The organism is Marinomonas sp., from assembly GCF_039940335.1.
In the GTDB taxonomy this organism is placed as follows: domain Bacteria; phylum Pseudomonadota; class Gammaproteobacteria; order Pseudomonadales; family Marinomonadaceae; genus Marinomonas.
In genome coordinates, this window is the sequence record NZ_JBDVGW010000016.1 from 1 (window position 1) to 57,523 (window position 57,523).

The window sequence follows — 57,523 nt, forward strand, 5'->3', positions numbered from 1 at the left end:
TCAGCAAGTCAGCAAGTCAGCAAGTCAGCAAGTCAGCAAGTCAGCAAGTCAGCAAGTCAGCAAGTCAGCAAGTCAGCAAGTCAGCAAGTCAGCAAGTCAGCAAGTCAGCAAGTCAGCAAGTCAGCAAGTCAGCAAGATAGGCTAGAGTTGAATTTTTGAAAACCAAGTCTGTGAGTGACGTGGCGAGACTGATAACAGTAGCTATTGTTAGATCGGATGGAACAATGACAAGTGTGAATGGCCTTAAATTTACAGAATTACAGGCTAATAATGCCTAATACACTATTTCCGATAATAACATTTATCGGAAATAGTCGGTATGAATAACTGCTCTAAACTTGTTGTTTGTTTGTTTAGATTTCATTTTTTATGTGCTCTGGTCACATGGTTGAGCACTTGGCGTTTAACCCAGTGCTCTTTTTGATTTATGCGTTAGTTCTATTTGATAAGGCATGCGCGCAGTTCATTTAGCGAAGTAACTTCAAATGTTGGCTTAATCTCACTGCCAGTTCTGTCGTGTGAATTTAACCAGCAGGTGTCTATCCCAAATTTGATGCCACCAAGAATGTCTGACTCCAGTGTATCGCCAACCATGAGCACTTTGGTTTTGTCTGTCACAGATAAACTTTTCATAGCAGCTTCAAAGATGATTGGGTTGGGCTTTGCCACACCAATTTCTTCGGATGTGATCACTGAATCAAAATACTTATCGAGTCCAGTTTTCTCTAGGCGAACTTTCTGCAACTGTTTAAAGCCATTAGTTATGATGCCAAGCTTAATTCCTTGTGCGCGTAAACTTTGAACAAGCTGCTCTGCACCGACTAAGGTTTCACAAATTTCGGCCATGGCATCGAGAAACTCTTTGTTGAGTGTTATTTCATCTATGGCTAATTTTTCACTCCAATGTCTGAATCGACGTGTTTGTAATTGTTCCGCTGTAATGCTGCCGTTTTGATATTCGACCCACAGTGGCTTATTGATAGCCTGATAGGCATCAAAATCAGTTTGTTTAAAATCAATGCCATGTTTACTGAACATGCGTACTAGACCAGCGAAATTATCAAAATGAAATAAAGTTTCGTCTGCATCAAAGAAAATCCATTGGTACATCATATGGGGGGGTTACTTATTTGTAGTGATTTGGGTGGAGTGTGGGGGCTAATGCCAACACTAAGGCTTGGCTGTAGATACTTTGGCGAGTGGCGGCTTGATTGGTGAGCAATCCTATTGCACCACCCTTTTGCTTAACATTGACTGTGTTAAAACGCTCATCCATGATATCGCCAAGTTCAAGACCATTTTTTAGCTGATTGTATATGCTATTTGGAATAGGTAAATTTGCTGTTCTACCGGTTGTCATTACGCCTTTATTATTAATGATAGTGACATACGCAAAGGCGGCAGCACCTTCTGAAAATCTGTCAACGCCCCCCTCCATCGCCAAGTAAAAATCGTACTCGCGTCGTGTATCTTGCTCGGCACAAAACAAGGCTCGGTTTTCAGCACCTGAGCGTGTTTCCACTTCCGTCATAGGTTGATCCGCAACCTTGGATGGTGCGTGCATCCCTGCTGCTTCGATGCTGTAATTTGAAAAGCAAAGGCTAAAGGCTTCAATGGCGGCATTGATTTTTACCGGATTGTTGGAGCCTACACACAAGTTAATTATGTCTGTCATCTGTATCCTTAACACAGAGAAAAAAGCCGCTTTGAATTTAAAGCGGCTTTTGTTTATTAATATTGTTACAAGTTAGTTTGCGTGATGATTGGCGTTGGGCATTGAACATCGGCGTTTTGCGCTCTGTGTCTCAATAAATGGTCCATCAGAGTCAGTGCCAACATAGCTTCTGCTATGGGCGTCGCGCGGATACCAACACAGGGGTCGTGCCGCCCTTTTGTGATCACTTCAATTGGCTGGCCAGATCTGTCGATACTTTTGCCGGGGATGGTGATACTGGACGTTGGTTTAAGTGCCATATGAACGATAATGTCTTGTCCTGAGGACAGACCGCCTAATACGCCACCGGCATGGTTGCTTAAGAAGCCAGTTGGTGTCATCTCATCCCTATGCTCACTGCCCTTTTGCTCAATAACCTCAAAGCCATCACCAATTTCAACACCTTTCACAGCGTTAATGCTCATCATGGCTTTAGCGATGTCGGCATCTAAGCGATCAAAAACAGGGGCGCCTAATCCTGGCATAATGTTTTTGGCGATTACACTGATTTTAGCGCCAATCGAATCGCCTTCACGGCGAAGCGCCGTCATATATTGCTCAAGCTCTGGAATTGCGTCTGGGTCCGGGCTAAAGAAGCTGTTTTCATAAACTTGGCTAAGATCTTTAACTTCCAGTTTAATTGGGCCTAGTTGAGACAAGAAGCCTTGAATTTCAATGCCGAATTGCTGACGAAGGTATTTCTTAGCGATCACGCCAGCTGCCACGCGCATGGCTGTTTCTCGGGCAGAAGAACGACCGCCACCACGGTAATCGCGGAAGCCATATTTTTGGTCGTAAGTGTAATCTGCGTGGGCTGGGCGGAATGTATCAGCAATATTGCCGTAATCACGCGAGCGTTGATCTTGGTTTTCGATCATTAGCCCAATAGGTGTGCCGGTTGTTTTGCCCTCAAACACTCCCGATAAAATTTTAACTTCATCCGGCTCTCTGCGTTGCGTAGTATGTTTCGAGGTACCAGGCTTTCGTAAATCTAGATCTCGTTGTAGGTCCGCTTCGCAGATTTCAATGCCAGGTGGGCAGCCATCAACAATAGCACCCAAAGCAAGCCCATGACTTTCACCAAATGTGGTGACTTTAAAAAGTGTTCCAAATGTGTTGCCTGACATAATGTTATTTTTACTCTTGTGTAAGTTCACTTAATTGTTGTTTGGTCAAAATGAATACCCCATTACCACCCTGCTCTAAATCTACCCACATAAATGCTGTGTTTGGGTAGGCAGCTTGTAAGGCGACTTCCGTATTGCCAACTTCGTAAACTAATATACCGTCATCGCTGAGATAATGCGCGGCTTGGGCAAGGAATTTATGGGTAAACTCTAAACCATCATCGCCAGATGTGAGTGCCAGTTGCGGTTCGTTATGAAACTCTTTTGGTGCTTCACGGAAGTCAACTGCATCAACATAAGGTGGATTACAAATGATGAGATCGTATTTTTTATTTTGATCGAGTGCTGTAAACATATCTGAATGTATGGCCTGCACTCTATCTTCTACTTCATGGCGCAGAATATTGTCATTCGCCACAACTAAGGCTGCTTCGCTGATATCGGTAATATCTACTTCAGCGTCTTCGAACACCAACGCAGCGCTTATGCCTAAACAGCCGCTTCCTGTACACATATCCAGAATGTATTGAGGATAGCTTGTTAGCCAAGGGGAAAACTCATTTTCAAGTAAGGCGACAATTGGGGACCTAGGAATGAGAGTGTCTGTAGTGACTTTAAAAGGCAGCCCCATAAACCATGCTTCTCCCAGTAAATAAGGTAAAGGCTGGCGTTTTGTAGTGCGTAAATGAACCAGCTTCAGAATGTGTTTTTTCTCGTTATAGCAAAGTGCGCAATCTAGCATGTCACGGTCAAAATCTAGAGGCAGCTTTAATGCCCCCATAACCAGTTGTACCGCTTCATCCCATGGATTGTCTGTCCCATGGCCATAATAAATGTCTGATTTCTGGAATTGGCTATAGGTCCAGCGGATAAAGTCTTTAATGCTGCTTAGATCACGAACAATGCTTTGCTTATAACTCATGTAAACTACTTATATAATGATTGGATTTTTCTTCCCTCATTATATCGGTTAATCCTTTTTGTCTCCATGCTTGGCGCTCAAAGTGTTAATGCTATTGTTCATCGAATCCAACTGCTGACGTATCTTTTGCCAATGCTCTTGCTCTAATTTATGATTGTCTGCTTCCAGCTGTCGCTGCTTGCGCAGTGCAGTCTCGCACTCATCATTACGAGCGGCGAGTTCATTGTCTATTTTTGCGAGATCTACCTCTTTTTGAGCAAGGTTGATGACCAGCTCTTTATGTTGTTCTTGAAGCTGGTTGATTTGAGTATTGAGCACATTATTGGTAGCAGTTAGGTCTTTGTTGCGCAGTGTTAATGTTTCGACTTTTTCTTGTAATGACTGATTTTCCTGTGTCAGTTGATTTAATTTATCTTCACTCTGGTCTAGTTCTTCTTGGCATTGGATGAGGGCCTTAGAAAGAGAGAGGTAGCCTCCGTTGACAGCTTTATCCTTGCGGTCCAGGCCTTGCTCAAGGTCGAAGGTGATTTCATCCAGAAGTTTGCCAAGGTTTTGGGTAGCATCACGATTGAAGCGCTGAAACACAGGCGACATGACATCATCTAATTGCTTGAGCTGATGTTGTTGGTGTTCTTTGTAGATTTCTTCCCATTCGGTGATAGCGTTGAGAAGTGTGGTGTTAGAGCACTTACGCCCATCTTTGCTAATAAAGTATTCGGCGATTCTGGGGATGTTTGGGAAGGTGTTTTTTTCTAACAGTTCCCAGCAGGCGAGATGTATTTCTTCTTTCGAGATGTTCGCCTTTCTGGCCATGATGAACTCCAACTAACAATATAAGATAAATAATGAGCTTATATTACATTATTTATCTTATGTCTTAAATACTGTTAGTTGAGTTTTAGATCCGTAAACACTTTGGTGGCAATTTCAACACCAAGCTCTTTCGCTAACTCACGCCAAGATTCTTGGTATGGCTGATAAACCACTACATTGGCGTTGGCAAAACGATTGTTAAGAATGTCGTTAATACTTGAGAGGCCATCAATTAAACCAATTTTTTCAGCTTTAGCTCCGGTAAAGACAAGGCCAGAAAAAACATCATCGTTGATTTTTAAACGATTGCCACGACCTTCCATAACGGCATCAATAAATTGCTGGTGGGTTTCATTAAGGACTGCTTGCCATTTACCACGAGCTTCCTCTGTCATGGGGCTAAATGGATCTAGGAAGGCTTTGTTTCTCCCTGCCGTAAAAGTGCGTCGCTCTACCCCGATTTTATCCATGAGGCCTGTGGCATCAAAACCCGATGATATGACACCAATAGAACCGACTAAGCTGGCTTTGTTCGCATAAATTTCATCGGCGGCAGCAGCGATATAATAGCCACCTGAAGCAGCCATATCCTCAACCACAACGATTACGGGGATACTCGGGTAAAGGACTTGCTTATCTTTAATGGCGTCATAGATTAACCCCGAGTGCACCGGACTCCCCCCTGGGCTGTTGAGCTGAATGACCAGAGCTTCTAAATTTGGATTGCGATAAGCTTCATCAATAAGAGACACGTATTCTGTGGAGTCTATTTCTGCGTTAGCACCAATGGTACCTCTCATCGGCATTAGCGCTACTTCGTTTTGGTCAACAGACATGACATCAAGAGATTGCTGGGTAAACCAGAAGACACCTAGGCAGGCTATGATGGAAAAGGTGAGTAGACGAAAGAATATTTTCCAGCGACGGGCGCGACGTTTTTCAACGATATTCTCATTCAATGTTTTTTCAAGTAGCTGCAAGATTTTGCTGTCTTGCGAATTATTATCTTTTGAGCTAATTGTTTGTGAGTCTTGAGGCTGTGTAGAAAGTGTTTCATTGTCGACCTGTTTTTTTGGGGCTTGTTGTTCGTCTTCTTGTTCAGTCCAACTCATTAAATCATCCTAATAATCACTGTCTTAGTTTTGGTTTCAAAGCCTTAATACGATAAGGCTGGGATTAAGCACAAATTTTATACCACTGCTTACTATATGTATTAATTATTTCAGGATGAGCATTCTGTTTCTCATCTAGCTCGTTTAAATACAAGGGTGTAAGATAGCGTAAAATTTACTATTAGGATGGAACATGACTACAGGTTACACATTAGATCAACTTTCTTTAGATCAAAGCGTTGAGTATGTAAAAACAGTTACCCAAGAAGATGTACAGGATTTTGCCAGAATAACGGGTGACACTAACCCTGTACACCTTGATGCAGAATACGCCGCCAAAACCTCCTTTGGCCAACCTATCGCTCATGGCATGCTTAGTGCGGGCTTTATCTCTGCCGCGATTGGTACTAAGTTACCTGGGCCTGGCTGCATCTACTTAGACCAAAGTGTTAAGTTTCGCGGCCCTGTTTTTATAGGTCAGGAAGTGGTTACACGGATTACCGTTGCTGATATAAACCAGCGTAGAAAACGTGTGACACTGAAAACAGAATGTCTATGTGAAGGTAAGCTTGTGGTGACTGGCGAAGCAACCATAATGATGCCTGCGTAATATATGCATGGGATTATGTCCATTCACTACAGACTTGTTTCATATTTGAACAGATAAAGCAAAAATCAAGTAACACCTTAATGTCGCTAGGCTTTCTGATCATTTAGGTCTATATTGTAAAAAGATTAAATGGCTTTGGGGGATGTGATGACACATCGGTTTTTCAATATCATTATTTTATTGGCATCATTGCTGGCAGTTGGTCAAACGGCTAAAGCAAGTGATGGTCATGATCTAAAATGGTTAGAGCCTGCCCAAAGTCACTTATTTTTTGATATTAGTGTTGGCGAACTCGATCTAGACAGCGATTCTAGTGTTGTTGCCCTTTCTCGATCACTTAATTTGGTTGAACCTGTTAAAGGTTCTTTTTTACGCCCTAACCCATCTGTTTCTTCATTATCATTAGAAGAAATCCATCCGCGAGCTCCCCCAGTACTTTTCATATAACTCGACCTAAATATTTTAAATTCATTATTTTGGACAGTATTATGAAAACACTTACTTATGTTTCAACTAAGAACACACATGGTCTTACTTTTCCTGCTCGCGTAGAAAACATTAATTTATACAGCCCTGCAACGACTGTATTTACAGATTTTATTGAAAATGCTCCTCGTATGATCGAATCTAATACTCGCGCCGATGAGTTGGTACGCCTCATGCGCAAAGAGCATGTTCGCTTGAAAATCGTTGTCGATGAAAGCAATCAATTTGAAGGGATTATCAGCTTAGAAGACCTATCTGAAGAAGCTTTTATTAAGCACATTGCGAAAGGCTTTAAACGTTCAGAGATTTTGGTAGCTGATTTAATGCGTAGTAAAGATGATTTGTTAGCCTTGTCTTATACGTCACTTCAGAAAGCCGATATAGAATCTTTATTGTTCAGCCAGAAAGAAAACTTTCAGCAACATTTGCTGGTGCTAGACGAAGAAAGCAAAGCGATTCGAGGCTTGATTTCATCTAATGATGTAGCGAGACAGTTAAAACTTGATCTAGATGTGGCTTCTTCAAACTTTGCAAACACTTACCATATTGCGATTCACGGTATGACAAGACACGAACACAAGTTACGCGTGGCGTAATTGACCTAGTTAAAGAAGGTGAGAACGCGAGAGGGCTAATTTAGCCCTCTTTTTTTTGTATCCAGTAAAAATAAAAACCATTGTCGTTTTGCTGTTGATCCAGCAAAGTATGACCCAGGAACTGACAAAACTTAGGAATATCTCGAGTAGTAGATGGGTCAGTAGCAATAACTTTTAATACATCTTTAGGTGCGAGTTTACGCATTTCAACATGTAGCATCATGACAGGTTCTGGGCATAATAACCCTTCTGCATCGAGTACGGCTTGGTGTTGCATTATTTCTCCAAATTAAATTGAGTGCTTTATTCGCCAGTCAGCGATAATTGAAGCCAGCTCTTGTATGGTCTCAAGCAGGCTAATATTCTGCTTTTTTAACCGCTTAAAGTCATGGTCTGCACCCTCTACCCACACAAGGTCGACTTGGTTTGGTAAGGTTTGTTGCGAGACCCAGTCGTAGTTGCCCATTTGATCACGAGTACCTTGGATAACTAAACAAGGTACTTTGAGCGCTTCAAAAAAAGCTAATCTATGTTTTTCCGGCTTGCCAGCTGGGTAAAAAGGAAACCCTAGGCAGATAATCCCTTTTACGCCATCAACCTTAGTTAACTGAGTCGCTACCCTGCCCCCCATGGATTTACCAATCAAAAGGTGGTTCTGGCCAGATGGAATATCAGATTGCCACTCACTAACAAGCAACGAGAATTTTGGAGGTGGACGCCTTTTGCCAGTAAGCTCCTGCTGTAACATGTAATCAAAAGTATAGGCTTGGATTTCAGTGCTAAATTGGTCCGCTAAAACTTGATTGAATTGAGTCATGAAGCAACTGCTATGTCCTGCTCCGGCACCATGCGATAACCATATTGTCGGTTCTTTCAAGACGATTTTCCTCATTGATATTTCATAATTATAAAGCCATCCCTATATTTAGGCACGGGTTTAACACGAGATGCTGGGCAATATTTTAAGAGTGACAAAGTCTTGACCCGTGTCAGCGTCTAATGCTCTAAAGCGCTTTAAGATACTCACATGATAAATTAAGGGTATTTAACAATGTGGGATCAAAATTTAATCGAAAAATATAATGTTTCAGGACCAAGGTACACATCCTACCCGACGGCCTTATCCTTTAATAAAGACATAAAGCGGATTTTACTCATCGATAAGATGATGACTTCATCGGTTAGTACTTTAAGTTTGTATTTCCACATTCCATTCTGTGCTCATCTTTGTTACTACTGCGCTTGCAATAAAATCGTAACAAAACAACAGAGCAAAGCGGATGAATATCTTGAGCTAATAGAAGAAGAAATTCGCTTAAAAAGCCTTATCTTAAATCATGATAATAAGGTCACTCAGCTACATTTTGGCGGTGGAACCCCGACGTTTTTAACGGTTAGTCAGTTCCAGAAGCTATTCGAGATTATCGAACAACATTTCACCTTAGACATCAGTGGTAACCATGATTTTAGTGTTGAGATTGACCCACGCCAAGTAAGTCCTGAGCAAATCGAATTTCTAGTATCTAAAGGTGTGAATCGTATCAGTATCGGCGTTCAGGACTTTGATCTTACTGTACAGAAAGCCATACACAGAGTGCAATCTTTAGAACAAGTAACGGAACTAATGAGTTTGCTTAGACAAAAGCCAATTGATTCAATTAATTTCGACCTGATTTACGGGCTACCCTACCAGAGTTTAACTAACTTCAACCTTACCCTAGATAAAGTCATTGCCCTAGAACCTGACAGAGTGTCAGTGTTTAATTACGCTCACTTGCCAGAAAGGTTTGCGTCACAAAGAAGAATTGCTTTAGACACTTTGCCTAATGCTAAATTGAAACTCGATTTACTTGAGTTGGCCACAAGGCGTTTATTAGTGGCGGGCTATGAGCATATTGGTATGGATCACTTTGCTAAGCACGATGACACTTTGGCCATCGCCAAATCGCAGGGATGTTTACAGAGAAATTTTCAGGGTTATACGACCCATGCAGAAACGTCCTTAATTGGCTTTGGCTGTTCAGCTATTAGTGATATTAATGATACTTTTATACAAAATCATACGGATATGAACCTTTATAAAAACAGCATATTGAATGGTCAATTGCCTATTGCAAAGGGTTATATAAAAAATCGAGATGATAAGATCCGCCATGACGTCATAATGCAGCTTATTTGCAATCTAAGCCTTGATATTAATGCTATTGAGGCGAGTTATGGCATTAGCTTTAAAGAATACTTTGCAAACGAAGTGTTATTGCTTCAACCCATGATTGATGATGGTATACTGAATATAGACTTCACCACATCGTCTTACACATTGTCTGTATCAGCATCTGGTCGCCAAATAATTCGATGTATATGTATGGTTTTTGATAAGCACTTACCTCAAAGAGCGGCTTATTCAAAAGTAATCTAGTAGGAACACGGAGATAAGTATGTCTAGTTCGTCCCTTACACCTAAGTTCACTAGTCAACTCACCGCTCAATGTCAGCAGTGTAGTTTAAGTGCCTTATGTTTACCGATTGCTTTAGCCGACGAAGATATTAATAAGCTAGACAAAATCATTGAGAGAAAGCGCCCGTTAAAAAAAGGCGATGTACTATTTCGACAAGGACAAAGCTTTGATGCTGTTTATGCTGTACGTACTGGAACATTAAAAACTTTTAATATTACTAGTAGCGGCGAAGAGCAGATTACTGGCTTTTATTGCCCAAGTGAATTAGTCGGTTTAAGCGGAATTGATACCGACATTTATCCGGTATCAGCTAAGGCTCTCGAAACCACGACTGTATGCGAAATTCCTTTTAGCCACTTAGAAGAATTGTCATCTCAAATCCCTTCCTTGAAGCGTCAGATCTTTAAGATAATGAGTCGTAAGATCTCAGATGACCAACAGATGATGGTGTTATTGGGCAAGAAAAATGCGGATGAAAAAGTGGCCTCTTTCTTACTTAATTTATCAAATCGTTTTGAAAAGCGCGGCTACTCTGCCGTTTCATTTCGTCTTTCCATGTCTCGCAATGAGATCGGCAACTACTTAGGCTTGGCGGTTGAAACTGTCAGTCGAGTGATCACTCGTTTTCAAAAAAGCGGCTTAATAAAGGTAGAAGGGAAAGAAATCACTATTATAAACTTACCAGATGTTCAGAAATTGGTGGGTATACAGGGTGACTGTGATAGAATTAATTCTATTTGATAATAGTAACAAGGTTTAGAAGTATTATGATCTACGATGATTTTTATATTAAGTCATTAATCAAAACAGTTGAGGATTGGCCAAAAGAAGGTATCAGCTTTCGAGATATCACCCCTATTTTCAGTGACCCAAAAGGCCTAAGAATGGTCGCGGATGCTTATATCCACCGCTACATTGACAGTGATATTAGTCACATTGCCTGTATTGATGCTCGTGGCTTTTTAATTGCAGCTATTATCGCTTATGAACTTCAAAAACCGCTAATCTTGATCCGTAAGAAAGGCAAGTTACCTGGCAAGACAATCTCACAAAGCTATAAATTAGAATACGGTGAAGCGGAACTGGAGATTCAAGAGGGTTCTGTTGAATCAGGTGATCAGGTATTACTGTTTGATGATCTGATTGCTACAGGTGGTACATTGTTTGCCGCGATCAAGCTGCTGAAGAAGCAAGGTGCAAATATTAAAGAAGTTGCTGCTATTATTGACCTACCAGACCTGAACGGTAGTCAATTACTTCGTGACTCGAATGTTCCGGTATTTAGTTTATGCGCCTATGAGGGCGAATAAAATCTATATCTAGAAAAATAAAAAAAGGTGGCTAAGCCACCTTTTTTTATGTCAATTGAGCCAGGTATTATTGCTTAAAAATCGACAGAAGCACCCACAGAAATACCTGCATTGATGTCTTTATGGGAGCCATCATCAAACACGACTACCGTTTTACCGTAACGAACATAAGCTCTAGCATTTCGCATGGTCATGTATTCACCACGCAATTCATATGTGTAGGTATGATCAAGCTCAGTAAGTGTTAAAATTTCTGGAGAGTAATAACCAGAGCCATAAATGCTTAAACGGTTAGCTTGTGGAAGTGTGTAACGGTACCAACCACCTAGACCTATCGTGGCGGCTAATTTATTCTCGTCATTCTCTGTGTCAGTATCGATTACTGAACCGCGAATTCCAATACCTGCTTGTAATGGGCCATTTGGCTCCGCATCTTCAACACCAATGCCGATATAAGCAATACTAGAGTTACTATCCTCATCGTATGTACCACCACCGCTAACAGCAAAATTTCCAAAGTTAACCGTTGCATCGCCATTAATAACATCATTTGTTAAATTCAGGCTAGCATTTGAAGCGCTTACTAAAGTAGAACCTGTTAACCCGAAAGCGACTAATAGAGCTTTTTGCAGCTTTGTCATTTCTATCTTCCTATAATGAAATAATGTTTAATTTATTTAAGGCGTCTTCGCTTTGTTTTAAGCCTTTGAAGTCAAAGAGTTCCGTATCTGCTAAATGGGATGGTACTACATTTTTAATAGCAGAGAACATAATATCGGTACGACCGGGGTATTCTTTTTCCCAGGCGTTCAACATGTCTTTCGCGTTTTGACGCTGCAGGTTCTCTTGCGAACCGCATAGATTACACGGAATAATCGGATACTCTTTGGCGATTGAAAAGGCTTCAATGTCTTTTTCTTTACAATAAGCAAGAGGCCTAATGACAACATGTTTACCGTCATCGCTAAGCAGTTTGGGAGGCATTGACTTTAATTTACCACCAAAAAACATGTTTAAAAAGAAAGTTTCTAGTATGTCATCTCTATGATGACCTAGGGCGATTTTTGTCGCGCCAATTTCTTCCGCGAAACCGTATAAAGAGCCACGTCGCAAGCGAGAGCATAGGCCACAAGTGGTTTTGCCTTCCGGTACAATTTCCTTGACGATGCTATAAGTGTCACGCTCTAAGATATGGAAATCTACACCAAGCTCTTCAAGGTAAGCGGGCAAAATATGCTCAGGAAAGCCAGGTTGTTTCTGATCTAGGTTAACGGCAACAATACTAAAGTTAATGGGCGCGCTGGCTTGTAGGTTAAGCAATATATCCAACATGGTAAAAGAGTCTTTACCACCAGATAAACATACCATTACCTTATCACCATCCTCGATCATATTGAAATCGGAGATAGCTTGCCCTGTCATCCTACGAAGACGTTTTTGTAACTTATTTAATTCTAACTTTTCTTTGGGTCGACTCGATAAATCCATCATAATCACGCTGTAAACGAAATGCGGCTATCTTACTATAAGCTCGATATAGCCGCATTAAAAAAGCAGTAAAAACTACTCTAAGAAGCAAAATCCCAGTCATGTGGTAAATAAATCAATCTAAGGGCAGATATTCCAAATTTCTCTTACAGAGCTTGCACAAATACTGAGTTCCCTTTAACGCTCTATTATGTCGCTGCTGACTGAAAATATGTGTCTGGCAATCGCAAGCATAGTGAAAAGAAACCTTAGGGGGTTTTACTTGAAAGGTATGGGTTCTCTCAGCTGGGCTGTTAAATACTTTTTCCATAACCGCCCGCCACTCTTTTCCATGCGCAGAGGCTTGTCGGTTATAAATTTGGTGAACAATAAGATGAGCCACTTCATGAGGGACGACTGTTTGTAAGAATTTTTTAGGGTCCTGTTCATACATGTAGAAGTTGAAGCGCAGTTCATTTCTTTCTAGATAAGCGGTACCCGCTGCTCTACCACGTTGCTTGAGGTTTATGCTGGGGCGTTTAAAGCGCCCATTGAAAAAACGATCTGCTTTGTCAAAACAGATGTCAACTTGTTGGTTGATTTCGGCAAACGCTGATTCTTCCTGATGATTCATCCTAACCAATCACTCTTGACCACTGGCTGGTTCACAAAACTGTTTCTGTAAAGAGTCCCAAAAAGGAGTGATGCTTTCCTTAGGCAATCCTGTCAGTCGACTCATTGACGCGCAAGAACTTGGTTTGTGTAAATAGACCTGCTTAAGTTGTTTTTCGTTGATTGGCAGTTCAGAGTTAGCGTATTTCCAGCGCATTAATTGGTACCAGATAGCCGTATCTGAGTTAATGGTTTTTTCATCCATATAGGGATAAAAATGCTCTTGTGACAATAAAACTTGATGTTCACCTTTCAAAATCCATCTTGCTTTTTCTGTTAGATGCACCATAAACACACTACCTGGGGGAACCTTTAGGAAGCCATAAGCGAGGAGATAGCGAATGACAGATTTCCACTGAATTTCCGAGAGCTCGCGACCTTTGTTAAATAAAGACAGCTTTTCCGCTTTGATACCTGTTACCGCTTTGGTTTTCTTGCCTAGCAACACCTGTATGATCAAGCTAAAGGGCTGTAATCCCTTGGTATGATAAATTAACGATAATACCTTTTGGGCGGCAATTGTCATGTTTTGTTCAGCTTTCGGTGTAAGGCAACGTTCGCAGTGACCGCAATGGTTAATGTCTTCACCAAAATGGCTCATGAGGCTTTTCCTTCGACAACCCCTACCCTCTAACACCTGGAACAGATCAAGCAACTGCTGTTGGTTTTTATCATTGCTGTCACTAATTGAAGAGGTTAGTTGCAAAGCCTTCATCATATCCTGAAGACCATATAGCAGCAGACTTTTAGCTTTTTGGCCGTTTCGACCAGCACGGCCGACTTCCTGTAAAAAAGCTTCTGGACTATTAGGGAGATCCATATGAACAACAAAATCAAGATGAGTGATGTCCACACCCATGCCATAAGCGGTGGTTGCAACCAAAATACAACCTTGCTTGGTTAACAAGGCTTGATGGCTCTGATGTTTGTCGAGCTCACTCATACCCGCATGGTAACAGTGACTGACAAAGCCTAATTGGCCTAACCATTGTGAAAGTGATTCTGTGTTTTTTCGGGAGCGGCAATACACCACCCCAGATTGCCCTGCGACTTCATAATGTAAAAAATGCAGTAATTGCTGCTTGGCCTTACGCTTTTGAGCAATTTTGATCTCGATATTAGGACGATCAAACTTACTTTTTATGAGCTTGCAATCATTTAGCTTTAAAGAAGATTGGATCTCTTCAATGGTCTGTTTATCAGCCGTACCAGTTAAAGCAATAATCGGGACTGAAGGGAAACTGTTCCTTAGTTGCCCAAGCTGACTATATTCAGGGCGGAAAGCACTTCCCCATTGGGTAATGCAATGGGCTTCGTCTATGGCAAATAAAGAGATCTCTATGCTATGTAGTAAGCCTATAACAGATGGCTGTATCAGCTTTTCCGGTGCTAAGTACAGTAAATCTATGTGCTTGTGTCGTAAGGAAGTGACCAGATCATCTTGTTCCCCAGGGTTAAGACTGGAATTAAGAAACTCAGCTCGAAGCCCTTTTGCCTTAAGCGTCTCTACCTGCTGATGCATTAGAGATAATAACGGACTAACGATGATGGCAACGCCATCCTTCAATATCCCTGTGAGTTGATAGACTAAGGATTTACCACTACCAGTAGACGAAACAAATAAAACGTCTTGCTCATTGTATAGAGCATCAATAGCCTCTTCTTGAAGGGGGCGGAACTTGTCATAACCAAGTTGATGTAGGAGAGACTGCTTTGAAATCATAAATCAATTATCTCTTATCGCCGACTATTCTGCATCGATTTTTGCCCCTGAGTTGGGTAAAATAAGCGACTTATTTTTATTAGGAAACCCCCATGGCACACCAACCTCTTGATGACTTAGAACTAGATACGCTAGAAAACTTTTTAGATTCCGATCAAGTCCATGAAGAATGCCAGAACTTTGTCATGGCACATGGTTTTTTAACCGCTTTGGCCATATGTCCATCAGATATCCCTGAGGAAGCTTGGTTGCCAGTTGTGTTCGAAGACACACCAACATTTAGCTCTGAAAAAGAAGAAAAACAAATCCTTCAACTGTTGTCTCGTTTGTTTGCGGATATTCAAAAAGAGCTGGAATCTGAAGAAGGCTTCATGTTTCCTTGCGACATTGAAATGGGGACATCGGACGATGAACTAAGCGAACTTCAAGAATGGGCGACTGGTTTCATGGAAGGCGTTTTCATGACTGAGAAAGATTGGTTCGAGTCCGAGAAAGAAGAAGTGGTTGCTGAATTATTATTACCTGTGATGGTAGCCTCCGATCTTTTTGACGATGAAGAGGTAAAACAAATTCGTTCAAGCGAAAAGCTTACTAACTCTTGTATCGCTCAAATTCCAGAAGTTGTAACGGATTTGTTTTTGGTACTAAGAACAGAACCTGAAAAACGTCCTTTCCCTAAGCAAAACAATGCCAAGAAAAACACCAATAAAAAACATAAGCGCAAATAAACGACAAACAGCTGATACTGAAAACCACAGTATCAGCTGTGGAAATGACTAAGCGCGTAGTGAAAAAATAGTAATGTCGTCATCTTGTACAGCGTTGATTGAATAATTGGCTAAAGCTTGCTGAAAGCCTTGTTGAGCTGTAGAGATATTATTACCTTGTTGATAGTGCTCACCAATTAAAGCTTCAGTCGCTTGTTGCCCTAGCATCACACCATCTTCGGCTTTAAGCTCAAGTACCCCATCAGACACAATGACTAAACTGTCCCCATCACTAAGAGGAATTGACTCTAAGTTACTTTCAAAAACTTGGTTGGGTAACACACCTAATGGCATATGTTGGGAAGATAAATGCGTCATACTGCCGGTTTGTTTGCGAATATAAGCGTTAGGCATGCCGCCTCCCCAATAAGATAAACGTTTATTCGGCTCCAAAAGTAAAACGTAGGCGGCGCAAAACATATAATCAGGCAGAATACTGTTTAATATTCTGTTAATACGCTTGGTTAAAGACTCAAGGTCGAGGCATTCGTCAGCTGCGTCAAAGAAAGTTTGTGCTAAGGGTAAGGCGCCAATGGATGCTGACAATCCATGTCCCGTGAAATCCCCGACGAAAATCAATTTGGCGCCATCAGCTCGGGTTTTAATTAACGCAAGGTCACCGTTAAAACTGGCCGCTGATATGTGGGTAATCGCAACCGTATCACTGTTTTGATCATTACGTTGCAAGATATGCCCCAACACTTGATGGGCCATTTCATGTTCACGTTCATTGATAGTTTGGTAATAGGTTAAGGTAGTGTTTTTCTCATACAGCTCATTGATGAGTTGAACGTGCTCAATGTGTTTTTTTAAGCGAACAGAAAACAACAATTCATGGAACGGCTTGGGTAGAAAATCATCCGCCCCTGCTTTAAAGCATAAGTCCATGACAGAGTCTGACGCGTGAGAAGTTAAAAAAATCATCGGCACATATCGCGTACCAGATAAAATTTTAAACTGTTTCACCAAATCTAGGCCATTACCGCCCTGCAGCAAATAATCTAAACAAACAATATCGGGACGCCAGTTTTCGAAAAGCGCCAAGGCTTGTTCGACAGAACCGGCTGATTTTACCTCAAGCCCTTCGCTTTCCGCACACAAGGTGACAATTTCACGATATACAGCTTCACTGTCAATGCACAAAAGCTTCATTGTAAATCCTTTACTTAATTCCAAATAATTTGTCGAAACGAGAAATCATAAGAATGTCTTTAATAAAGCTATTCGCACCGATTAATTCGATTTTACTCTGCTCGCCAACAGCATTTCGCATACTGAGTAACATGCCAAGGGCAGCACTGTCTAAATACTCAACTTGGCTCATGTCCACAAAGTAGGTTTCATACTTGCCAGCATAGTCGCTGTAAGCGCCTCGGAATTCATTAAACAATGAAAAATCAAAGCTCCCCATAATATGAAGGGTCAACGTTTTTTGTGACTCGTTAGCTTGAACGGATACACTCATAAAATTCTCCTAAAGTAGTGCCTACGACTACTCTCCTCCCAAACAATTGGGCGAAGATGGAACGTTTTTAGCTAGTTTAGCCCATTCTTCCGTTGTGTAAGGATGCATAGCAAGGGCGTGTATCAAATCCATTTCTGTCGCTAGGGCACCGTAAACCAGCTGGTGGCGTTTCACTTTCATTTTCCCATTAAAGTCATCGCTAACTAAAATTAGTTTAAAATGTGACTCACTTCCCGCAGGAACGTTATGCTTGTAACTCTCGTTAACAAGCTCAATGTGTTCTACATTGAATGCAGACTTTAATTGTGCTTCGATTTGTTGCTGAATTATCATAATTTTCTCTAAGACGCTGGTTTATCTAAATTCTCGGTCTGACCATTTAATAACACTTGGCCTTTCTCTTTAGGATAAGCTACATCAATAGAAACGGCCCCACCTTCTCTCCATACACTGATGATCGTATCCATATTGGCGGCCATAACGGCACGCTTATCATCCGGTGCTGCAGCAATAACCTGCAAGCCAATGTCCTTCATAAAGCCCATACAGGTGGAAGTTTTAACCATATCAATTTTGTTAAAGGCTTCGTCAAACATAGCCAATGAGAAACCACCCACGATATCACCATCCATGGTCTCATGTAGGCGATATGTTGTAGACAAAGCGGCAGCAATAGCAAGGTAGAATGGAATTTGGTGTTCGCCACCAGAACCCGTTTGAATACGTTGGCTTAAAGTCGTTTTCTTATTGCCTTCGCTATCCAATATATCTACTTCAAAGTTGTAGAATTTACGATAGTCGGCCAAGTCCTGCTGTTTATCTTCATCCGAAATGAGTTCCTGAATGGCTGTGATCGCCCTAATGTGCTCAGGGTCCCCTGCTAGTTCCGGATCAAACAACCCCCCAACGTTAGCTTGATCTTGAGCACTAAATCTTTCAACTAAGTCTAAGATATCCTTCATATCACCATTCGCATAATAGCGGAATTGATAGATCTCTTGGTTGAAGGGACGACGTTTAAGGCTGTGATTCAGCTCTCTGATGATGTGAGCTACTTGGTCAAGAGAATCTTTCAGCTTGGATACATAGTCCGAGCGAAAGGTTTCTTCCGCTTCGCGGCGGGCAAGCTCTGCACGCTTAGAATATTTAGCCAACTCAGTTTCGCTTAACACATCTATTTGATATGAAACATAGTGCTCAAACTCTTCGAATTTAGATTCAAGATAATCCAGTTGTACATCGTCGTCTAAATTCGCCTGATGATATTTACCATAGTGATCGGCAACTTCTTTTCGCACCTTCTGATCAAAGCTACGCGCTTTTTCACTGGCTTTTTCTGAACGACTAATAGCTTCTTTATAGATGGCAGCACCATTCACCATGCTGCTTTCTAGTAATGCATAGCGTTCACTGGCAAATTCTGCATCAAATTTAGGGTTGGCGGTGAGACGGTTTCTATCTTCGTCTAATGCCGATAAAGCCGTGCTTAACTGGTTCTTTTGGGTGTTTAATGAACCAAACTGTTCGGCAATCTGCTGACGTTCGCGATCCAGTTTTTTCTGATCAAGTTCAACACTTGCGATGCGTCCTTTGAGTTCCTCAATACGTTCTTGAAGCTCTGTATCATCATGTTTTTGTAGCTGCTGAATGTCGGCTTCTACACTTTCAAGCTCTTGGTTAAGGCGAGTCAAAGTGTGATTGGCGCTGCTTAGGGCCTCTGCATCGATTTGATTGCTGGCCATAACGCGGCCTAATAAATTGTCAGCTTGTTCAAGGCGCTGGTCCACTTTTAAGTGATCCATCAATTCTGCACTTAACGTTGCTAACTTATCTTCTCGAGACTTACGCATACCATCTGTATTAATGCCTACCATCATATGAGGAACTGAGCGTATGGTGGAGATAGTACCAGATAGCTTTAACATGCCGTCAGCAGTCATAGCGCTGTCTTCACGTAACAATTCACGCTCCGTTTCGACAGGTTTAATACCACCTAAACGGCGATTCAAATAAGCCTGGGCGTGGTCATTATTACAACGAATAAAACGTAAAGCGGACTTATGATCCCCGCGATTCAACCATAAACGTGTTTGGGTGGTATCAATGACGCGACACCCCATTAATTGGCGACGGTGAGCACGGAAAATTCGAATGGCTTCTTCAGCATCTTCTGGCTCAACGATTAAGGCTTCTCGCTGTGCACCAAGATAACCTTCAATGGCATCTTGCCACTTTCTATCGGTCACTTCAGCTAGATGACTTAGAGGTGTGGCAACTATGTCTGCGTCTTTTAATAAACTGATGAGTCGTTTTGTATTTTGTGACAGTGGGCTAACGCCACCTTTTAAGGAAAAAACATCGGCTTCAAGCTGCTTGCACTCGTCTTTCAAATTAAGAATATTTCGGTTTAATTCAGAGCGCTGACGGAAAACTTGAGATTTTTCCTCATCCAATAATTTGTTAAGCGCGCTCAGTTTTTGTGAAAGTGGTTTTAAACTTCCTGTCACTTGCCCGTCGTCAGCGATAAGGCCCTTAAACTGAGAAAACTCGGTCACAAATGTCTTAACATCAGAGGATAAGATGTCATCAAACTGTTTTAAAGAGTCCAGCAATAGCGTTAACTGACGAACTTGTAGCAAAGCTTTTTGATCTTGTTGACCTTGTAACGTGAGCAACTTTTTATTTTGCTCAAGCTGCTGTAGCTTAAGGCCAACATCTGAATGTTCGTACTGTTGCTCTAAGCGTAACAACTGACCTTGTAATTGCTTTAGCAAACTGGCTTGAGTGGACAGTTCTTCTTCTATCTCCTCTTCGCGCTCCTGTTGCAATTCATATTGATCTTGAATGTCGTCTTGCTTGCTGCCCAATTCATCAAACCGAGCTTCGGTTGCTACCCATTGATAGTTGATTGCACTTTGTTCTTGCTGATGCTTTTTCAGACAATCTTGCTGTATGAGCTTTAAATCATCAATGCGCTTGGAAACTTCAAGGGTCTTGGCTTCAAGGTGACGGTATTCATTAAGGGATTTTTGATAAGCTCCCACCTGCAATGGTGCTTCTGCCAAGACAAAATCTTGAACAAAACGTGTTGGTGAAGCGATGGGAACAAACTTAAGCGCATTCTTAAAGTTCTTTAAGAAGCCATCTAACGTGATCAATTGATCTGCGCTTGGGCTTAACTCTTCAAGATAGCGGTTAATATACTGAGTTGCAGAGGCGCTACCCGACTTAATATATGGGTCTAAACACTGTTTTTTCAATGACTCACGTACTTCAATCCAAGGTTTGGCTTGATAGCTTTTGCCTTCTAATGCGTCAATGAAATCGGTCTTGCGGGCACCATAGTTTGGCAATACAAAACGACCAAGAATATCTTCTTCTGGGGACGCTAAGGAAGCACTCAATGCTAGACCGACAGTCGACTCTTTACCTGTATTACTGTCTTCAAACACCAAACCTAAATAGCTCATAGCATCTTGGCGAGGCTCTGTACCAAATACTTTAGCATTGGCCTGCCCGGAATCTATCATGCCTAATATATAGGAACGAATGCTACGACCACTGGCCTTACCATCGTTTGCACTGGCGTTGTAATTCAAATGGCGTTTGCTAGCACCTGTTAGCACGGTTTGGATAGCATCAAGCAGTGATGATTTACCCGAACCAGTAGGCCCGATAATGGCGGTATTACCGCGAATTTCAATTTCTTCTGCACCCAATAGGTACCAATTTACTAATACGATTCGATTTAACTTTTTCATATTTTGGCCCTAGTCTTGAGTAGATTCTGATGCGTTTTCAAGGTCGTTCTCTGTATCAAGATCATCTTCAGGATCTGTGCCGTTAAACGATTCAAGCTGTCTTAAGTAAGCTTCCGTGACAATCAATCGAACCACGGGGGTAATATTGATCATCATATTTTTACTATCTTCTTCGTAGACCTTGCCACGAATCAAGACGCCATGACGACTAAACAAAGCTAAGATGTCTTTAAAACGGGTTTCTGATGGAATTTCACGCTTTACGAGCTGTACATATCGGTCAAGAATGGTGTGAGTGTTGGTTGCTACAAATCCGTTGTCGACCTCAAAGTTCTCAATCTTCTCTTCATAGATCTGACGGAGCACAAGCAAAAATAAGGTTTCATCGGTTTTAAGGCGTACGAAAGCTTCTCTTTGTACTGGAAGTACACCCGCTAAACGCTCATTTTCATTGACATACAGCTTCATGCCTAATGCATCGAACAAAATACTGAAATAGTCTTGGTAGGATTCGATGAGCAAATAATGTTTACGCTGGCCGTGTTTGTAGGCGCTGGCAAATTGATTGGCAATGATAAAGTTAGCAGTCTGCTGAAACTCTTGCGCATCCTTACCAGATTCTTCAACGACTTTTTTTAATTCTTTAAGCATCCGCTTTCTCGCTCCTACGTACTACGTTAAATTCGCGGCATTCCACAAATTTATGTACATCTAAATACTGATCGGTAAATTGTATTTCGAATTGATTTTCGATTTTTTTGGCATTTACACCGAGTGAGCCTATGTATCTTAAATGGTCAAAACACACGAAATCTTCAACGGACTCAATGCTAAAATCGAGGATATGACGCGTTTCATGATTTGACATTTGCCTTTCAAGGTAGCTCTGTAGCTTCACAACGGTTACTTGACGAGCTTCATGGAAGCGGCGCTGTTGCTCCCTTAACTTAATGGCATCAACCGAAATTTCTGCAGGTGTCATTACCCTAGGTGGTGGTGGTTCACGGCGTTTGGTGGGTTGAGCAGCCGATTCCATGCCAACGAATTTAGCCCCTACAACCTGTTTCAGGGTGGGAAGAGATTCATAGCTCGCCACATCTGAAATAACACCGGCAATTTTATTGGCCATGCCAGGACGCGAACTGTCCATGTAACGTGCCGTATCGGCGGCACGCTTTTCTAAACGGTATCGGTATTCATCGATTCTTTCCAAGCGCTGCTCAATGCTGCTAAAGGTCTGAATAATATCCTGACAATCTTTTTCTATCATGGCTTGTGCTTGCGCCATGGTAATCAGTTGCTGATCAATATAGCACTGGGCTATCTGCCCAAGTAATTCAGGGTCACTTAGAAAGCTCTGGGTATGTTCAAGAATTTGGCGACGAAACCTGAAAGGGTTATTGCTTGTTTTGATAGTTTTGTAGTCTGCAATTAAGATGCCTTCCACAAACAAATCGAAGAAACCTGCAACAATTGCTTTAGGGTCTCGGCTCGCAAAAAGTTCACGTTGTAAGCTACGAATACCCAATAATATTTGGTTCAAGTGGGCAGAGAACTCACGTGCCGCCTCAGCAGATTGGCTAAGAGTCACCCCTCGCTCTTTCGGATGATTAGCAACGGATTCAAGGTTGCTCAAAATACTTAAAACTGTCGCGCCATAATTGCGTTTACCGTGACGGCTAATTTCCACTAACGAGCGTAACAACATGGAAATTTGTGGTGTCATCAACACACTGACACGATACAGCTCTTGCTCTTCTACCAGCCAGCCCGTTTTCACCAAGCGGTGATAAATTCTTAGGGCATAATCATGAATGGTTTTTGGTGAATCAAACGATTCCTTTTGATCATCATGCCACGCGAGCGTATCAAGTTTGTGAAGGGTATCTTCAATGGATTCAATAATGGTTGATTTGTCTTTGATCGGGTCTTCCGCATGATCATAAAAAACGTCTGACAGGTCAAATAAAACGGATTCGATTAATGCCTTGTTTGAGCCACTTAGTGCCTGAAAAATCTCATCGGGCAAATGTTTAAACAGCATATAGCATGCTCCATGGCAGGGTCTGTATTTGCATTATCATAGGGTCTTACCAATATGGGAAGCGATCACTTCTTGCATGGCTTGCTTGATGATTTCATCTTCGCCTATGGGGGGCAGTAACGTCATCGTTAAATGCTCACTTTGAAGTGCTTGAATTTGTAATGGCACATCTTTTCTGAGATGACGACCAACCGCTAAAAAGAGTGGTAAAACCCCTACTTTATTCACATTAGCAGGCAAGTTGAATGTTACTTCTTCTAATGTGGGTGTGGTTAATTCCATAAAGGCGAGACTGCAACGTTGACGACCATAAAGCGTTATGGCTTGTTCATAGAGTGACTCGAATGGTTGCTTCCAAAGAGGGTCTGGACTTCCATGGGCAAGTAATATTATATGATCGTATTCTTCATGTAGCATGGTTATACCTAGTGTCACTTGATAAGCACATTTTAGCCATCCTAATAGAGAAAAAGAAGTCACAATAATAAAAACCTTTAAATCTTATACCCACTAATTCGTTAATTATCAAATTTACTGAAATCATTGATCCAAAATCATTTTTTTAACGTATGTATTAAGTTTTAGAGCTGAAAGGAGCAACGATAATGCTGATTATGATCACTGGGTTAACAGGCTTTATTGGCCAGCATTTACTCTCAAAGATTAATCTTAACCGGCATCAGCTGATCGCGGTTGTTCGTAAGCATTCCTCCACCCTGCCCAATGGGGTACAGCAAGTATTAGTGTCGGAAATAGACATCATAACGGAGCAAATAGATTGTTTTATCAATTTAGCGGGTGAAAACATTGCTGCTAAACCTTGGAGCAAGTCACGAAAGCTAGAGCTTTATGGGAGCAGAGTTACGCTTACAGAGCAAATTGCTAGGCAACTCAAGTACCCACCCAAGAAAGTAATCTCGATGTCTGCCATTGGCTTTTATGGAGACACTAACAATGATCAAGTTGATGAATTCACGCCCGCTGAAGAAAGCTTTACTCATCAGCTTTGCCACCAATGGGAACAAGCAGTAGAAGCCTTAAACGCTGACAAACAGATCATTTTTAGGCTAGGTGTTGTATTGGGTAAAGGCGGTGCCTTAGTGAAAATGCGCCCCGCTTACCTCATGGCGCTTGGTGGAAAAATTGGTGATGGCAACCAATGGTTTAGCTGGGTTCATATAGAGGATGTAGTGCAAGCAATTTTAATCGCAATTAACACGGATCAACTCAATGGTATCTATAACTTAACTGCGCCAACACCAATACGACAAAACGTTTTTGCCCAGCATTATGCCACCAGCTTGAAACGACCATCATGGCTAACCACTCCGAAAGCCTTGCTGAATCTTTTATTGGGTGAAATGTCTGTTTTGTTGACGCAAGGTGCTGCAGTGTACCCTAAGCGATTATTGGAAGAAAATTTTGACTTTCAATTTAAAACGATAGATGAAGCCCTTCTCGATATCGAGAAACATTGGTCTGTAAGCTAGCGTTAGGCCTTGGGTTTTTTGAGTTTAGGGGCGTTGTTGTCATCACTCAAAGTATGAGTGCATTTCGGGTAGGTTATACACCCCCAAAAGTATCCATTTTTACTTTTCTTCCTGACCAAGTAATGACCACAAACACGACAAGGGTATTTTTTTGAGCTTGAAGGTACGCCGTTGTCATCTTCTAAGGTGATCTTGCAATCGGGGTAATTCGAACAGCCCCAGAATACATTATCGCCAAATGTTTTCTTTCTCAGCACAGATTGGCAAGCAGGACAAAAATAACGCTTACTGCGCACCGGTTTGCCGCCTTCATCATTGGCGGTGTAGTCGCAACTTGGGTAATTTTCACAGCCCCAGAATTTGCCTTTACTACCATTCTTTAAACTTAGTAATGCTTCGCATTTCGGGCAGCGATAGCGTATTTTGGCCGCCTTTATATGAGCGTCGTCCTGCTCCAGAAACTCTTGTTCCCAGCCACTAACTCTCGTATTTGACGGCGGTAATTTCTTGTCCACTCATTTACTCTTTATCAGCAAAACATAAGGCTGAATCTTCTTCACATTCCTTATGCTGAGTGCTTTCTTTTAATTTTTCAATACCCTGTTTGGTTTTTGAAGTCACCGCTTGTCCTGCCTCTTTAACAGAGCTCCAAACTTTAGCGCCGGTCACTTTTGCTTTCTCTGCAACTTCTGATCCGCTTTCACCTGCTTTCTCTCTGAGTACAATGGACTTCTCTGAGACCTGATCCGCCACCTCAGAGCTTTTTTGTTTAGTCTTTTCCCACAAGGAAGCAGCACCTTCTTGTGTTTTTTCAAGAAAAGTCTGCTCTGCATGGATAACTGTGGTAAAAGAAAGTAAGACGATCAATAGAATTTTAAAAAGCTTCATCACACACCTTCTCAGTATTTTTTGTGGAAAGTAGCTGCAATAGTTGCTCAATATCCTCAATCGTAATTAGGTCAGGATACTCTTTTAGCGTTTTCTCATCGACGCACTCATGATCCCAAGTCATGTGATAGGGAATATGAACCGCTTGCGCGCCAAGTTCTAGCACTGGCAATATATCGGATTTAAGAGAGTTACCTACCATAAGGAAGTTCTGCACTGGAATCTCGTAACGTTGCAATATTTGCTCATAAGCCACTGGCGTTTTATCACTGACGATTTCCACATAATCAAATAATTCTGCAATGCCTGAACGAGCAATTTTACCTTCTTGATCCAACAAATCGCCTTTCGTAATAACCATTAATTTATAATGTTTACTCAAGGTTTTGAGTACCGACTCAATATTGCCTAATAATGTTATTGGATACGCCAGCATTTCCTTAGCGAGTTCAATGATACGGTGAATCTCAGTGCCTGTAATGCGCCCTTCTGTCAGTTCTATGGCGGTTTCTATCATGGATAACGTAAAACCTTTAATGCCGTAGCCAAAATGCTTCAAATTATTGATTTGAACGGCCGCAAGGTGTTCGCGTATATAGGCATCCTCGTGATATGGCAGGAGTAAACTCACGAACGCATCTTGTGTATGGACAAAGATGTCTTCATTTTTCCAAAGCGTATCGTCCGCATCAAAAGCGATAACTTTAATTTGATTGGTCAACATGGTTAGCCTATTGTTTGCCATTGGCGAGTATTTGCCTCAATAAGAGCAAGGTATAAAGTCACATGGTCATCACCATCGTTCAGTGCAGGCACATAATCAAATGCCGTACCGCCGTGATCGCCAAATTCATTACCAAGCTCTAACTTAATTTCTTCAAGTGTCTCAATACAGTCGGCAGCAAAAGCAGGACTGATGACGTTAATCTTTTTAATGCCCATGTCGGGTAAGGATCTAATAGTCGCATCCGCATAGGGTTTAAGCCACTCTTCACGGCCAAAGCGAGACTGATAAACATGAGTCCAATCCTCGTCTTCCAACTGTAAAAGTTCTGCCACAGCTTGACTCGTTGCCTCACATCTTTTTGCATAAGGATCGCCATTCTGTACATAACGTTTTGGAATGCCATGATAAGAAAACACCAAATGGCGCTTTTCTCCCTGCTCGACCCATTGCTTAGACACACTGTTTGCTAAAGCTTTAATGTACAAAGGATGGTCGGCATAATCATGGATCAAATGTAAACTTGGCCAATGCGGATTGTTTTTTAGTACAGACATAAGCTTATCGTAAGCGGCTGCAGTGGTAGTTGATGAAAACTGAGGGTACATGGGCAGTATTAAAATCTTTTCAGCACCAGCTTGACGCAGTTTTGTTATGCCATCAGAAATACTAGGTTCGCCGTAGGTCATAGCCAGTTCAACCGGTACGTTCTGCTCAATAAGCGCAGTCGCTACTTTTTCCTTTAAACGCTGAGAATAAACCAATAAGGGTGACCCTTCCTCCATCCATACCAGTTGATACACCTTGGCAACTTTTGGCGGTCGAATGGTTAAAATTACAGCATTTAAGATAGGCTTCCAGAGTAAAGGGTTAAGGTCGACAACCCTAGGGTCTGACAAGAACTCTCGTAAAAACTGTCGAACTTCTGGTGCTGTTGGAGCTTTTGGCGTACCAAGATTGATTAGCAATACACCGTAATTGACCTTACTCTTCATAGACAACCCTTTCGATAAAAACTAATACTATGTAAATAGCGCTAAAACTATAAAATTCAAGGCAGTAGCGCCTTAAAACGGCCTACTGCTCTGACATTACTTGCTTAAATTAGGCGCCAAGCTAACCGTACACTGGTAACAAGATATAAGCCTATGGCGAACCAACTGACAATTATAGTATCCAGCTGGGTACTTTTTTTGCTAAACAACCAATAACCGATAAAATGACTTGCCATCAGAATGACCACACTTGGTATATGTAACAAGCCAATATAGTTTTCACCCATTGGTAAGCCTGACGAGCTTGCTGGATACACAAAGCCAACTAGAGCACCGATACTGGTGAATACAGCGAGCCCACTAACACATGCATTACCCACCAAGGAGTTATTTGACCTCACCGGCAATAACGTCTGATTTATGGTCTTTGATGAATTAGAAGCCAAAATACTTAAAGCCCCTATACCAAGACCAATGAAAAGCTTAAGAGGGTTTTTTGCCTTAAGCAGGCTTAGTGAAGTTTGGCGTCGGTATAAAACTAAATTGATACTGGAGATCACTAGTATTATGGCTAAGGCCAAAATAACGAAAGCATAAGGCATGAACGAAAATGTCTGGGCACCTATCACTCCACCCATAGCAAGACCTGGAGCATAGGCAAAAATAATTTTGTAAGCCTGGGTATCTTGATGAATATTTTGCAACCATTGATACAAGTGGCTTGGCAATAACGCGACCAGTGTACTAGCAATGAGGGGCAACAACATTTCTTCAGACTTAAAGCCAAGTAGCGACATGAAAAAAAACACGCTGGGTATGATCAACAATGTTGAGCAGGTGTTTATTAACGCCGCTAAAGTGCCACTGGCGGCGCCAACGATTAGCAATAAGATATAGTATTCTGTCATTCAGATAATCACTCAACTTGCTCAAAAAAAAAACAGGCCATCGCCTGTTTTTTAAAATGGTTAAATCCGTTACAACTATTCTCGATAGACTACGCTTCGAATACGTTCTTGGATCAATGTAGCAAGTTTGTCGGGTTGGAATTTAGAGAGAAAATCATCACACCCTACTTTTTGAACCATGGCTTTATTGAAGCTACCACTTAAAGACGTATGTAGAACAATATATAGATCTTTAAGTTTTGGGTCTTCTCTTACTTCACGAGTTAAACGGTAACCATCCATTTCGGGCATTTCGGCATCCGTAATCATCATTAAGAGTTTCTCTGGGACAACTTCACCATCAGCGGACCATTTTTTCAGTTTCTCGAGGGCTCGTTTACCGTCGGTGGCGATATGAACCGTTATCCCCAAGTAATCGAGGGTAGATCGACACTGAGCCAAACCTACAGAAGAATCATCTACGATAAGCACTTCTAAGCCTTTGGCTAGGGCTAACAAATCCTCGTCAATGACGTCTGGGCTAATTGAACTATCGTAAGGTGAAATCTCAGCCAACACTTTTTCCACATCAATAATTTCAACAATCCGCTCTTTCACACGAGTAATTGCAGTAAGGTAATGTTGTCGGCCGGTTCCATCTGGTGGTGGAAGAATTTCATTCCAATTCATATTAATAATGCGATCAACCTCACCCACCATGAAGCCTTGTACAGAATTATTGTATTCAGTAACAATCAAATTACAGGGCTCATCACGATTAATCGGGCGCATTCCGATGGATTCAGACAGGTCAACAACAGGAATGGTTCGATTACGGAAATGTGTGACACCAGCTACAGAAGGATGACGGTGGGGCATTAAATTCAATTTAGGTAGTTGTACGACCTCTTGAACTTTAAATACGTTGATAGCAAACATCTGCATACCATTCATTCTGAACATCAGCAGTTCTAAGCGGTTTTCACCTACCAGTTTGGTACGTTGGTCAACGGCCTCTAGCATGCTCGCCATACATTTCTCCAAAGTTCTAATGTTTGCCAGTTATCATAGACCTATGATATTGCATTAATACAAATGTGGCAGTATTTTTTTGATCAAATATAATGAGTTAGGCATTTTTTGTACCAGTTGGGCTTATAAGCCACTCGGTGCAGACGTGGTAATCTTCCATCTTAGCTTAATTTTAAGGGCTGTTACATGATCGATATTGGTGTGAACATCAACCATTCCTATTACCTAGATGATCTTGCGACAACCCTATACGATTCTGCACAAGCGGGTGTGAGTGATCTAGTTTGTATCGCATCGGATCTAGAGGAAAGCCAAACCATTATGGTGTTGTGTGAACAACACGACATGCTTTGGTACACCATAGGTTGCCACCCTCATCACGCTAAAGATTGGCAACAGGACAGCTTAGCCCAAGCTAGAAAACTAATAGCACAAAGTAACCCTGTGGCTATTGGTGAAACTGGCCTAGACTTTAACCGCAATTACTCGACACCAGCACAACAAGTATACGCTTTTGAGCAACAAATTGAGTTGGCGCTAGAGTTCGATTTGCCATTGTACTTACATGAGCGTGATGCCCACGATGAAATGCTGAAACACCTAGAAAAGTATCCGGCCCTTACCAGTAAATCCATAGTGCACTGTTTTACGGGTAATCCTGAACAATTGAAAAACTATGTTTCACTCGGTTTGTCCATCGGCATCACGGGCTGGGTATGTGATGAGCGTCGTGGACAAGATTTACAAGATTCCCTACCCTTTATACCGCTGGATAAATTGCACCTAGAAACCGATGCCCCCTATTTGTTGCCAAGGAACATACGACCAAGGCCAAAACGTAACCACCCTAAATATTTGCCCTATGTTGCAGAGGAAGTCGCCAAACTCAAAAACATGTCTGTTAATGAGCTTATTCAGCAAACCCGAAAAAACAGCCAAACCTTATTTGGGATAAAGCCCCGAACGATCTAATTACAGCAGTGTCATTTGTTTAGACAGCAAGGTTTCCATATTGGTATTAAAGAAGGGTAGCAAACTGTCGGCAATGGGCGTAATTTGTTTTTCGATGTAATGATCATAATCAATGTTGGTTGGCTTTTCTGCATCGTTATAAGGCTTTACTCCCGATAGCTGATAATAGTAAGCGACACGCTTGCGGCCTTTATCAAACTCCAAGGGTTGTCCTAGGGCTTTTCGCTCTTCGTCTATCATGGTGGCCGCTCGAACATGGGGTGGCTTATTCTTAGTGTATGCGCTTAGCGGTCGACTCAGCTGTTTGCTGTAAATAAGGTCTTGATCAAACTTGCCAGCCAGTAAATCGGCAATAACCGATTGAATATAGCCAATTGGGTTTTCATCATTGAAAATTAGTTCAAACAACTTGCGTTGAACATTGCGAGCCAGAGGCGTCCAATCCGTTCTAGCCGCTTCCAACCCCTTAAATACTAACTCATCGTTAGCAAGCCCAGCATAGCGTTTCTTGCTGCCTTCTTCTTGTCCACGAATGGTCGGCATAAAAAAGCGACTGTATAAACGTTCAAACTCGAGCTCTAATTTCGAATCAAGTTGCGCGTAATCTGCACACCAGTCTTTTAGTCGCACATTCATAGCATGGCAAAGTCTAGAGCCTTCCTTTTGCGGGTCCTCAACATCATCAACCAAGGTGACGAAGAGCGAATCTGTGTCCCCATAAATGACCTTAGCTCCGCTCTCTTCCATCCATTTTTTGGTTAGGCCCAGTAGTTCATGACCTCTCATAGTAATGGAGCTGGCTAATTCAGCATGATAAAAGCGGCAGACATTAGAGCCCAACACCCCATAAAAAGAGTTCATGATGATTTTAATGGCATAACTTAAAACGTCATTTGAGGATTTCTTCGCTGCCTCTCTTGCGTGAGCAAGCTCACTGACAAGTTCGGGCAAAATTGCCTCGGACTTGCTAAAACTTGCCCCAAGATAACCGGGGACATTTTGACCCTCAGCACCCTCAGGATGTCCTTGAGCACAAATACGCGCCAACGGATCAATAAAAAATGTACGAATAATGCTGGGGTACAGGCTTTTGAAATCAAACACTAAGACATTTTTATACAGGCCAGGGATTGAGGACATAACAAAGCCGCCAGGACTTGCAACAAACGCTTCATCTCGCCATGCTGGCGCTACCCAGCCTTTATTATGCAATCTGGGTAAATATAAATTCTCGAATGCGGCAACAGAACCACCCGGCTGCTCAAAGGGGATGCCCGTTAAATCTACCCGAGTTTGTTGTAGCTCAATGAGCTTAAGCTTATTAAAAATTCGATAGACAAGATCACAGTCCTGTAAATTATAGGCAATAAACATGGGTAAATCTTCGGCGTGCATACGCTCGATTTCCTGCCAACGACTTGAACCTTTTAGCAGTTTAGAGTCTTGTAATATTTGCTGACTAACATGGTTTAAACTGTAGGATTCAAAGTGATAGCCTCCCACTTTCAATAAGGTGATGCCATCTAAAGCAACACGACCGGGAATGCTGATGAAGTATCGACCCTGATTATCGGATGCTCTTAGTTGCCACGTTTCACCATTCACACCAAAAGCAGGCCTAACGCCAAGTATTTGGCAACGTTGATCGATGAAATGTAGATCAAAGCTGATGAGGTTCCAGCCAATAAAGATATCTGGCGAATGCTTTTTCACAAATTGGATAAAGGCCAGTAACAGGGATTTTTCATCACGAAAAACATAGACCCCTGGTGCATCATAAGCCGAATCAGTGACGACAAATACACAGCGCTCTTCATCGCAAGTAATACCGATAGACAGCAAGGTGTTATTGGTGACGGATGTTTCAATATCTAATGACCAAACGCGCCACTGTGGCTGCCAGTCACCTGGGATGAGCCGAGCTTGATGGTAACGTTGCTGGGCTAAATCGGGTTCGCCAATGAATCGCACCGCACCTCGAATATCCCGCTCCATGAGATAACGGTTGTGGGCCTTAATGTCTTCTTCATAAACTTCATAGCCATGAGATTTTATTAACTTAATGGCTTGTTTTTGCAACGTTAGACTATGGCATTTTATGGCTGCAACGCTCTCTTTGCTAAAAGAACGATAAGGGCTTGCGGTAATCTCTAACCCGTCTATTATCCGCCCAAATATATCCAAAGGAGCATTGGTAAAAAAAATACTAAATTGTTTTTCAGGGAAAAGCTGAACCGTTCCTTGGGGCGTTTTAACAAAGAAACTCTGCTCTATACGCCCTTCTACCTCTTTAGTGTGCCGACTAATAATGTAGCCCTTGCCTTCTATCATTTTAGTCACGCATTTAGCCTTATAACTGTCGTAGGATTAGCATGGGAGGGACGCTCAAAACCTTACGGCTAGCAAACAAGCCAATAGCAGTGATTACCCCAACGCCAATGGCAGGTCCGATCAACCAAAGCAAACCGTGGAAACTGGCCGGAGAATTAAACACAAAAACTTGAAGACCAAATAAACAAGCTTCAGCACCCAGCGCGGCAATTAGACCAGAGAAGAAACCCAGCGCACCAAATTCCACCAGCAACGCTTGCTGAACTAACGCTTTTCTGGCTCCTAACACTCTTAATAGCGCACCTTCCTCTAGCCTTTCCTCTAGTGTGGCTCGAACACTGGCCACTAACACCAGCGCGCCAGCACTCAAAATACACACCAATACTAACTGGATAGCTTGTGTTAACTGACCGATGACTAACTGTATTTGCTTAAGAAGGTCACCCACATTCAACATGGAAACCGTTGGGTAATTGGCCATTTTTTGATAAAAGCCTTGGGCTTTATTGTCGTCAACAAAAAGACTGCTGACAAAGTTTGCAGGGTAATCTTGCAAAACTTTTTTTGGCAAGATTAGATAAAAATTCGGTTGCATAGACCCCCAATCTACCCAGCGTATCGATGTGACCGGCAAAGTATAATCCACGCCACCAATGTTTAACGTTAACTTGTCACCTATCTGGATATTGGCCTCTTCCGCGGCACTTTGTTCGACAGAAAGTCCTTCACCATCAAAATCCCCTGAGATAAGCTTATTACCATCACCAATCTTGTCTGCCCAAGTTAAATTAAGCTCACGTTCAAATAATTCCGGTTCGTCTCGTTCCCTTGGGTACAAGGTTTTAGCACTAACGCCATTAAATTCTGTAACACGCCCTCTTACCATAGGGAACCATTCAGACGCTGGCACGTCGAGCTGTGCAATGGTGTCATTTATGGGTTCGACTTGATTAGCCTGTACATTAAACAAATAGTGATTAGGAGCATCTTCTGGTAGCTGGCTCTGCCAGTCCGATACAAGGCTCGTTTTAATTCCTAATAATATTAAGCCCAACATGATGATTAGGGTAAAGACCAATAGCTGAAAGAGGTTTGGCGTTAATCGACGGTACAAGGATGCTAAGCCAATTTGCCAACCATTACTCGCACCAGACGATAAAAGTCGACCAAGACGGAAGCCAGCCCACCCAATTAAACAAACTACCACCCCGACACAAGCGATAGCGAGAGTCATCACAGTTGGTAGTAAAAAGCCATTCGTATACAAGCACATCAAGCCGTATAAGCCCACAAAACCTACCGCATAAATGAGTAAGGTGTTTTGTTCAATCCGAGCACTGGGTTGTAATACCGACAACGGCGAGATGCCAATTAAACGACTGATTAACGGTAAACAAAACGCACCCATCGAAATCAGCCCCGTGGCCACACCAATCCAGAGTTTCGTTAAACTTGGTTCCGGTAGCTGGGTAGACATCAAGCTACTTAGAAGTGCCGAAATTACTTGCTGCAATCCCCAACCTGCCAGCAAGCCAAGACTTGCGCCAAGTACAAATAAAATAACCAACTGGATAAAAAACACTTTTCTTAGCAGTTTAGGGGTTGCACCAAGGGTTTTAAGCACCGCAACTTGCATTAGATGTCTTTTTACAAAACGAGCGGCGGCAAGGGCCATGGCAACCCCTGACATGATTACCGCCAAGGTGCCTGCTAGTAATAAGAAGGATTCGGCCCTGCCAATGGTATCGCCTATTCTTTCGCCTTTCTGAGTTGGTGTACGCCAGCGTTGTCCATCGCCAAGTTGAGGTGTGATCCACGCTTCATAATCCTCTAGTGCTTCTTTATCGCCAGCCAGTAATAAAGAGTAACTGACACGACTGCCAGGTATGATGACGTTGGTCGCCGCTAAATCCGCCATATTCATCACGGCTCGAGGTGAAATAGCAAACGAAGAAGTTGTCGAGCCTGGGTCACGAACTAGATAGCGGCTAACTGTCAACTCGGTATCGCCGACCTCAACCTTGTCGCCAATGGAGGCGGATATTAAACTAGACAGTCTGGAGGACAGCCAAATTTCACCCGGCTTGGGGGATTGTGTATCCGGCGCACCGGTACCAAACAGAGTTTCATCCGTTAAGAATGCTCCACGCAATGGGTAAGAGTCTGTAACGGCACTAACCTGTGCTAGCTGTAAAGCACCGTCAGAAAAAAGCATGGTGGAAAAGGAGGTTCTTTGACCTTGCTGCAGGGAGAGCGATTGTGCCTTTTCACGCCAATCATTGGGTATCTCTTCGTCTGTTCGTACTTGACGGTCTGCCGCAAGTAAATTGGCAGACTCTTGTTCAAAAGACAATTGCAAACGATCGACAAATAACCCAATGGCCGTGACCGTACTAACAGAGATCACTAAGGCCATAACGAGTGTTAATAAGTCTCCGCTACGAATATCTCGAATTAATAATTTAAGCGCTAAACTCATGAGGATTTTTCCGTTAGCTGGCCTGCAGACATGACAAGTTGGCGATCACACATTGCGGCTAGATCGTTATCGTGGGTCACCATGACTAAGGTCGTGCCATTTGAGTGATTTAGATCAAACAGTAAATCAATGACGGTTTTACCATTGGCTTCGTCTAGGTTACCTGTCGGTTCATCTGCAAAAAGGATCTTCGGGTTCGAAGCAAAAGCCCGGGCAATGGCAACACGCTGCTGTTCACCACCGGAAAGCTGATTAGGGTAATGATCTAAACGATGCCCCAAGCCGACTTTTTCTAATAATTCTTTAGCCTGTTGTTTCGCCTGTTTGTCACCTTTCAATTCTGCTGGCAACATGACATTTTCTATAGCTTGCAAACTGGGTAATAAATGGAAAGACTGGAAAATGAAACCAACGTATTGGCCTCGCAGTAGCGCCCTTTGCTCTTCATTTAACGAAGAGAATAATTGGTCGTATAAATAGATTTCACCCGAGGTGTTTACATCAAGGCCAGCCAACAATCCCAATAAAGTAGATTTACCGGAACCAGAAGATCCGACAATGGCAACGGACTCGCCTTCTTTAATTTCCATATTTATTCCCTTTAATAGGGTTAAATTTCCTGTATTTGATGATACGGAATGCGTTAGATTAGACACTTTAATAGCATTGTTGCTGTTCATCTATAAGACCCTAAAGGTTAAATATGATTAATAAAACTCGGTATTGGCTAAGCGCCATTCTAATAATTCTTACCAGTAGTTTTGCGAGTGCAGCGAACTTACTGGTCATGGGGGACAGTCTGAGTGCCGCTTACAACTTAAGACAACAAGATGGTTGGGTTAGTTTACTGGAAAATAAACTTTCTTCATCTCACCCAGAAACCACCTTAATAAATGCCAGTATTAGCGGCGAAACAACTCAGGGTGGTTTGTCGCGTTTTCCAGCACTGCTTGATCAATATAAACCTCGCTGGGTTATACTAGAGCTTGGTGCGAACGATGCATTAAGAGGTTACCCTTTACAGCAAACGATCACAAACTTAGAAACCATGGTTGAGCAAGCTCAGCAAACAGATGCAAAGGTTTTGCTGGTGGGTAATCAAATTCCACAAAATTATGGTAAACGTTATACCCAAATGTTTTTTAATTTGTATAAAGACATCGCTCAAAAATACCGAACTGACTACCTACCCTTCATGCTAGAAAATGTGGCTTTAAATAAAGACCTAATGCTAGGTGATGGTTTGCACCCAAATGCTCAAGGTCAAATTATTGTACTGGAAAATATTGAGCCAACCTTATACGAAATGCTTCAGAAATAAGGAAAATTTAATGAAAGCTGTTTTTTTAGACCGTGAAACCTTCCCAAACTACATTGATATCGCTCTTCCTGAACAAATTAGAGAATGTATAGAATACCCAATTTCGACACCGGAAGAAGCGATAGAGCGCATTAAAGACGCAGACATTGTACTCACCAATAAATCCATTTTGAACGCTGAGGCTATCGCTCAAGCGAAGAATCTTAAACTTGTTCAAGTCATGGCAACGGGTACTAATAATGTTGACCACCAAGCCTGCCAACAAGCTCATGTAACGGTGCAAAATGTCGAGGGCTATTCCGTAGACAGTGTGCCGGAGCACACTTTCGCATTGCTTTTAGCGTTACGCCGGAATTTACTTTCATACATTAGTGATGTAAAAGCCGGCAAATGGAGTGATTCAAAGCATTTCTGCTTCTTGGATTACCCAATAACGGATATAGCGGGTACTACCATGGCTATTTTCGGTAAAGGCACCCTTGGTACTCATGTTGCGAAGATTGCGCAAGCGTTCGGTATGAAGGTGGTGTTTGCGGATCATAAACATGCTGAAACCATTCGAGATGGTTATATTCCTTTTGAAGACGCCATTGCTGTGGCGGATGTGATTAGTCTGAACTGCCCTTTGACCTCGACGACGCAAAACCTCATCTCAACGGAAGAGTTTAAGCAAATGAAACCTTCTTGCTTACTTCTCAACATTGGTCGTGGTTGCTTAGTGGATGAGCAAGCCTTGGTAGCAGCGCTAAAAAACCAATTGATCGCAGGAGCCGCTTTTGATGTTTCTCAAACCGAGCCCATGCCTGCTGACAGCCCATTGAATGAATTACTGGACATGCCCAACTTCTTACTAACGCCACATGTTGCATGGGCCAGTGACGATGCCATGCGTAAGCTGGTAGGAATCGCTAAAGCTAAGATGACCGCCTTCATAGAAAACCTTTCATGAGCCTAGAAATACTGTATCAAGATGAGGATTTGATCGTCGTCAATAAACCTTCTGGCTTATTGGTTCATCGTACCGAGCTTGCTAAAGAGGAAGAAGACGCTGTTGTACAGCGTCTTCGTGATCAAACTGGCCGATGGGTGTTTCCTGTTCATCGTTTAGATAGAGGTACTTCTGGTGCCTTGTTACTTGCCTTTTCACCTGAGATTGCACGCCAATTATCCGTGCAATTTAGTGAAGCGCGAGTCAGTAAAAATTACTACTGCTTAGTGCGAGGCTTTTGTGACACCAAAGGAGTTATTGACTACCCATTAGCTAAGCTTAATGAAATTAAAGGCCGTTCCCGCTTTAAGATCGAAGGCACAGAGAAAGAAGCCATAACAGAATACGAATTGGTTAAACGTTTTCAGCTGCCCGTACCTGTTAGTCGCTATAATTCTATGAGACTCAGCTGGCTAAAAGTGATCCCAAAACAAGGCCGCAAGCATCAAATACGCCGTCATTTCAAACACCTCTTAAACCCTTTAGTGGGCGATACTCGCTATGGTTGTCGACACATTAATAAAGCATGTCGAGAATTATGGACACAAGATCTCCGCTTAATGTTACACGCCTCTCAACTTACCTTTGAGCACCCTACCTCGAACGAGAGTGTCTCGGTGGCAGCCCCTTTATCAACAGAGCTGCAAACCATCTTAGACAGCCTTGCCTCGTATGAATGTTAACCTGCTGTTCAAGTTTAATCTGTTATAAAATTTAATTATCTCTTGGCCTCTAAAGAATTAACCATTCGGGTCGATAAAAAATGCATAGCTGAATATCGTTTTAAATTATCAAGGCATAATAATGAAGAAAAGAAACCTAGTCTATTCAACAGACCAAGGCCGTACTTGTCCAGAATGTGAACAGGCTATTGATGATTGTCAGTGTAACCAATCTTCTATTTTAGGCGATGGCAAGGTACGAATCACACTTGAAACTAAAGGCCGTAAAGGAAAAGGCGTCACCCTTGTTTCTGGTTTAGCCATGACATTAGACGAAATGAAACAGCTCGCTAAAAAACTCAAAGCACAGTGTGGTACGGGTGGAGCAGTAAAAGACAACCAGATAGAGATACAAGGTGATAACCGCGAAAAAATTAAAGATTTATTACAAAAACAAGGGATTAGCGCAAAAATATCTGGTGGTTAGAACTTACAAATTTACAAAAAAACGATTAATATCAATAATATAGCTATGAGTTAGAAACTCATATTAATCATTGCTCTTTTCTTGAATACGGGATGTTTAAGTAAAGTCGTAAAAATGAGGTTTTCATGTACCAAGAAAACAACAAGCAAGCAAATCAGCTAATGCGCAAAGCAGTCCCACTAATGTTAAAGCTCGATATTGCTCCCACTCCTTACAACTATGGAGTTTGGTACGAATACGTTTCTAATCGCAATCAAAAACTTAACCAACTCATGGACAGCACCCTCAGAAACTTTGGCAGTTTCCCAAGTTATGTTGCCAGAGAGCTTTTTCATGACTTTCTGTTATCCGATGAGTTTTCCTATCAAAGAGAACATCAAAAAACACTGGAATCCATGACCAGTGATATTGGTGCTTCCTCTAATGAAATGAATAAAGAAATCCAACTATTGACTAAAACCTTGAGCAAAAGCCGTCATGCCTTGAAAAACACCGATGAGCCAAATCAAGTTGAGAAAGTCATTAAATATCTGGAAAGAGGCACACAAAAAGCTAACAAAGCCGCCATTCAATTTAGTAATTCATTGCAACATGTTCAAAAGGAATTGGACAAATTGAATACAGAATTAAATGAAATGAAAAAGAATACGGAATTGGACCAACTCACTAAAATGGCCAATTTTAGAGGTTTGGAAAGACACCTTGTGGACTCTATTCCTCAAGCAGAAGAAGATTTGAGCTTGCTGGTAGCAGACATAGACGGATTATCGCTTGTTAATAAAGAATACGGCAAGCGAGCTGGTAACGCCCTTATTCGCTTTGTTGCAGAAACCATCAAATCTTGCCTTCCTGAGGATGGTTATATTGCTAGATTACAAGGTGGCCGTTTTGCCATCGTAATCAATGAAATGGAATTGCAAAGCGCCACCCATTTAGGCGAACAAATCCGTGAAAAGGTGTCGATTCAAAAGATTCGCTATAAGCAAACAAAGATTTTGTTAAAGCCGGTTACCGTATCAGTAGGTATAGTGACCATTTTTGGTGATGAAACCTGCCAAGAGCTTATGGCGCGGGCAGAAGGAAACTTAAACATGGCTAAAGCATCGGGTAAAAATTGTGTTTCTACCCATGGTTTAAGCGCTTAATTTAACGTAGGTGCCAAGATGACAAACTTAATTACTCCTAAACAAACCTTCTTTTCAGTTCGTGATTATGAGTGTGACATGCAGGGTATTGTTAATAATTCTGTTTACCAAAACTATCTTGAGCACGCCCGACATCTATTCATCAAATTAAAAGGTTTAGACTTTGCCAAGATCACAGCACAAGGTATTCATCTTGTGCTTATTAAAGCTGAGTTAAACTACAAGCGTTCTTTAAAAAGTGGCGACGAGTTCTACATTCAAACCCACGTTGAAAGACAGTCAAAGTTAAAACTTATCTTTGTTCAGGAGATCTACCACGCCACGACCAACCAGCTGGTGTTAACAGCGAATATGACGGTTACCTCTACGAATACGGAAGGCAAGCCTGTCATTTTTAAAGAAGCCGAATTGCTGTTCAAAGAGTAAACTGGCTTAATTAGTTTTCGAATATTTTATCGCACAAGGAGTGTGCTAAATACATTGTAAGGCTTTTAATGAATCGTCTTGTTGTACTTTGTTGTTTATTGCTCCCTATCCATTCCTACAGTCAGTCTGTTTTCGTAGAACGGGTTATCTCTGTTTACGATGCTGATACCTTTCGTGTCGACATTAACGGCTGGCCAGATATTATTGGTAAAAACATGTCTATTCGGGTGAACGGTGTCGACGCCGCTGAGATTCGTGGTAAATGCGAGAGTGAAAAAGTTCAAGCAAAAGCCGCTCGTGATTTCACTAGAAGCCTTTTATCCAATAGTAAAGACATTGAGTTACGAGACCTAAAACGCGGCAAGTATTTTCGCTTGATTGCGGATGTCTATATTGATGGCGAGTCTTTGACAGATAAACTGATTACTTCGGGCCATGCACGCCCCTATGAAGGTGGTCACAGGGGCGGTTGGTGCTAAGGCCTTAATTGCTCTAGTCCGATTTATTGAGCTTCTGCCACTTTAGAAGCCATACCCTTCTTTCCTGTGATAAATAAAACCACAGCAATAATAACGCAGGTTATCACGTTCAATTTATAAACATTCGTTAGATCTCCAGGTATGTATTCTACAAAGGACGTCAGAAACTGCCCTGAAAACACTGCCATGGTGAAATAAGACAAATTGCGGCCTCGTACTGCCAATGGGCTTCTTTCTACCGTCATGTGATTCAGCAGCGGAATACTAAACCCAAAACCAATACCGCTGGCAACGGCACCTAGCCAAGAAACGAAATAATTAGGCTGAATAAAACACATATAAGAAATGCCTAAACCTATAAAAGCGACCAGCAAGGTGTTTTGCTCACCCAATTTTCCTGTCATTTTAGGAAGAAAATGTGCGGTTATAACCGCTACCATAGAGATAAAGGCAAGTAGTATCCCTACTTCTTCTTCTGAGTAATGCCTTTCATGCAATACCAATGGAAGAGATACCGTACTGGTAAAGAATATCACCATCGCCAATACCGCAATCAAGTAAACCGCCTTAAGTGACATGCCAACTTGTTGGACTGTATCAATAATTGGATTTTCATCCTTTGGCTCAGCTTGGTGATTCCGTGGAACCAAGCACACCAACATGACTAAAAATAGCCATGCTAGTAAATAGATCGCTAAAGGCAAGCCCCAATATTGCGCTGCCAATAATCCTCCCACAAACAAAAAGATGACACCCCCTAACTCTATCGCCATGCCCTGCTTAGCGATCATCCCTAGCCTTTCGTGGCCAAAGTACCATTGTGAAATAAGCACGGTACAGGCTGCCATGACAATTGCCGTGACACCACCTAGTAGAATACGGTTAGCAAATACATGAGTTGGTCCATGTAATAAATACACACTGGCGCCAATCAGGCCGTATAGAAACAAGCCAATCATCAAGGATGGATACGCCCCATATCGATCGATTACTTTGCCAGCAATAGGGGCAAATAACACGGCACCTAAAGCGGGCAAAGTGATTAATAGAACTGAATTTTCCGTAATACCTAAACCTGTAGCAATGCTGATAAGCCCTGGTGCAACCACCGAACCCACCATGATGGTTAGGCTGGCAATACATAACAATGTGTATTGTCCTGCTGTTGTTAATCTTGTCATAGTTTCTTCTCTATAAATAAATATTGAATATTAATACTTTGCAAAAGAGTTAATGATCATGCTCATTAAGATAAACGCCACACTTACTATTACGACACCCAACCAATGTAGGTAGTCGAACGCTATGACGCCAAGGGTCGAACCCACGGCACCACCAATGTAATAACCCAGCATGTATAAGCCATTAATACGGCTCTGAGCTTTAGGGTCTATGCTAAAAACACGTACTTGGTTTGCCACTTGAGCGCTGAAAATTGCAAAATCAATTAAGATAATGCCGATAATTAATGGAATGAGTTCTCCAGCGAAAACACCACTACCAATAAATCCGACCGCGCCAACCACTAGCACCCAATGAATGAGCTTTTTCGAGCCAATTTTATGCACCCACTTCCCAGAGGATTTTGCGCCAATCACACCAGCCAGTGCGATCACACCAAATAAACCTGCTTGTTGGGCGTTATACTCAAATGGCACATCACTAACATAAATGGCCAATGTGGCCCAAAGAGCATTAAAGGCTGCAAACCAACATGCACCCGAGAAAGTATAAATTTGCAAGGCTTTGCTTTTTACCAAAATATTGATTGAGCTTTTAATCAATGCCCAGTAACCAAGATTAGTTTGCGGAGTGTTCGAGGGTAGATACAACTGAAGTAAGATGCCAAACAGCGCTGCCAGCATAGCAGACATCAGAAACACAGTGCGCCAACCTGTTTGCTCTCCAAGAAATCCACTTAGGGTTCTCGACAACAAAATACCTATGGTTAATCCCATCATCAACGTGCCTAATGTTGCACCGCGATTTTCTTGACTCACTAATGACGCTGCAAACGGGATCAGTTGTTGCGTGATATTCGCACTAACGCCAATAACGAATACTGCGACAAGCAGCAGCCAATAACTTGGTGTCACAAAAGCTAGAAGTGATGAAATCACCAAACAGCATGACAAAATGCTAATTAACTTTCTTCTAGGTATAGAATCCCCTAATGGTGAGATAAACAGTAATGCAACGGCATAGCCAAGTTGTGTGAGTGCCGGCACACCACTTATCTGGGTATCCGTAAGACCGAACTCTGCTCTCATTAAGGGCAATATGGGTTGGCTATAGTACAAATTAGCTGCACTGGCTGCGATGGCAGTTGTCATCAGCAATAGTAAAAAGCGACCTAGTGTTGGGGATGTCTGACTCATGAAACACTCTTTCAATTAATTAAGCTTGAATCATAAAGTCTATTTATTAATAACAAAAATGTTATTATTTGATTGATTCGATACTAATCTAGAATAGATAAATTCCCGATTGAGCAAAGTGCTCCAAAGGACATAGCAATGGATATTAAACCCCTTAAAAGCTTTGTTTGTGTTGCTAAGCATAAGAGCTTTTCTGAAGCGGCTCGAGAACTAAACACGGTTCAGCCCGCCATTAGTCGTCATATTTCTAGCTTAGAAGAAGAGCTTGGCGTGTTGCTTTTTCGACGAAATTCAAGAGATGTATCCATAACCCAAGCGGGAGATCAGCTATTAAAAGACGCCACCTTAATTTTGCAATTAAATGACCAAGCCAAAGTGCAGGCAAAGCGCGCTCATAAGGGCCAGATCGGTCATCTCAATATCGGTTACCTTGGATCTGCCTGTTTATCTTTCTTAGCACAAATTATTCGTTGCTATAAACTGAGCTTTCCCAATGTCCATGTAACTTTGTTTGAAATGACGGCCACAGATAATATAGAAGCATTGCAAAGCGACGCGATCGATATTGCCTTCTCAAGGCCACTTCCAGATACTCTCAGAAATGATTACAGCACCTATAACGTTTATACCGATAAACTGGTACTAATCGTCAACAAACATCACAAGTTAGCTGGTCGTCAACACGTAGAACTGAGTGAATTGAAAGATGAAGAGTTTATTATCTTTAATAGAAATGAAGCACTAGGTTTGTTTGACGAAACCATTACACTTTGTCATCAGGCTGGTTTCTCACCTAATATCGTAAGCCAACCAAGACATATGCAAACCTTAGTAACAGAAGTTGCCGCAGGGCTTGGAACGGCCATAGCGCCCTACTGTACCCGAAAGCTTTATAACGATGGCTGTGACTTTATCCGCTTGGAAAAGGTTAATACTGAAATTCCCATGGAAATTCAATATAAAACCACCCGTTTAAACACCACGATTGAAGAGTTTTTAAAGATCGTGATGGATGCCAGAAATGACATTCGTGACTCTATGGCCATTTAATGACGGTTAATTAAAGACAACTTTTAAAGCCAACAAAATAAGCAGCAACCCAGTAACTTTATCAATGACCGCTGCTTTGCTGCGAATATGCTGAATGATAGTGCTGTTAGAAAGAATAATGGCCACTAAGGTGTACCACAACCCATCAAGAATAGCTGGCGTAAACGCGATCACTAGGTTCATGGATGCACTGTTTGCCTCATTAATGAATTGACTAAACAAGGCGATAAAAAACAGGGCAATCTTTGGGTTGAGTAATGAAATAGCCAAGCCATCTATCATGACTTGCTTGATGCTGACTTTATTGCCTGATTTTAGCTTATCTTCAAGCCCGCCTTTCGATAACAGCGAACGTATTCCTAAATAAGCAAGATAACCTGCTCCAAGGTAAGTAATCGCTTTGAATAACATTGGAGAGTGTGTGAGCAAAATCGATAAGCCGCTCATTGTCAAAAAGGCATAAATCAAAATGCCCAACGCATGAGACCAAGCCACTGCGATACCGTATATTCGCCCACCCGTTAGAGAATGCTTCGCCACGACAGCAAGGCTAGGCCCTGGAGACATAGCCCCCAAAAGACAAATGGTAAAAAGCGTAATGATGAAACTTAAGGTCATGCGGACTCATCCTGAGTTATTATTTTGGTGAGTGATAGTAATGAAATTTGCGGTAGGTTAGCAACTAAACCATGAGTAGATTTACCACTCCTCTTGATAGTACAAAAAAGCTGCAATTAAGCGGCTCCCAGACAAGTGATATTTATATGTTTATTATGACATTTTTATCGTTTTTTCGATCATTTGTTGCTGTTCTTTAATGACTTCTCTTGAGACACGATCAAAAAATTCACGTTTTCTGTAGACTTCGCATATCGAAAAAATCACAAAAAGGCGTCGACTTCACTTTCTCTTTTTTACCTAATAGGAGTCTAGCGAACTCTGGGAAGTCCAAACATATGAATAGCTCATAACTATTAAAATCTAAATTTAAACGATATTGAGTTTAAGGAAAGCTACAGTAGCTTCCCTCAAATTCTGGCAGTTATTGCTCTAATTAAACCTCTTCTACAAATTCAGCATCTTCCGCCTCTGGCCCATCAGTTAGGCTTTTCTCCTTTTCATGTTTGGCTTTTTCTAAAGCGATTTTTGCTCTGCTGTCTTCTAGTAGCTCTGTAAGGCGATCATGAAGAAGCTGCAATGAAGCTTGCTTGTTAACCCACCAGTCTGTTGACCATACTCGAACAATAGTCCAACCTAAGCTCTCTAAGACTGACTGTCGGATCTTGTCACGCTCACGGGCATAAGCTGAGCTGTGGTACATCGCGCCATCACATTCCAAGCCAGCAAGGTAACGACCAGGTAAATCTGGGTGAACAATCCCCATATCAATGCGGTAAGCCGAGACACCTACTTGTGGGTGTAGCTGCCAACCTTTCGCTTGTAGTTCTCGCGCCACAGCCACTTCAAACGGTGATTCAAAGTCTCCCTGAGAGCCTCTTGCTTGCGATCCAAGTGCAACTGGACCACGTTCAGCGTACTCCAAGAAATGCTTCAAATCAGCCACACCGCGCGCTGATGTTCTCTTAAGGTCGATAAGGTCAGGACTTAAGGCAGAGAACACTACCATCTCAGAGCGAGCACGAGTCATTGCAACGTTCAAACGACGCTCTCCACCCACTTTGTTAATTGGGCCAAAGTTCATGGTGACATGACCTGCTTCGTCAGGTCCAAAGGTAATACTGAACAAGATCACATCACGTTCGTCACCCTGCACTGTCTCTAAGTTCTTAACAAATACCGGTTCCAAGTGATCATCAGAAAACGCCCATTCAACGGTAGGATCTTCACGGCGTGCTTCATCAAGTAAATCTTGGATTAGGGTCTGTTGCTTGCTGTTAAATGTGACTACACCAATGGACTGATTGCGTTCCATTGCATCTTCGCTTGTTAAACGACGCACGATTTCAGCAACCACTGCTTTCGCTTCACCTTGATTTTGCTGAGACTTACCACGGGCATAAAACCCTTCTGGTCTCACCAATTTAACACCATTATCTGGATGCACCGGCGCAGGGAAGGTAATCAACGAGCTGTCATAGTAATTACTGTTTGAGAACGCTATTAAGCTTTCACGACGAGAACGATAGTGAAGATTCAAAAGTCGCTGTGGAATCGAAGCACCTAGCAATTCATCCAAGATACTTTCAAGGTCACCTTCGGTATCGTAATCGCCATCAGGGTCTTCATCTGAACGGCCAAAGAAGTTAGAAGGCGGCATTTGTTTCGGGTCACCAGCCACAATCACTTGCTTGCCTCGCGCTAAAGCACCCACGGCATCCCAAACAGTAATCTGAGAAGCCTCATCGAAAATCACCACATCAAACAAAGCTTGCTCTGTACCAAGGAACTGAGCAATGGAAAGCGGTGACATCATCATACAGGGCGCTAATGTCGTGACTGCATCAGTAGCTTCTTGAAGAAGCTGACGTACTGGCTTATGTCGTGTTTTCTTCTGAATCTCATGACGTAACACGCCCCAAGAGCTTGCCTTCGTTCCAGTGTCTTTACTTGGGATCTGGCCTGACAGTTTTGCAGCAATATATTGAGCAGTCAGCCGACAGAATTCTTTATCTAACGCCTGGAAATTAAGAATCGTTTGCTCATGCTCGGGTGAAGAGAACTCTCGCAACACACGATCTTCATTGATAAGCGCTTTGGACCACCAGGCGCAATAAGCCGCCTCAAATGCATCTTCAATTTCTTCAGGGGTGATGGCACCGCTCTCAATAGCGGTGACTAGGGAGCCCAGCTGTAGATCTTGAGCATCGTGCTTACGCTTATTCCATGCACACCAAGCTTTAAGTTCAACTTGCTTAGATAAAATGACATCTGCCATTTCAGCGATTGCATCAAAGTTATCTAATGCATCCACACTTTCAGAAGCCGCTCTAGATTTAAAATCGGTGAACGCTAAATCAAACTGCGAGATATTCTCGATCATGCGTATAATAGCAATACCGATAGGCCCATCAGATGCCAGTAAATCATTACCATCATGAAGTAGGCTACGTACCTTGCTACGAAGCGCCATCAATGCCTCAGTATCTGGTGCTAACTGGCTTACCACCTTACGAGCACGCACACCAATCAGCTGCAATGCTGCAACAGCTTCAGGGTTAGTATCGTGACTATTCCAATCTTTTAAATTAGAAAGCTGTCTATCAAGCCCAGCAATGGCTTCACCTTTCTCTTTAAGCTCAGCCAACACTACGATGTCTTGATCTAGGTTTGGCTCTCCTTGGGCGCCTTTTGCTTTGACATCTTTGATGATTTTGCGTGTCGCAAAAAAACGTTTTAAGAACCAAGCCTCATTAGCCGCTTGCCATTCGCTCTTAAGCCCAGCTGGATCAATTGATTTCCATGCCAACGGTGAGTAGTCACAGCTCAATTCGCTTTGTAGACGAATGTAGCTTTGCAGTAGTGTGACTGCCTGCTCTAACGCCTCAATCAGGTCTTGTCCGTCAGGCTCTAAAGCATAGCCAGATTGGGTTCTGTACGAGTCTAATAAGACTTGCCCAAGCTCTTCTAATAAAGCCAACTGGCTAATGGAAATATCACCAAACTCAAATCCTAGCGCACTAACAAACCCATCTACGGCCTGTTTCGCATCTTTTGAGGCAACTTTTAGAGTTTGAGCACTTTTGATTAGGCCATCTTGCCATGCAGGCCCCCAATCATCAGCCTGAATATAGGCTAATGGGTGTTGATTAACAGAACCGATCGCGTTGGCTTGTACCGTAAGGTTTTCTACAACCTCTCGCATATGCTGCAATTCTTGAACACTGTGCTGATCCGCACTTGGCCAAGACAGCTCTACTTTCTCTAGAAGTGCGCTATCTCGAATCTTAACACCCATTGCATAGTAAGCAGTCATGCCATTTGAGCGTTGACGATGAAGGGCCTCTACTAAGCCATTTAGCATGTCTCGACTGCGTTTTAGTTGCTCTGACTTTGCTTGCCAAGCTTCCGCAGTTTGAGCGCCACTTTGCGTCCAAGACTCATTTAACTGAGCAAGCACATCGGCTTTCTTCGCTTTGTTTGAGTGAAGCTCTAAGCAAAATGAACCTAGACCAATGTCTTTTAATCGACGATGCACCACTTCAAGTGCAGCCGTTTTTTCAGAAACAAATAGAACCTTTTTACCTTTGCCCAGCATGTGAGCGATTAAGTTACTGATAGTCTGGCTTTTGCCCGTGCCTGGCGGCCCGATAATAACGAAATCTTTACCTCGATCCGCCGTGGCAACAGCGGCTATTTGCGATGAGTCAGCAGGTAGCGGTGTTAACAAATCCGAAGGACTGTACTGATAGTCCAGCTCATTCGGCTCAACAAAAGAAATATCAGACTCGTAACGCTCACGGGGTGTTTCGAGCAAATGCTTCACAACGTCATTTTGTTTTAGCTGATCCGCACGCTCAACCAAGTCTTTCCACATCAGATATTTAGCAAATGAAAAGTGCCCTAATGCCACCTCATCCACTAGCTCAAATCCTGGTGCATCTTTTACGGCAGAACGCACCCAAGCAAAGATCTGTGAGACATCAAGGCCGGATTCATCCTCAGGTAGATCGCCTGCCAACTTACTCAAATCAATGCCAAAGTCTCGCTTTAGCATCTCAATCAAAGTCGTGTTAAAGGTTGGCTCATCATCGGACGCGATGATTTTGATACCACTACGAACCGATTTACGCTCCAACGATACCGGTAATAAAATCAAAGGCGCTCGGTAGCGCTTTTCATCGTTCTTATCTTTTTTCCAAAACAAAAAGCCAACCGCTAAAAACAAGGTATTAGAGCCGCCTTCTTGCATCGAAGTTTGCGTCTTACGGTAGATCTCAACTGAACGTTTAGTTAACTCGTCTTCGGTTAGACTTACCAACAGCTGCTTTTTACGTAATGCATTTAACGCATATTCACGCTTAATATCATCGCCTGTTCGCTGCTCATGAATATCTGAGTCTTGGCTACTTGATGAAAGCTTTGGAAATGGCTCCACTGAAATACGTGCGCCGCTGGCTAATAAGTCTTCTAATAGGCCAGCATCCGGAACAACAAACGACAGACTCGATTTGCTGTCTTTATGGTTCAGCAGTGGATTTACAGCTGTTAAAGAGAGTAGCTTACGCTGCCAGCGATCTAAACGTCCCGCAGGCGTCGTAACAGCTTCCTCTTCAACCGACTCACCTGCAAAGTTGGGTAAAGTCGGCGCTTCTTCTAAGGCGGTCTCATAGACCTCTGAAGCGTCTACTTCAGAATCGCTACTGGTATCTTTTTGCACAAAACCCAACGGTCTGATTTGATGCGCTCGCGCTCGGCGAATATCAATCGCCATATTGAATTGGCTTTCTTCTTCAATCGCGACTGCTCGATTACCCTTTTCGATGGCTTTTGAGAACGACACAACTGGATGATTAGTTACCAGTGTTGTCTCGATCAAAATCAAATCATGATCAGGCAAACGCTTACGCAGTACTTCTGCTTCATCGGCGCTGATCGCAGACAGCTCTTCTGGGTGTAGCCAAAGACCTACTAAAGCGTGCCCTTCTTTTAGAACAACTAGAGGGTTTAAGCCTGCTTGCTCAAACGCAGCGGCAAATAACATGGTCGTGTCTAAACACGTACCAAGACCTGATTCTAATACTTGGTTAGGGAAACGAATCTTTTGGCCATTTCGCTCAAAGCTTGAAGGCGGTAGTGCATAACTTAGCTGAAGATTAGCAATAGCCGAGTAGATCGCCGACGCTATCGACCAAACGCGCTCGCGGCTTTTTGAAACATAACCATCGATTTGGTCTGCTTTGCCAGCATTACGTAACACACGGCTCGCATCTTTTAAGATACGATCCACAGCTTTATTATTTGGCATACAAAACGCTGCCAAAAGCTCAGGCATGTACTCTGAACCGCCCCATTCATTGTGGGCCAGCAGCTCAATCTTATGCTCACTCTCTGCCAGCAGCTCATCGCTTTTGCGCACTTCAATGACAACACTGCCCGAGATCGACTCCGTTAAGCCCATTAGAAAACCGCCATCTAACTCTAGATCGCGATCTTTGATCGGCAATGCGCCGTTAGCGGCTAATCGATCAATCGTCCAAGTCTTGCCCTTTAAAAAACTAGGCGATGACGTAAGACGAATCTCAATATTTTCTAACGTGGTATCCGATGTGTTTTCTACCCGTAATTCACACAGCACTGAGAACGCACTTTGATGGCTAGCAAAGTTGATTTTATCAACCAAATTAACGGATAACTGGCAGATACTGTCATCTATGGGTTTTACAGTCATTACGATTACCTAACTCTTTAACTGGGTGCATCAGTTCGATACACCCATCAGTCTTTTGATGATTACTAAGCGATGTGGGATGTTACGTCTGCATAACATCGATTATGATGCGGTCAACTTGGTGACCGCGAAGATAAAGATTGTTTCGATACCCTTCAAAACACACCTCCTTCAAGTAACGAGATACTTGATGCAATTAAGCGTCTTTCTTAATTCTTTCTGGCTGATTTCTTTTTCGTTTTGCAATGCTAGAGCGCCGCTCGCTCTGCTTTGATGCGCTCTAGCAAGGCTTCAGCGCTATTCTCACCACTGATCAAATCAGGGTGTTCAGCACGCCAATCAGCAGTCAACTCACCGCGAAAGGCTTTCGCTAAAATCGACTGAGTCAGCTTATTCACTCGCTCTAGAGCTGCACTGGCTTTTGCTTCCACGCTATCCGCAAAAGCAAATAGCTCGCCAACACAGCGGACTATCTCAGTTTGCTCATGCAGTTCCGGCAAGCTTATAGGTGTGTTTGAAACCACTTGCTGGTTAATTTTGGGCATACTGCCAGCTGTGCCGGTAGCATTTTTTCTAAAGTATTTCCGCACTTCTCCAGTTGAAAGGGTCATATGTAAGTATTTGCCTAAGGCAAAGCCATTAGGCCTGCATTTCATTATTAAATCGGGATATACATATTTATCATCTTCACCTTCGTAAATTGCACTAACATCCACATATTCTATGGTATTAGCTCTTTGAATTAAAATATCACCATTTTTAACCCAAAGATATGAGTCACTATCAATATCTAGTTCAACGTATTTGTATTTATTATTAACAAACTTTCCAGTCGTTATAGCTGACAAAGTCAAATTCTTGAACGGTGTTTTTTTATCAACACCTTTCGGAGATTCACGCTCTCCCCTAGATACTCCATAAGCTGAGTGCAAACACCTTGAACATCTGAAAGAGTCTTAGCATCTCAGTCACCTCTTTGTGTCTTATAAGCTATAAATGAATTAATAACTTCACTCAGTGACTTATATGTCAATTGAGACATAGGGTTGGGCATATTTTGTTTGTTAGTAGATTCTATACTTAGCGATTCATCAGATCGACTCACAAGATTAGACGGTGTTGTAGACCAATCTCCATTATCTCGGTCTAATGACAATCGACTAAGCTCTAGCAAACGCCAACATATTTTCTCCGTAAGCATTCGATAGCTTTCACTATGTTTAACAATGAGTAAACCATTACTAGACAGAGTGTCATCGACATGATGCTCAACCCATTTGAGTTGTGCTTGATACCCTGACTCCAAGGCATCACTTATAAGAGAGCTAGCAGTGTATACCTCATCACTATCAGAGCCTTCATAGACAATGAAAGTTGCAAACGCCTGACCATTCTCTACCTCTTCAACCTTAGCTTTGAGCCAACGCTGAGATAAGATTTCAATATCTCTAGGGTTTAGATTAACTCGATTTCTAGCTTGGGCAAATATCGCTTGAGTTTCAGCATATTTAGACGCAAAGAGACGTTTAGCTTCAGCAAAGTTATTTGTTCGTAAGGAATACTTAATTGAAGTTTTACCGATAATGTGACGAATATCTTTTGGTACGTCGATGCGGTGATAATAAATACCGCTTTTGGGATGTTTCCACGGTTTTGGCATAGTAGACATTGTGAATGGCTCGCAGTAGTCAGCATGTCAACCGTACCAGCCTTTCGTACCAGCACGGTTGAGGACATTTTGCGACAACTCACTGATAAACATAAAGTTTTTACTAATCAATGACTTGGTAATAATGGCGGTGAGCAAGAGATTCGAACTCTTGATGCCTTTCGACATACACGCTTTCCAGGCGTGCTCCTTCGGCCACTCGGACAGCTCACCAAAATTTACGCAGTGCGTAATTTGTGCCGCGTATAATAATGATGTCGCTATTTCAATGCAACTATTTTTTACAAATAGTCTTAAAAATTAATCTGTTACCCATTCAATGTGATTTTCAACCTGAGTATCTTTCACTTCTCTGTTGGCACTGTTTGGCGTGCCAGCGTAGATAAGACCGATGAGTCGATCTTCTTCTGCCAATGACAGAAGTTCTTTTGCTTGGCTTGTAAAGCAAGCAGGGCCAGTTCGCCAAATACCGCCATAACCTAAAGACTCCAAGCCTAATAACGCAAGTTGCGTGGCAGCGGAAGTCGCCATGACTTGTTCGAAATCGGGCACTTTAGGGTGAGATTTCACATTAGCATAGACAAGTAAAATACTAGGAGCGCGGTAGGCTTTTTTAATGAAAGCTTCTTTTTTCTCTTCACTAAGGCCTGGCACTTCCGCTAGTGCGTGTTGCCAATATAGTTCACCAATTTTGCGACGCCCTTCCCCTTGGTAAACTCTGAAGCGCCAAGGCTTTAGATTGCCATGGTCAGGTGCTCGACTGGCTGCATCAAGTACTTTTAACCACTCTTCTTGGCTAGGTGCTGGTAAAGACAAATCAGCATGGGAAGCACGCTGACGGATAAAGTTAACAATTTCATCACTCATAAAGCTAGATCCAAAATCCATTAAAAGGCACTATAATCGTTAGTATATCAATATGGCTTTAGAGCAAGATACCTCTACACCCACCAAATGGGAGTTTTTATGCCAAAATGGCTTATCTGGTTATTAGTAGAATTTAACACCGTATTACTCATCGCGAGCTTGCTTATGGCATGGTTGATACGTCGACAGAATATACGTAATCAAAATACCAAAAAGGCAGCTGAGGCATCTAAAAGCCAGCAAAGTCTTGAGCAAGATTTTGAAGATACTGAAAATTACCATGGCTTAGTACACTATATTAATCAGCAAATATCCTACGCAGTGGCTGTGTTACCTACTATCAAATCCCCTTCTCAAATTAATTTATTCAAAATATGGGGGAGTTTGCTACAAGCTGAACGCTCGATTTTGTTAAAAAATCAGACCGAACAACCTAAGCCAACATTAAATCGTTTTCTGTCCAGTTTGCTGTATGCAATCACATCACCAAAATTACAAAAAGTAGACAGTGAAGATTTAAAAAAATCGCTCAAGCTCGCAGAACAAGAGTTTACACAAACCACCGAGATCCTTATTTCTAAAGAAGCTTTGCAAACAAATCAGGCATTACTTAATGAGGACCTGCGTAAGAGCATTGAGAAGAGCAAAACAAAAGTACGCCGCATGGGGGTTAAACATACTGAATACCAAAGGCTGAAGTTAGAACTCAGCGAATTACAAAAGAAAATAGCAAAACTAAATGGACAGGAAATTGATACACCAGAGCTGATTAAACATAATGCCGCGGAATACTCTAAAGCGAACAAAGACAAACCAGTCTCCGCATTACAGGCGGCAAGTTTAGCGAGCCTCACCCATCGTCAAAAAATTGTTATCGATCAGCTAAAAAATCAAATTGGTGACAAAGAATCTACTCCAATGGATACAGAAGAAGCACAGCGCATTGCTTTAAGCCGATTGGAGAGGTTATCAGCTGAATCCCAGATGATAGTGCAGCAACTAGAACATGAGCTAAAAGATACTGACTTGTCCATTGAGAACCTAAAGAAATCTATTAGTAAAAAAGATCAGCGATTAGAGGAGTTAGAAAAGCAACTGGTAGAAAAAAATGAGTCTGCTATTAGTTCATTACAATCTATTAACAGTGATAAACGCGACGCCCTTGACTCGCTTCAGAAAGGCCTTAGCGCCGCTCTAGAGTCTGCCCCTAACGATGCGTTACGAGAGCAGGATAAAGATAGTCAGATGCTAGAGCGCTTACTGCACGAGTCTGAAACCTGCGTGGAGCTTCTTGCTCAAGAACTCACCACGGCCGAAAAAGCCAACGATGAACTAAAAGCCAAATTGGCGGATTCTATGGGACATCAAGTGCCTGAAGGCTTGCAGACACAAAGAGCTAAAAACCGGGATTTATTACAGAAAATCACGCAACTTAAGGCGCAGGATGTGCAAGCCATCACAAAAGATGACCATCAAGCGCTGCGCGTAGAGTACAACAAGAAAAACCTAGAATATGACCGCTTACAATTAGCCTTTGCGGATTTAGAGAGGAAGTATCTAGGGGTAATCAATCAATAATTGTTGCCCCTAGATTGGTGCTTTATTTAGCGACGTTAAAATCCAGCATGCGCTGTAATGGAATAAGCGCTTTATCCCTCACCTCTTCATTGACTTGAATTTCACCCGTAGAGGCTTTTAAAGAGTCTCTAAGCATCTCTAGACTATTTAGTGCCATCCAAGGGCAATGCGCACAACTGCGGCAGTTTGCACCAGAGCCAGCTGTTGGCGCCTCGACAAAGCGCTTGTCTGGGGATGCTTGACGCATTTTGTAGAAAATACCCCGGTCAGTCGCCACAATAAAAGTACTGTTGGACATTTTTTTAGATGCGTTAAGCAATTGAGAGGTAGAACCCACCACATCGGCAATTTCAACCACTGATTCTGGCGACTCAGGGTGAACCAAAATGGCCGCATCAGGGTAAACCGCTTTCAGGTCTAATATACCTTTGGCTTTAAATTCCTCATGAACAATACATGCGCCATCCCAAAGTACCATGTCCGCACCGGTTTCACGCTGTATATAGCCGCCAAGATGTTGGTCTGGCGCCCAGATAATCTTTTCTCCCTGCTCTTTCAAATGTTCAACCACGTCTAGAGCAATGCTGGATGTCACCACCCAATCGGCGCGTGCTTTTACTGCTGCAGATGTATTGGCATAGACCACAACCTTACGGTCAGGGTATTGATCACAAAAAGCAGAGAAATCGTCAATCGGACAGCCAATGTCCAAAGAACATGTCGCCTCTAAAGTAGGCATTAGCACGGTTTTTTCTGGGCTAAGAATTTTAGCGGTTTCACCCATGAACTTCACCCCAGCCACTACTAATGTCTGTGCCGGATGCTGAGCGCCAAAGCGCGCCATTTCTAAGGAGTCTGCAATGATGCCACCGGTTTCTTCTGCTAACTCTTGAATAGCGTCTTCTGTGTAGTAATGAGCGACAAGCACTGCATTCTTCTCTTTCAGCAAAGATTTGATTTCATCACGGATAGATTGATTATCAACAGAAGGTGTTTTGAGTGTATTTTCGGCAGCAGACAGGTGCTGTTGAACAGTCTCGCGAAGAGCCGCTTTGTTGTAAAGCTCGGACATGTGATAACTCCTTAAATACGGGGAGCAATAATGAGGTGTTTTTGGTGGGTCGTACTGGATTCGAACCAGTGACCAATTGATTAAAAGTCAACTGCTCTACCAACTGAGCTAACGACCCAAAAATCACTATGGAATAAAAGAAGTTGTTGGTGGGTCGTACTGGATTCGAACCAGTGACCAATTGATTAAAAGTCAACTGCTCTACCAACTGAGCTAACGACCCAACGGGATGCGTATACTACAGAGCCCGTTGAGAATTGCAAGCTATTTTAAGCCGGCCAAGTATTTTGTTGCGAGTTTTGCACTGTTGGTATTTGGAAAGCGTCGAATAACGTCTTGCAGGTATTGCTTAGCGTCAGCGGTGGAACCAAGTTGGTCATTAACAATGCCGAGTTTATAGAGGGCATCGGCTTCTTTACTGTGGCCAGAGAATTTTTGTACCACGGTTTTAAAGTCGTTCAATGAACCTTGCTGATCACCCAACACAAGTTTTAACTCACCTAACCAATAGTAGCCGTTTCCTGTTAAAGCATTGTTAGAATAATCTGCGACAAATTGAATAAAAGCAGCATGCGCGGCTTCATATTGTTTTTGGCGAATCAATCCATAAGCGCTTGAATATGCTGCTTTTGCTTCAGCAGAGGTAGGCTCTAACTTAATTGGTGCGATAAGAGGGGTAATATTCGCTTGGGTAGCTTGTACGGTAGGTTGATTCGTCGCTGGTGTGGCGGCGATCGCCGGTGTACTTTGCACTGCAGGCTGAGGATTTTTAGAGGCATTTGCCATAACTAATGAAATGCGCTTATCAAGATCGATGTATCGATCTCGCTGCTGCTGTTTCATTTTGTTAAGCTCGTACTCTTGCTCTTCTAGCTTACCACGCAGGTGTTGTACTTCTTGTTGCAGCGTTTCGAGCTGAAACAATAAATCTGCCGCGGCGTTTGGAGAAAGCCCACCTGCGGACACTGGCAGAGTGTCTGCAAGCGCAAATGGCGCTGTGAAACACAGCGCCATTGCAAAAGAGCGAACTCTCATTGCTTTAACGATCATTGCTCGTAGCGAATTTCTACGCGACGGTTTGCTTGCCAAGAAGCAGTGTCATGACCGAAAGAAACTGGCACTTCTTCACCGAAGCTAACTGTTTCGATTTGAGAAGCAGCAACGCCTTGGATAGTAAGGTAACGGCTGATCGCTTTAGCACGACGCTCACCTAGAGCCATGTTGTATTCACGAGTACCACGTTCATCAGCATGACCTTCTAGCACAACACGTGCAGATGGGTTTGCAACTAGGTATTGAGCGTGAATTGCTAGTGCTTCACGAGACTCTGGACGAACGATAGATTTGTCAAAATCAAAGTAGAAAACAGTTTGAGCACTGTTTAATAGATCCATAGCTGCTTGTTTAGCTTCCGCTTCCGCCGCTGCTGCCGCCGCTTCTTCGTCAACAATTACGCTTGTTAAAGAGCTATCTGTGCCTGCGCCGAATGCTTGGTCAGTTTCACCAGCAACCGCTTCTTCTTGTGCAGCTGCTTCTGACTCAGCAGAAGTAGAAGTATCAGTGTCTGATGCAGAAGTACTACAACCTACAATCCAAGCCGCAGATAAACCAACTACAGCGAACTTACCTAATTTATTTACACTCATTATTCACTCCTAACTATCTTTATTTGAAATACGGAGACCAAGACGGCTCCCTAACATCACCGTCAGCTGATGGTAACCTATACTTGACAAGCCCATCAACGGAAACTACAGCCAAGATGCCGCGTCCTTGATGAGTTGTGGCGTATATAACCATGCTACCATTTGGCGCAATACTTGGTGACTCGTCTAAGTATGTTTCTGTTAAAACCTGGACTCGACCTGTCTTCATGTCTTGCAAAGCCACGTGGTAGCTACCACCATTCTTCTGTACGGTAACAAGGTAACGACCGTCTGGGGTCATTCTTGCTCTTGTGTTTAGGTCACCTTCAAAGGTTACCCTTTCTACCTTCTTACTATCTACATCTAAACGATATATTTGTGGATTACCACCACGGTCAGATGTAAACACTATACCTTTACCATCAGGTTCCCAGCTTGGTTCAGTATCGATGGCATAGTGATTTGTCATACGCTCAAGCTTCTGTGTCGCTATCTCTAATGTATAAATCTCTGGGTTATTATCCTTAGACAATACTAACGCTAATTTCTTACCATCTGGA

At 42.4% G+C, this 57,523-nt stretch carries 58 protein-coding genes and 3 tRNA genes (1 of these 61 cut by a window edge); 18 read left to right on the top strand and 43 right to left on the bottom strand.

The annotated features are described in order from the left end of the window. Positions 1-438: 438 nt before the first annotated feature. The 6 genes from yjjG to sppA form a co-directional block, all read right to left on the bottom strand. Positions 439-1,113 (bottom strand): pyrimidine 5'-nucleotidase, encoded by a 675-nt coding sequence (yjjG, locus tag ABJF92_RS15060; protein WP_446816594.1) that lies wholly within the window; start codon positions 1,111-1,113, stop codon positions 439-441. 13 nt (positions 1,114-1,126) lie between these two features. Continuing rightward, on the bottom strand, positions 1,127-1,675 hold the full coding sequence (gene yjjX / locus ABJF92_RS15065; RefSeq protein WP_446816595.1) for an inosine/xanthosine triphosphatase: 549 nt from the start codon (positions 1,673-1,675) through the stop codon (positions 1,127-1,129). A gap of 65 nt (positions 1,676-1,740) precedes the next feature. Further along, positions 1,741-2,841 carry a chorismate synthase gene (gene aroC, locus ABJF92_RS15070; RefSeq protein ID WP_446816596.1) on the bottom strand — a complete coding sequence of 367 codons (1,101 nt, stop codon included), beginning with the start codon at positions 2,839-2,841 and terminating at the stop codon, positions 1,741-1,743. Between the two features lie 10 nt (positions 2,842-2,851). Continuing rightward, a complete protein-coding gene (prmB, locus tag ABJF92_RS15075; protein ID WP_446816597.1) occupies positions 2,852-3,763 on the bottom strand; it encodes a 50S ribosomal protein L3 N(5)-glutamine methyltransferase in 912 nt (303 codons plus the stop codon). 48 nt (positions 3,764-3,811) lie between these two features. Next, the gene (locus tag ABJF92_RS15080; RefSeq protein WP_446816598.1) at positions 3,812-4,576 is read right to left on the bottom strand and encodes a hypothetical protein; all 765 of its coding nucleotides are present in this window, start codon (positions 4,574-4,576) and stop codon (positions 3,812-3,814) included. Positions 4,577-4,650: 74 nt separating this feature from the next. Beyond that, positions 4,651-5,688, bottom strand: coding sequence for a signal peptide peptidase SppA (sppA, locus tag ABJF92_RS15085; protein WP_446816599.1), 1,038 nt, complete (start codon positions 5,686-5,688; stop codon positions 4,651-4,653). Between the two features lie 193 nt (positions 5,689-5,881). Here sppA and ABJF92_RS15090 point away from each other — a divergent pair, with 193 nt between their 5' ends. From ABJF92_RS15090 to ABJF92_RS15100, 3 genes are all read left to right on the top strand, one after another. After that, positions 5,882-6,298: a MaoC family dehydratase gene (locus tag ABJF92_RS15090; protein ID WP_446816600.1), complete on the top strand. Its 417-nt coding sequence runs from the start codon at positions 5,882-5,884 to the stop codon at positions 6,296-6,298. Between the two features lie 147 nt (positions 6,299-6,445). Next, positions 6,446-6,745 (top strand): hypothetical protein, encoded by a 300-nt coding sequence (locus ABJF92_RS15095; RefSeq protein ID WP_446816601.1) that lies wholly within the window; start codon positions 6,446-6,448, stop codon positions 6,743-6,745. 41 nt (positions 6,746-6,786) lie between these two features. Beyond that, the gene (locus ABJF92_RS15100; protein WP_446816602.1) at positions 6,787-7,380 is read left to right on the top strand and encodes a CBS domain-containing protein; all 594 of its coding nucleotides are present in this window, start codon (positions 6,787-6,789) and stop codon (positions 7,378-7,380) included. A 40-nt stretch (positions 7,381-7,420) separates the two neighbouring features. On the opposite strand, the gene tusA is transcribed toward ABJF92_RS15100, so the two are convergent. Together tusA and ABJF92_RS15110 are read right to left on the bottom strand one after the other, a co-directional pair. After that, a complete protein-coding gene (gene tusA, locus ABJF92_RS15105) occupies positions 7,421-7,657 on the bottom strand; it encodes a sulfurtransferase TusA (RefSeq protein ID WP_446816603.1) in 237 nt (78 codons plus the stop codon). Between the two features lie 12 nt (positions 7,658-7,669). Further along, positions 7,670-8,257, bottom strand: a complete 588-nt coding sequence (locus tag ABJF92_RS15110) for an alpha/beta family hydrolase (RefSeq protein ID WP_446816604.1) — start codon at positions 8,255-8,257, stop codon at positions 7,670-7,672. A 174-nt stretch (positions 8,258-8,431) separates the two neighbouring features. On the opposite strand from ABJF92_RS15110, the gene hemN reads away from it, so the two are divergent. Genes hemN through ABJF92_RS15125 form a run of 3 tightly spaced genes read left to right on the top strand, consistent with a single transcriptional unit; the run spans position 8,432 to position 11,149 of the window. Beyond that, positions 8,432-9,799: an oxygen-independent coproporphyrinogen III oxidase gene (gene hemN / locus ABJF92_RS15115; RefSeq protein ID WP_446816605.1), complete on the top strand. Its 1,368-nt coding sequence runs from the start codon at positions 8,432-8,434 to the stop codon at positions 9,797-9,799. Between the two features lie 19 nt (positions 9,800-9,818). Beyond that, positions 9,819-10,580 carry a fumarate/nitrate reduction transcriptional regulator Fnr gene (gene fnr / locus ABJF92_RS15120; protein ID WP_446816606.1) on the top strand — a complete coding sequence of 254 codons (762 nt, stop codon included), beginning with the start codon at positions 9,819-9,821 and terminating at the stop codon, positions 10,578-10,580. 26 nt (positions 10,581-10,606) lie between these two features. Beyond that, positions 10,607-11,149, top strand: coding sequence for an adenine phosphoribosyltransferase (locus tag ABJF92_RS15125; RefSeq protein ID WP_446816607.1), 543 nt, complete (start codon positions 10,607-10,609; stop codon positions 11,147-11,149). 74 nt (positions 11,150-11,223) lie between these two features. Here ABJF92_RS15125 and ABJF92_RS15130 read toward each other — a convergent pair whose 3' ends face one another. From ABJF92_RS15130 to ABJF92_RS15145, 4 genes are all read right to left on the bottom strand, one after another. Beyond that, positions 11,224-11,790 carry a YfaZ family outer membrane protein gene (locus tag ABJF92_RS15130; protein ID WP_446816608.1) on the bottom strand — a complete coding sequence of 189 codons (567 nt, stop codon included), beginning with the start codon at positions 11,788-11,790 and terminating at the stop codon, positions 11,224-11,226. Positions 11,791-11,800: 10 nt separating this feature from the next. After that, positions 11,801-12,640: a tRNA 2-thiocytidine(32) synthetase TtcA gene (ttcA, locus tag ABJF92_RS15135; RefSeq protein WP_446816609.1), complete on the bottom strand. Its 840-nt coding sequence runs from the start codon at positions 12,638-12,640 to the stop codon at positions 11,801-11,803. Between the two features lie 112 nt (positions 12,641-12,752). Beyond that, complete coding sequence (locus tag ABJF92_RS15140) at positions 12,753-13,250, bottom strand: SprT family zinc-dependent metalloprotease (RefSeq protein ID WP_446816610.1); 498 nt, start codon at positions 13,248-13,250, stop codon at positions 12,753-12,755. Positions 13,251-13,259: 9 nt separating this feature from the next. Further along, entirely contained in the window at positions 13,260-15,011 is a 1,752-nt protein-coding gene (locus tag ABJF92_RS15145; protein WP_446816611.1) for a RecQ family ATP-dependent DNA helicase, read from the bottom strand. A gap of 92 nt (positions 15,012-15,103) precedes the next feature. Between ABJF92_RS15145 and ABJF92_RS15150 the strand changes: the two genes are divergently transcribed. After that, positions 15,104-15,739, top strand: a complete 636-nt coding sequence (locus ABJF92_RS15150; protein ID WP_446816612.1) for a YecA/YgfB family protein — start codon at positions 15,104-15,106, stop codon at positions 15,737-15,739. 48 nt (positions 15,740-15,787) lie between these two features. Here ABJF92_RS15150 and ABJF92_RS15155 read toward each other — a convergent pair whose 3' ends face one another. The 7 genes from ABJF92_RS15155 to ABJF92_RS15185 are packed head-to-tail and all read right to left on the bottom strand — an operon-like array spanning position 15,788 to position 23,465. Beyond that, complete coding sequence (locus tag ABJF92_RS15155) at positions 15,788-16,930, bottom strand: SpoIIE family protein phosphatase (protein ID WP_446816613.1); 1,143 nt, start codon at positions 16,928-16,930, stop codon at positions 15,788-15,790. Between the two features lie 10 nt (positions 16,931-16,940). Further along, the gene (locus tag ABJF92_RS15160; RefSeq protein WP_446816614.1) at positions 16,941-17,243 is read right to left on the bottom strand and encodes an STAS domain-containing protein; all 303 of its coding nucleotides are present in this window, start codon (positions 17,241-17,243) and stop codon (positions 16,941-16,943) included. Between the two features lie 27 nt (positions 17,244-17,270). Continuing rightward, positions 17,271-17,576 (bottom strand): BolA/IbaG family iron-sulfur metabolism protein, encoded by a 306-nt coding sequence (locus ABJF92_RS15165; RefSeq protein ID WP_446816615.1) that lies wholly within the window; start codon positions 17,574-17,576, stop codon positions 17,271-17,273. Between the two features lie 8 nt (positions 17,577-17,584). Next, positions 17,585-21,004, bottom strand: a complete 3,420-nt coding sequence (locus ABJF92_RS15170) for an SbcC/MukB-like Walker B domain-containing protein (RefSeq protein WP_446816616.1) — start codon at positions 21,002-21,004, stop codon at positions 17,585-17,587. A gap of 9 nt (positions 21,005-21,013) precedes the next feature. Further along, the gene (locus tag ABJF92_RS15175; RefSeq protein WP_446816617.1) at positions 21,014-21,655 is read right to left on the bottom strand and encodes a DUF4194 domain-containing protein; all 642 of its coding nucleotides are present in this window, start codon (positions 21,653-21,655) and stop codon (positions 21,014-21,016) included. Beyond that, positions 21,648-23,048, bottom strand: a complete 1,401-nt coding sequence (locus ABJF92_RS15180; RefSeq protein WP_446816618.1) for a Wadjet anti-phage system protein JetA family protein — start codon at positions 23,046-23,048, stop codon at positions 21,648-21,650. The genes ABJF92_RS15175 and ABJF92_RS15180 overlap by 8 nt, the downstream gene beginning before the upstream one ends. A gap of 36 nt (positions 23,049-23,084) precedes the next feature. Continuing rightward, the gene (locus tag ABJF92_RS15185) at positions 23,085-23,465 is read right to left on the bottom strand and encodes a sirohydrochlorin chelatase (RefSeq protein WP_446816619.1); all 381 of its coding nucleotides are present in this window, start codon (positions 23,463-23,465) and stop codon (positions 23,085-23,087) included. Positions 23,466-23,653: 188 nt separating this feature from the next. On the opposite strand from ABJF92_RS15185, the gene ABJF92_RS15190 reads away from it, so the two are divergent. Then, the gene (locus ABJF92_RS15190; protein WP_446816620.1) at positions 23,654-24,538 is read left to right on the top strand and encodes a TIGR01777 family oxidoreductase; all 885 of its coding nucleotides are present in this window, start codon (positions 23,654-23,656) and stop codon (positions 24,536-24,538) included. A 2-nt stretch (positions 24,539-24,540) separates the two neighbouring features. Here ABJF92_RS15190 and ABJF92_RS15195 read toward each other — a convergent pair whose 3' ends face one another. From ABJF92_RS15195 to ABJF92_RS15220, 6 genes are all read right to left on the bottom strand, one after another. Then, on the bottom strand, positions 24,541-25,053 hold the full coding sequence (locus tag ABJF92_RS15195; RefSeq protein ID WP_446816621.1) for a topoisomerase DNA-binding C4 zinc finger domain-containing protein: 513 nt from the start codon (positions 25,051-25,053) through the stop codon (positions 24,541-24,543). Positions 25,054-25,057: 4 nt separating this feature from the next. Further along, positions 25,058-25,426 carry a hypothetical protein gene (locus tag ABJF92_RS15200; protein WP_446816622.1) on the bottom strand — a complete coding sequence of 123 codons (369 nt, stop codon included), beginning with the start codon at positions 25,424-25,426 and terminating at the stop codon, positions 25,058-25,060. After that, positions 25,413-26,171 carry an HAD family hydrolase gene (locus tag ABJF92_RS15205; protein WP_446816623.1) on the bottom strand — a complete coding sequence of 253 codons (759 nt, stop codon included), beginning with the start codon at positions 26,169-26,171 and terminating at the stop codon, positions 25,413-25,415. Before ABJF92_RS15205 ends, ABJF92_RS15200 begins: the two co-directional genes overlap by 14 nt. Further along, complete coding sequence (gene hemH, locus ABJF92_RS15210; RefSeq protein WP_446816624.1) at positions 26,153-27,145, bottom strand: ferrochelatase; 993 nt, start codon at positions 27,143-27,145, stop codon at positions 26,153-26,155. The genes ABJF92_RS15205 and hemH overlap by 19 nt, the downstream gene beginning before the upstream one ends. A 104-nt stretch (positions 27,146-27,249) precedes the next feature. Then, positions 27,250-28,053, bottom strand: a complete 804-nt coding sequence (locus ABJF92_RS15215) for a TSUP family transporter (protein WP_446816625.1) — start codon at positions 28,051-28,053, stop codon at positions 27,250-27,252. Between the two features lie 75 nt (positions 28,054-28,128). After that, the gene (locus ABJF92_RS15220) at positions 28,129-29,064 is read right to left on the bottom strand and encodes a chemotaxis protein CheV (protein WP_446816626.1); all 936 of its coding nucleotides are present in this window, start codon (positions 29,062-29,064) and stop codon (positions 28,129-28,131) included. Between the two features lie 186 nt (positions 29,065-29,250). Between ABJF92_RS15220 and ABJF92_RS15225 the strand changes: the two genes are divergently transcribed. Next, positions 29,251-30,036, top strand: coding sequence for a TatD family hydrolase (locus ABJF92_RS15225; RefSeq protein WP_446816627.1), 786 nt, complete (start codon positions 29,251-29,253; stop codon positions 30,034-30,036). Here the strand turns inward: ABJF92_RS15225 and ABJF92_RS15230 are convergent, their stop codons facing one another. Genes ABJF92_RS15230 through ABJF92_RS15240 form a run of 3 tightly spaced genes read right to left on the bottom strand, consistent with a single transcriptional unit; the run spans position 30,037 to position 35,526 of the window. Then, entirely contained in the window at positions 30,037-32,367 is a 2,331-nt protein-coding gene (locus ABJF92_RS15230; RefSeq protein WP_446816736.1) for a DNA polymerase II, read from the bottom strand. A 19-nt stretch (positions 32,368-32,386) separates the two neighbouring features. Then, the gene (locus ABJF92_RS15235) at positions 32,387-34,846 is read right to left on the bottom strand and encodes an ABC transporter permease (RefSeq protein ID WP_446816628.1); all 2,460 of its coding nucleotides are present in this window, start codon (positions 34,844-34,846) and stop codon (positions 32,387-32,389) included. Next, entirely contained in the window at positions 34,843-35,526 is a 684-nt protein-coding gene (locus ABJF92_RS15240; RefSeq protein ID WP_446816629.1) for an ABC transporter ATP-binding protein, read from the bottom strand. The genes ABJF92_RS15235 and ABJF92_RS15240 overlap by 4 nt, the downstream gene beginning before the upstream one ends. Before the next feature lie 23 nt (positions 35,527-35,549). On the opposite strand from ABJF92_RS15240, the gene ABJF92_RS15245 reads away from it, so the two are divergent. The 7 genes from ABJF92_RS15245 (at position 35,550) to ABJF92_RS15275 (ending at position 40,354) form a co-directional block, all read left to right on the top strand. Continuing rightward, the gene (locus ABJF92_RS15245) at positions 35,550-36,167 is read left to right on the top strand and encodes an arylesterase (RefSeq protein WP_446816630.1); all 618 of its coding nucleotides are present in this window, start codon (positions 35,550-35,552) and stop codon (positions 36,165-36,167) included. A gap of 10 nt (positions 36,168-36,177) precedes the next feature. After that, positions 36,178-37,116, top strand: a complete 939-nt coding sequence (locus tag ABJF92_RS15250) for a D-2-hydroxyacid dehydrogenase (protein WP_446816631.1) — start codon at positions 36,178-36,180, stop codon at positions 37,114-37,116. Further along, entirely contained in the window at positions 37,113-37,838 is a 726-nt protein-coding gene (locus tag ABJF92_RS15255; protein WP_446816632.1) for a pseudouridine synthase, read from the top strand. The genes ABJF92_RS15250 and ABJF92_RS15255 overlap by 4 nt, the downstream gene beginning before the upstream one ends. Positions 37,839-37,959: 121 nt before the next feature. Next, positions 37,960-38,304 (top strand): stress response translation initiation inhibitor YciH, encoded by a 345-nt coding sequence (gene yciH / locus ABJF92_RS15260; RefSeq protein ID WP_446816633.1) that lies wholly within the window; start codon positions 37,960-37,962, stop codon positions 38,302-38,304. A gap of 125 nt (positions 38,305-38,429) precedes the next feature. After that, entirely contained in the window at positions 38,430-39,449 is a 1,020-nt protein-coding gene (locus tag ABJF92_RS15265; RefSeq protein WP_446816634.1) for a diguanylate cyclase domain-containing protein, read from the top strand. An 18-nt stretch (positions 39,450-39,467) separates the two neighbouring features. Continuing rightward, positions 39,468-39,875 carry an acyl-CoA thioesterase gene (locus ABJF92_RS15270; protein WP_446816635.1) on the top strand — a complete coding sequence of 136 codons (408 nt, stop codon included), beginning with the start codon at positions 39,468-39,470 and terminating at the stop codon, positions 39,873-39,875. A 68-nt stretch (positions 39,876-39,943) separates the two neighbouring features. Further along, complete coding sequence (locus ABJF92_RS15275) at positions 39,944-40,354, top strand: thermonuclease family protein (protein WP_446816636.1); 411 nt, start codon at positions 39,944-39,946, stop codon at positions 40,352-40,354. Positions 40,355-40,377: 23 nt separating this feature from the next. Here ABJF92_RS15275 and ABJF92_RS15280 read toward each other — a convergent pair whose 3' ends face one another. Together ABJF92_RS15280 and ABJF92_RS15285 are read right to left on the bottom strand one after the other, a co-directional pair. Beyond that, positions 40,378-41,535 (bottom strand): MFS transporter, encoded by a 1,158-nt coding sequence (locus ABJF92_RS15280; protein ID WP_446816637.1) that lies wholly within the window; start codon positions 41,533-41,535, stop codon positions 40,378-40,380. A 30-nt stretch (positions 41,536-41,565) separates the two neighbouring features. Then, positions 41,566-42,732, bottom strand: a complete 1,167-nt coding sequence (locus ABJF92_RS15285) for an MFS transporter (RefSeq protein ID WP_446816638.1) — start codon at positions 42,730-42,732, stop codon at positions 41,566-41,568. A 138-nt stretch (positions 42,733-42,870) separates the two neighbouring features. Here ABJF92_RS15285 and ABJF92_RS15290 point away from each other — a divergent pair, with 138 nt between their 5' ends. Continuing rightward, positions 42,871-43,782 carry a LysR family transcriptional regulator gene (locus ABJF92_RS15290; RefSeq protein WP_446816639.1) on the top strand — a complete coding sequence of 304 codons (912 nt, stop codon included), beginning with the start codon at positions 42,871-42,873 and terminating at the stop codon, positions 43,780-43,782. A gap of 6 nt (positions 43,783-43,788) precedes the next feature. Here ABJF92_RS15290 and ABJF92_RS15295 read toward each other — a convergent pair whose 3' ends face one another. The 7 genes from ABJF92_RS15295 to ABJF92_RS15325 form a co-directional block, all read right to left on the bottom strand. Then, positions 43,789-44,400 (bottom strand): LysE family translocator, encoded by a 612-nt coding sequence (locus tag ABJF92_RS15295; RefSeq protein WP_446816640.1) that lies wholly within the window; start codon positions 44,398-44,400, stop codon positions 43,789-43,791. 436 nt (positions 44,401-44,836) lie between these two features. After that, a complete protein-coding gene (locus ABJF92_RS15300; RefSeq protein ID WP_446816641.1) occupies positions 44,837-50,131 on the bottom strand; it encodes a DUF4011 domain-containing protein in 5,295 nt (1,764 codons plus the stop codon). Between the two features lie 248 nt (positions 50,132-50,379). Continuing rightward, positions 50,380-51,063 carry a restriction endonuclease subunit S gene (locus tag ABJF92_RS15305; protein WP_446816642.1) on the bottom strand — a complete coding sequence of 228 codons (684 nt, stop codon included), beginning with the start codon at positions 51,061-51,063 and terminating at the stop codon, positions 50,380-50,382. 32 nt (positions 51,064-51,095) lie between these two features. Beyond that, positions 51,096-51,800: a DUF6538 domain-containing protein gene (locus ABJF92_RS15310; protein ID WP_446816643.1), complete on the bottom strand. Its 705-nt coding sequence runs from the start codon at positions 51,798-51,800 to the stop codon at positions 51,096-51,098. Between the two features lie 27 nt (positions 51,801-51,827). Then, entirely contained in the window at positions 51,828-51,968 is a 141-nt protein-coding gene (locus tag ABJF92_RS15315) for a hypothetical protein (protein WP_446816644.1), read from the bottom strand. Further along, positions 51,926-52,013, bottom strand: a tRNA-Ser gene (locus ABJF92_RS15320). The genes ABJF92_RS15315 and ABJF92_RS15320 overlap by 43 nt, the downstream gene beginning before the upstream one ends. Positions 52,014-52,100: 87 nt before the next feature. After that, positions 52,101-52,667: a nitroreductase family protein gene (locus tag ABJF92_RS15325; protein ID WP_446816645.1), complete on the bottom strand. Its 567-nt coding sequence runs from the start codon at positions 52,665-52,667 to the stop codon at positions 52,101-52,103. Positions 52,668-52,766: 99 nt separating this feature from the next. Between ABJF92_RS15325 and ABJF92_RS15330 the strand changes: the two genes are divergently transcribed. Next, a complete protein-coding gene (locus ABJF92_RS15330) occupies positions 52,767-54,245 on the top strand; it encodes a hypothetical protein (RefSeq protein WP_446816646.1) in 1,479 nt (492 codons plus the stop codon). Between the two features lie 22 nt (positions 54,246-54,267). Here the strand turns inward: ABJF92_RS15330 and nadA are convergent, their stop codons facing one another. The 6 genes from nadA to tolB form a co-directional block, all read right to left on the bottom strand. Then, positions 54,268-55,317: a quinolinate synthase NadA gene (gene nadA / locus ABJF92_RS15335; protein ID WP_446816647.1), complete on the bottom strand. Its 1,050-nt coding sequence runs from the start codon at positions 55,315-55,317 to the stop codon at positions 54,268-54,270. A gap of 42 nt (positions 55,318-55,359) precedes the next feature. Beyond that, a tRNA-Lys gene (locus ABJF92_RS15340) sits at positions 55,360-55,435 on the bottom strand. 29 nt (positions 55,436-55,464) lie between these two features. Continuing rightward, a tRNA-Lys gene (locus ABJF92_RS15345) sits at positions 55,465-55,540 on the bottom strand. Positions 55,541-55,581: 41 nt separating this feature from the next. Beyond that, a complete protein-coding gene (gene ybgF, locus ABJF92_RS15350) occupies positions 55,582-56,352 on the bottom strand; it encodes a tol-pal system protein YbgF (RefSeq protein WP_446816648.1) in 771 nt (256 codons plus the stop codon). Positions 56,353-56,363: 11 nt separating this feature from the next. Beyond that, the gene (gene pal / locus ABJF92_RS15355) at positions 56,364-56,963 is read right to left on the bottom strand and encodes a peptidoglycan-associated lipoprotein Pal (protein ID WP_446816649.1); all 600 of its coding nucleotides are present in this window, start codon (positions 56,961-56,963) and stop codon (positions 56,364-56,366) included. 19 nt (positions 56,964-56,982) lie between these two features. Then, positions 56,983-57,523, bottom strand: the final stretch of a protein-coding gene (tolB, locus tag ABJF92_RS15360; protein WP_446816650.1) for a Tol-Pal system beta propeller repeat protein TolB. It continues 755 nt past the right edge of the window; only the last 541 of its 1,296 coding nucleotides appear in the window; its start codon lies beyond the right edge, outside the window; its stop codon occupies positions 56,983-56,985.

Coding starts and splice junctions, on each gene's coding strand:
- yjjG (WP_446816594.1), bottom strand. CDS start 1,113: ATGATGTACCAATGGATTTTCTTTGATGCAGACGAAACTTTATTTCAT.
- yjjX (WP_446816595.1), bottom strand. CDS start 1,675: ATGACAGACATAATTAACTTGTGTGTAGGCTCCAACAATCCGGTAAAA.
- aroC (WP_446816596.1), bottom strand. CDS start 2,841: ATGTCAGGCAACACATTTGGAACACTTTTTAAAGTCACCACATTTGGT.
- prmB (WP_446816597.1), bottom strand. CDS start 3,763: ATGAGTTATAAGCAAAGCATTGTTCGTGATCTAAGCAGCATTAAAGAC.
- ABJF92_RS15080 (WP_446816598.1), bottom strand. CDS start 4,576: ATGGCCAGAAAGGCGAACATCTCGAAAGAAGAAATACATCTCGCCTGC.
- sppA (WP_446816599.1), bottom strand. CDS start 5,688: ATGAGTTGGACTGAACAAGAAGACGAACAACAAGCCCCAAAAAAACAG.
- ABJF92_RS15090 (WP_446816600.1), top strand. CDS start 5,882: ATGACTACAGGTTACACATTAGATCAACTTTCTTTAGATCAAAGCGTT.
- ABJF92_RS15095 (WP_446816601.1), top strand. CDS start 6,446: ATGACACATCGGTTTTTCAATATCATTATTTTATTGGCATCATTGCTG.
- ABJF92_RS15100 (WP_446816602.1), top strand. CDS start 6,787: ATGAAAACACTTACTTATGTTTCAACTAAGAACACACATGGTCTTACT.
- tusA (WP_446816603.1), bottom strand. CDS start 7,657: ATGCAACACCAAGCCGTACTCGATGCAGAAGGGTTATTATGCCCAGAA.
- hemN (WP_446816605.1), top strand. CDS start 8,432: ATGTGGGATCAAAATTTAATCGAAAAATATAATGTTTCAGGACCAAGG.
- fnr (WP_446816606.1), top strand. CDS start 9,819: ATGTCTAGTTCGTCCCTTACACCTAAGTTCACTAGTCAACTCACCGCT.
- ABJF92_RS15125 (WP_446816607.1), top strand. CDS start 10,607: ATGATCTACGATGATTTTTATATTAAGTCATTAATCAAAACAGTTGAG.
- ABJF92_RS15130 (WP_446816608.1), bottom strand. CDS start 11,790: ATGACAAAGCTGCAAAAAGCTCTATTAGTCGCTTTCGGGTTAACAGGT.
- ttcA (WP_446816609.1), bottom strand. CDS start 12,640: ATGATGGATTTATCGAGTCGACCCAAAGAAAAGTTAGAATTAAATAAG.
- ABJF92_RS15140 (WP_446816610.1), bottom strand. CDS start 13,250: ATGAATCATCAGGAAGAATCAGCGTTTGCCGAAATCAACCAACAAGTT.
- ABJF92_RS15145 (WP_446816611.1), bottom strand. CDS start 15,011: ATGATTTCAAAGCAGTCTCTCCTACATCAACTTGGTTATGACAAGTTC.
- ABJF92_RS15150 (WP_446816612.1), top strand. CDS start 15,104: ATGGCACACCAACCTCTTGATGACTTAGAACTAGATACGCTAGAAAAC.
- ABJF92_RS15155 (WP_446816613.1), bottom strand. CDS start 16,930: ATGAAGCTTTTGTGCATTGACAGTGAAGCTGTATATCGTGAAATTGTC.
- ABJF92_RS15160 (WP_446816614.1), bottom strand. CDS start 17,243: ATGAGTGTATCCGTTCAAGCTAACGAGTCACAAAAAACGTTGACCCTT.
- ABJF92_RS15165 (WP_446816615.1), bottom strand. CDS start 17,576: ATGATAATTCAGCAACAAATCGAAGCACAATTAAAGTCTGCATTCAAT.
- ABJF92_RS15170 (WP_446816616.1), bottom strand. CDS start 21,004: ATGAAAAAGTTAAATCGAATCGTATTAGTAAATTGGTACCTATTGGGT.
- ABJF92_RS15175 (WP_446816617.1), bottom strand. CDS start 21,655: ATGCTTAAAGAATTAAAAAAAGTCGTTGAAGAATCTGGTAAGGATGCG.
- ABJF92_RS15180 (WP_446816618.1), bottom strand. CDS start 23,048: ATGCTGTTTAAACATTTGCCCGATGAGATTTTTCAGGCACTAAGTGGC.
- ABJF92_RS15185 (WP_446816619.1), bottom strand. CDS start 23,465: ATGCTACATGAAGAATACGATCATATAATATTACTTGCCCATGGAAGT.
- ABJF92_RS15190 (WP_446816620.1), top strand. CDS start 23,654: ATGCTGATTATGATCACTGGGTTAACAGGCTTTATTGGCCAGCATTTA.
- ABJF92_RS15200 (WP_446816622.1), bottom strand. CDS start 25,426: ATGAAGCTTTTTAAAATTCTATTGATCGTCTTACTTTCTTTTACCACA.
- ABJF92_RS15205 (WP_446816623.1), bottom strand. CDS start 26,171: ATGGCAAACAATAGGCTAACCATGTTGACCAATCAAATTAAAGTTATC.
- hemH (WP_446816624.1), bottom strand. CDS start 27,145: ATGAAGAGTAAGGTCAATTACGGTGTATTGCTAATCAATCTTGGTACG.
- ABJF92_RS15215 (WP_446816625.1), bottom strand. CDS start 28,053: ATGACAGAATACTATATCTTATTGCTAATCGTTGGCGCCGCCAGTGGC.
- ABJF92_RS15220 (WP_446816626.1), bottom strand. CDS start 29,064: ATGGCGAGCATGCTAGAGGCCGTTGACCAACGTACCAAACTGGTAGGT.
- ABJF92_RS15225 (WP_446816627.1), top strand. CDS start 29,251: ATGATCGATATTGGTGTGAACATCAACCATTCCTATTACCTAGATGAT.
- ABJF92_RS15230 (WP_446816736.1), bottom strand. CDS start 32,367: ATGATAGAAGGCAAGGGCTACATTATTAGTCGGCACACTAAAGAGGTA.
- ABJF92_RS15235 (WP_446816628.1), bottom strand. CDS start 34,846: ATGAGTTTAGCGCTTAAATTATTAATTCGAGATATTCGTAGCGGAGAC.
- ABJF92_RS15240 (WP_446816629.1), bottom strand. CDS start 35,526: ATGAACAGCAACAATGCTATTAAAGTGTCTAATCTAACGCATTCCGTA.
- ABJF92_RS15245 (WP_446816630.1), top strand. CDS start 35,550: ATGATTAATAAAACTCGGTATTGGCTAAGCGCCATTCTAATAATTCTT.
- ABJF92_RS15250 (WP_446816631.1), top strand. CDS start 36,178: ATGAAAGCTGTTTTTTTAGACCGTGAAACCTTCCCAAACTACATTGAT.
- ABJF92_RS15255 (WP_446816632.1), top strand. CDS start 37,113: ATGAGCCTAGAAATACTGTATCAAGATGAGGATTTGATCGTCGTCAAT.
- yciH (WP_446816633.1), top strand. CDS start 37,960: ATGAAGAAAAGAAACCTAGTCTATTCAACAGACCAAGGCCGTACTTGT.
- ABJF92_RS15265 (WP_446816634.1), top strand. CDS start 38,430: ATGTACCAAGAAAACAACAAGCAAGCAAATCAGCTAATGCGCAAAGCA.
- ABJF92_RS15270 (WP_446816635.1), top strand. CDS start 39,468: ATGACAAACTTAATTACTCCTAAACAAACCTTCTTTTCAGTTCGTGAT.
- ABJF92_RS15275 (WP_446816636.1), top strand. CDS start 39,944: ATGAATCGTCTTGTTGTACTTTGTTGTTTATTGCTCCCTATCCATTCC.
- ABJF92_RS15280 (WP_446816637.1), bottom strand. CDS start 41,535: ATGACAAGATTAACAACAGCAGGACAATACACATTGTTATGTATTGCC.
- ABJF92_RS15285 (WP_446816638.1), bottom strand. CDS start 42,732: ATGAGTCAGACATCCCCAACACTAGGTCGCTTTTTACTATTGCTGATG.
- ABJF92_RS15290 (WP_446816639.1), top strand. CDS start 42,871: ATGGATATTAAACCCCTTAAAAGCTTTGTTTGTGTTGCTAAGCATAAG.
- ABJF92_RS15295 (WP_446816640.1), bottom strand. CDS start 44,400: ATGACCTTAAGTTTCATCATTACGCTTTTTACCATTTGTCTTTTGGGG.
- ABJF92_RS15300 (WP_446816641.1), bottom strand. CDS start 50,131: ATGACTGTAAAACCCATAGATGACAGTATCTGCCAGTTATCCGTTAAT.
- ABJF92_RS15310 (WP_446816643.1), bottom strand. CDS start 51,800: ATGTCTACTATGCCAAAACCGTGGAAACATCCCAAAAGCGGTATTTAT.
- ABJF92_RS15315 (WP_446816644.1), bottom strand. CDS start 51,968: ATGTCGAAAGGCATCAAGAGTTCGAATCTCTTGCTCACCGCCATTATT.
- ABJF92_RS15325 (WP_446816645.1), bottom strand. CDS start 52,667: ATGAGTGATGAAATTGTTAACTTTATCCGTCAGCGTGCTTCCCATGCT.
- ABJF92_RS15330 (WP_446816646.1), top strand. CDS start 52,767: ATGCCAAAATGGCTTATCTGGTTATTAGTAGAATTTAACACCGTATTA.
- nadA (WP_446816647.1), bottom strand. CDS start 55,317: ATGTCCGAGCTTTACAACAAAGCGGCTCTTCGCGAGACTGTTCAACAG.
- ybgF (WP_446816648.1), bottom strand. CDS start 56,352: ATGAGAGTTCGCTCTTTTGCAATGGCGCTGTGTTTCACAGCGCCATTT.
- pal (WP_446816649.1), bottom strand. CDS start 56,963: ATGAGTGTAAATAAATTAGGTAAGTTCGCTGTAGTTGGTTTATCTGCG.